The organism is Kitasatospora sp. NPDC048194, from assembly GCF_043202455.1.
Taxonomy (GTDB): Bacteria; Actinomycetota; Actinomycetes; order Streptomycetales; family Streptomycetaceae; genus Kitasatospora.
On record NZ_JBIDAK010000021.1, the window covers coordinates 1 to 57,443 of the forward strand.

The 57,443-nt window shown below is 73.6% G+C and carries 47 protein-coding genes and 1 pseudogene (1 of these 48 running past the window's edge); 14 read left to right on the plus strand and 34 right to left on the minus strand.

The features are described from left to right. Positions 1-144 precede the first annotated feature (144 nt). From ACGF07_RS23695 to ACGF07_RS23705, 3 genes and pseudogenes are all read right to left on the minus strand, one after another. Positions 145-948 carry a DUF3710 domain-containing protein gene (locus ACGF07_RS23695; protein ID WP_350745454.1) on the minus strand — a complete coding sequence of 268 codons (804 nt, stop codon included), beginning with the start codon at positions 946-948 and terminating at the stop codon, positions 145-147. 2 nt (positions 949-950) lie between these two features. Further along, positions 951-1,485, minus strand: a pseudogene (gene dut, locus ACGF07_RS23700) (dUTP diphosphatase). Next, the gene (locus tag ACGF07_RS23705) at positions 1,482-2,075 is read right to left on the minus strand and encodes a PaaI family thioesterase (protein ID WP_392901806.1); all 594 of its coding nucleotides are present in this window, start codon (positions 2,073-2,075) and stop codon (positions 1,482-1,484) included. Before ACGF07_RS23705 ends, dut begins: the two are co-directional and overlap by 4 nt. 157 nt (positions 2,076-2,232) lie before the next feature. On the opposite strand from ACGF07_RS23705, the gene ACGF07_RS23710 reads away from it, so the two are divergent. Then, positions 2,233-2,682, plus strand: coding sequence for a DUF3093 domain-containing protein (locus ACGF07_RS23710; protein WP_392901808.1), 450 nt, complete (start codon positions 2,233-2,235; stop codon positions 2,680-2,682). 320 nt (positions 2,683-3,002) lie between these two features. Here ACGF07_RS23710 and ACGF07_RS23715 read toward each other — a convergent pair whose 3' ends face one another. From ACGF07_RS23715 to ACGF07_RS23730, 4 genes are all read right to left on the minus strand, one after another. Continuing rightward, entirely contained in the window at positions 3,003-3,302 is a 300-nt protein-coding gene (locus ACGF07_RS23715; protein WP_350745462.1) for a DUF4193 domain-containing protein, read from the minus strand. Between the two features lie 483 nt (positions 3,303-3,785). Continuing rightward, positions 3,786-4,769 carry an acyl-ACP desaturase gene (locus ACGF07_RS23720; RefSeq protein WP_392901810.1) on the minus strand — a complete coding sequence of 328 codons (984 nt, stop codon included), beginning with the start codon at positions 4,767-4,769 and terminating at the stop codon, positions 3,786-3,788. Positions 4,770-5,036: 267 nt separating this feature from the next. Next, entirely contained in the window at positions 5,037-6,344 is a 1,308-nt protein-coding gene (locus ACGF07_RS23725) for a sensor histidine kinase (RefSeq protein WP_392901812.1), read from the minus strand. Between the two features lie 75 nt (positions 6,345-6,419). Then, entirely contained in the window at positions 6,420-7,073 is a 654-nt protein-coding gene (locus tag ACGF07_RS23730) for a response regulator transcription factor (RefSeq protein ID WP_030057689.1), read from the minus strand. 487 nt (positions 7,074-7,560) lie between these two features. On the opposite strand from ACGF07_RS23730, the gene ACGF07_RS23735 reads away from it, so the two are divergent. Then, positions 7,561-7,746 carry a hypothetical protein gene (locus ACGF07_RS23735; RefSeq protein WP_030285471.1) on the plus strand — a complete coding sequence of 62 codons (186 nt, stop codon included), beginning with the start codon at positions 7,561-7,563 and terminating at the stop codon, positions 7,744-7,746. A 141-nt stretch (positions 7,747-7,887) separates the two neighbouring features. Here ACGF07_RS23735 and ACGF07_RS23740 read toward each other — a convergent pair whose 3' ends face one another. Beyond that, positions 7,888-8,706 carry an inositol monophosphatase family protein gene (locus ACGF07_RS23740; RefSeq protein ID WP_392901814.1) on the minus strand — a complete coding sequence of 273 codons (819 nt, stop codon included), beginning with the start codon at positions 8,704-8,706 and terminating at the stop codon, positions 7,888-7,890. A 21-nt stretch (positions 8,707-8,727) separates the two neighbouring features. Continuing rightward, positions 8,728-9,870: a ferrochelatase gene (locus ACGF07_RS23745; protein WP_350745473.1), complete on the minus strand. Its 1,143-nt coding sequence runs from the start codon at positions 9,868-9,870 to the stop codon at positions 8,728-8,730. Between the two features lie 132 nt (positions 9,871-10,002). On the opposite strand from ACGF07_RS23745, the gene ACGF07_RS23750 reads away from it, so the two are divergent. Next, positions 10,003-11,259 carry an MFS transporter gene (locus ACGF07_RS23750; protein ID WP_350745475.1) on the plus strand — a complete coding sequence of 419 codons (1,257 nt, stop codon included), beginning with the start codon at positions 10,003-10,005 and terminating at the stop codon, positions 11,257-11,259. Between the two features lie 120 nt (positions 11,260-11,379). Continuing rightward, entirely contained in the window at positions 11,380-12,702 is a 1,323-nt protein-coding gene (locus ACGF07_RS23755) for a D-arabinono-1,4-lactone oxidase (RefSeq protein WP_392901817.1), read from the plus strand. An 18-nt stretch (positions 12,703-12,720) separates the two neighbouring features. Here the strand turns inward: ACGF07_RS23755 and ACGF07_RS23760 are convergent, their stop codons facing one another. Next, entirely contained in the window at positions 12,721-13,629 is a 909-nt protein-coding gene (locus ACGF07_RS23760; protein ID WP_392901819.1) for a hypothetical protein, read from the minus strand. A gap of 517 nt (positions 13,630-14,146) precedes the next feature. On the opposite strand from ACGF07_RS23760, the gene sepH reads away from it, so the two are divergent. After that, the gene (gene sepH, locus ACGF07_RS23765; protein WP_392901821.1) at positions 14,147-15,226 is read left to right on the plus strand and encodes a septation protein SepH; all 1,080 of its coding nucleotides are present in this window, start codon (positions 14,147-14,149) and stop codon (positions 15,224-15,226) included. Between the two features lie 78 nt (positions 15,227-15,304). Here the strand turns inward: sepH and ACGF07_RS23770 are convergent, their stop codons facing one another. Then, positions 15,305-16,180, minus strand: a complete 876-nt coding sequence (locus ACGF07_RS23770) for a sulfurtransferase (protein WP_392901823.1) — start codon at positions 16,178-16,180, stop codon at positions 15,305-15,307. Between the two features lie 166 nt (positions 16,181-16,346). Here ACGF07_RS23770 and ACGF07_RS23775 point away from each other — a divergent pair, with 166 nt between their 5' ends. Then, positions 16,347-17,090 (plus strand): VOC family protein, encoded by a 744-nt coding sequence (locus tag ACGF07_RS23775; RefSeq protein ID WP_392901930.1) that lies wholly within the window; start codon positions 16,347-16,349, stop codon positions 17,088-17,090. 56 nt (positions 17,091-17,146) lie between these two features. Here the strand turns inward: ACGF07_RS23775 and ACGF07_RS23780 are convergent, their stop codons facing one another. From ACGF07_RS23780 to ACGF07_RS23795, 4 genes are all read right to left on the minus strand, one after another. Then, a complete protein-coding gene (locus tag ACGF07_RS23780; protein WP_350743336.1) occupies positions 17,147-17,806 on the minus strand; it encodes a thymidine kinase in 660 nt (219 codons plus the stop codon). A 61-nt stretch (positions 17,807-17,867) separates the two neighbouring features. Further along, entirely contained in the window at positions 17,868-19,055 is a 1,188-nt protein-coding gene (locus ACGF07_RS23785; RefSeq protein WP_350743334.1) for a nucleotide pyrophosphatase/phosphodiesterase family protein, read from the minus strand. Positions 19,056-19,099: 44 nt separating this feature from the next. Continuing rightward, a complete protein-coding gene (locus ACGF07_RS23790) occupies positions 19,100-19,696 on the minus strand; it encodes a DUF5998 family protein (protein WP_350743332.1) in 597 nt (198 codons plus the stop codon). 92 nt (positions 19,697-19,788) lie between these two features. Next, positions 19,789-22,635 (minus strand): GNAT family N-acetyltransferase, encoded by a 2,847-nt coding sequence (locus tag ACGF07_RS23795; protein ID WP_392901825.1) that lies wholly within the window; start codon positions 22,633-22,635, stop codon positions 19,789-19,791. 226 nt (positions 22,636-22,861) lie between these two features. On the opposite strand from ACGF07_RS23795, the gene ACGF07_RS23800 reads away from it, so the two are divergent. Both ACGF07_RS23800 and ACGF07_RS23805 read left to right on the plus strand, forming a co-directional pair. Beyond that, the gene (locus tag ACGF07_RS23800; protein WP_350743328.1) at positions 22,862-23,143 is read left to right on the plus strand and encodes an HPr family phosphocarrier protein; all 282 of its coding nucleotides are present in this window, start codon (positions 22,862-22,864) and stop codon (positions 23,141-23,143) included. A 143-nt stretch (positions 23,144-23,286) separates the two neighbouring features. Beyond that, positions 23,287-24,102 carry an LAGLIDADG family homing endonuclease gene (locus ACGF07_RS23805; protein WP_392901827.1) on the plus strand — a complete coding sequence of 272 codons (816 nt, stop codon included), beginning with the start codon at positions 23,287-23,289 and terminating at the stop codon, positions 24,100-24,102. Positions 24,103-24,143: 41 nt separating this feature from the next. On the opposite strand, the gene ACGF07_RS23810 is transcribed toward ACGF07_RS23805, so the two are convergent. From ACGF07_RS23810 to ACGF07_RS23820, 3 genes are all read right to left on the minus strand, one after another. Next, positions 24,144-25,337, minus strand: coding sequence for an RtcB family protein (locus tag ACGF07_RS23810; protein WP_392901829.1), 1,194 nt, complete (start codon positions 25,335-25,337; stop codon positions 24,144-24,146). Positions 25,338-25,666: 329 nt separating this feature from the next. Further along, positions 25,667-27,055, minus strand: coding sequence for a M16 family metallopeptidase (locus tag ACGF07_RS23815; RefSeq protein WP_392901831.1), 1,389 nt, complete (start codon positions 27,053-27,055; stop codon positions 25,667-25,669). Beyond that, complete coding sequence (locus ACGF07_RS23820) at positions 27,052-28,386, minus strand: pitrilysin family protein (protein ID WP_350743320.1); 1,335 nt, start codon at positions 28,384-28,386, stop codon at positions 27,052-27,054. Before ACGF07_RS23820 ends, ACGF07_RS23815 begins: the two co-directional genes overlap by 4 nt. A 303-nt stretch (positions 28,387-28,689) precedes the next feature. Here ACGF07_RS23820 and ACGF07_RS23825 point away from each other — a divergent pair, with 303 nt between their 5' ends. Beyond that, positions 28,690-31,140, plus strand: coding sequence for a DNA topoisomerase (ATP-hydrolyzing) subunit A (locus tag ACGF07_RS23825; RefSeq protein ID WP_392901833.1), 2,451 nt, complete (start codon positions 28,690-28,692; stop codon positions 31,138-31,140). Positions 31,141-31,256: 116 nt separating this feature from the next. After that, positions 31,257-32,159 (plus strand): sucrase ferredoxin, encoded by a 903-nt coding sequence (locus ACGF07_RS23830; protein ID WP_392901835.1) that lies wholly within the window; start codon positions 31,257-31,259, stop codon positions 32,157-32,159. A gap of 162 nt (positions 32,160-32,321) precedes the next feature. On the opposite strand, the gene ACGF07_RS23835 is transcribed toward ACGF07_RS23830, so the two are convergent. From ACGF07_RS23835 to ACGF07_RS23845, 3 genes are all read right to left on the minus strand, one after another. Continuing rightward, on the minus strand, positions 32,322-33,395 hold the full coding sequence (locus ACGF07_RS23835; protein ID WP_392901837.1) for an ABC transporter substrate-binding protein: 1,074 nt from the start codon (positions 33,393-33,395) through the stop codon (positions 32,322-32,324). Between the two features lie 68 nt (positions 33,396-33,463). After that, complete coding sequence (locus ACGF07_RS23840) at positions 33,464-34,342, minus strand: ABC transporter permease (protein WP_392901839.1); 879 nt, start codon at positions 34,340-34,342, stop codon at positions 33,464-33,466. Beyond that, positions 34,332-35,156, minus strand: a complete 825-nt coding sequence (locus ACGF07_RS23845; RefSeq protein WP_350743310.1) for an ABC transporter ATP-binding protein — start codon at positions 35,154-35,156, stop codon at positions 34,332-34,334. The genes ACGF07_RS23840 and ACGF07_RS23845 overlap by 11 nt, the downstream gene beginning before the upstream one ends. Positions 35,157-35,371: 215 nt before the next feature. On the opposite strand from ACGF07_RS23845, the gene ACGF07_RS23850 reads away from it, so the two are divergent. Both ACGF07_RS23850 and ACGF07_RS23855 read left to right on the plus strand, forming a co-directional pair. Further along, positions 35,372-36,967 (plus strand): ATP-binding protein, encoded by a 1,596-nt coding sequence (locus tag ACGF07_RS23850; RefSeq protein ID WP_392901841.1) that lies wholly within the window; start codon positions 35,372-35,374, stop codon positions 36,965-36,967. Further along, positions 36,967-37,653, plus strand: coding sequence for a response regulator (locus ACGF07_RS23855; RefSeq protein ID WP_350743306.1), 687 nt, complete (start codon positions 36,967-36,969; stop codon positions 37,651-37,653). Before ACGF07_RS23850 ends, ACGF07_RS23855 begins: the two co-directional genes overlap by 1 nt. Before the next feature lie 162 nt (positions 37,654-37,815). Here ACGF07_RS23855 and ACGF07_RS23860 read toward each other — a convergent pair whose 3' ends face one another. The 6 genes from ACGF07_RS23860 to ACGF07_RS23885 form a co-directional block, all read right to left on the minus strand. Then, positions 37,816-39,495, minus strand: a complete 1,680-nt coding sequence (locus ACGF07_RS23860; protein WP_350743304.1) for a cation acetate symporter — start codon at positions 39,493-39,495, stop codon at positions 37,816-37,818. Then, positions 39,492-40,109, minus strand: coding sequence for a DUF485 domain-containing protein (locus ACGF07_RS23865; protein ID WP_392901844.1), 618 nt, complete (start codon positions 40,107-40,109; stop codon positions 39,492-39,494). Before ACGF07_RS23865 ends, ACGF07_RS23860 begins: the two co-directional genes overlap by 4 nt. A 125-nt stretch (positions 40,110-40,234) precedes the next feature. Continuing rightward, positions 40,235-40,945, minus strand: coding sequence for a response regulator (locus tag ACGF07_RS23870; protein WP_392901846.1), 711 nt, complete (start codon positions 40,943-40,945; stop codon positions 40,235-40,237). Then, positions 40,942-42,102 (minus strand): histidine kinase, encoded by a 1,161-nt coding sequence (locus ACGF07_RS23875; protein WP_350743298.1) that lies wholly within the window; start codon positions 42,100-42,102, stop codon positions 40,942-40,944. The genes ACGF07_RS23870 and ACGF07_RS23875 overlap by 4 nt, the downstream gene beginning before the upstream one ends. A gap of 30 nt (positions 42,103-42,132) precedes the next feature. After that, on the minus strand, positions 42,133-42,618 hold the full coding sequence (locus ACGF07_RS23880; RefSeq protein ID WP_392901848.1) for a DUF1453 domain-containing protein: 486 nt from the start codon (positions 42,616-42,618) through the stop codon (positions 42,133-42,135). A 156-nt stretch (positions 42,619-42,774) separates the two neighbouring features. Beyond that, complete coding sequence (locus tag ACGF07_RS23885) at positions 42,775-44,886, minus strand: type IIA DNA topoisomerase subunit B (protein ID WP_392901850.1); 2,112 nt, start codon at positions 44,884-44,886, stop codon at positions 42,775-42,777. Positions 44,887-45,426: 540 nt separating this feature from the next. Between ACGF07_RS23885 and ACGF07_RS23890 the strand changes: the two genes are divergently transcribed. Further along, entirely contained in the window at positions 45,427-45,657 is a 231-nt protein-coding gene (locus tag ACGF07_RS23890) for a hypothetical protein (protein ID WP_350749893.1), read from the plus strand. Between the two features lie 291 nt (positions 45,658-45,948). On the opposite strand, the gene ACGF07_RS23895 is transcribed toward ACGF07_RS23890, so the two are convergent. From ACGF07_RS23895 to ACGF07_RS23925, 7 genes are all read right to left on the minus strand, one after another. Further along, a complete protein-coding gene (locus tag ACGF07_RS23895; protein WP_392901932.1) occupies positions 45,949-46,746 on the minus strand; it encodes a S1 family peptidase in 798 nt (265 codons plus the stop codon). Positions 46,747-47,077: 331 nt separating this feature from the next. Next, on the minus strand, positions 47,078-48,730 hold the full coding sequence (locus tag ACGF07_RS23900; RefSeq protein WP_350750238.1) for an RNA polymerase sigma factor: 1,653 nt from the start codon (positions 48,728-48,730) through the stop codon (positions 47,078-47,080). A 798-nt stretch (positions 48,731-49,528) separates the two neighbouring features. Then, positions 49,529-50,455 (minus strand): FadR/GntR family transcriptional regulator, encoded by a 927-nt coding sequence (locus ACGF07_RS23905; RefSeq protein ID WP_392901852.1) that lies wholly within the window; start codon positions 50,453-50,455, stop codon positions 49,529-49,531. Positions 50,456-50,664: 209 nt separating this feature from the next. Beyond that, positions 50,665-51,570, minus strand: a complete 906-nt coding sequence (locus ACGF07_RS23910) for a hypothetical protein (protein ID WP_392901854.1) — start codon at positions 51,568-51,570, stop codon at positions 50,665-50,667. A gap of 3 nt (positions 51,571-51,573) precedes the next feature. Next, the gene (locus tag ACGF07_RS23915) at positions 51,574-53,157 is read right to left on the minus strand and encodes an ATP-binding cassette domain-containing protein (protein ID WP_392901856.1); all 1,584 of its coding nucleotides are present in this window, start codon (positions 53,155-53,157) and stop codon (positions 51,574-51,576) included. Positions 53,158-53,494: 337 nt separating this feature from the next. Then, the gene (locus ACGF07_RS23920; protein ID WP_350737961.1) at positions 53,495-54,253 is read right to left on the minus strand and encodes an NUDIX domain-containing protein; all 759 of its coding nucleotides are present in this window, start codon (positions 54,251-54,253) and stop codon (positions 53,495-53,497) included. 242 nt (positions 54,254-54,495) lie between these two features. Beyond that, on the minus strand, positions 54,496-56,619 hold the full coding sequence (locus tag ACGF07_RS23925) for a glycogen debranching N-terminal domain-containing protein (protein ID WP_392901934.1): 2,124 nt from the start codon (positions 56,617-56,619) through the stop codon (positions 54,496-54,498). A 766-nt stretch (positions 56,620-57,385) separates the two neighbouring features. On the opposite strand from ACGF07_RS23925, the gene ACGF07_RS23930 reads away from it, so the two are divergent. Beyond that, a protein-coding gene (locus tag ACGF07_RS23930; RefSeq protein ID WP_392901858.1) for an alpha/beta fold hydrolase crosses the window boundary here: on the plus strand, positions 57,386-57,443 show its start. The gene runs 1,256 nt beyond the window's last position; 58 of the gene's 1,314 nt are visible here — the first part of the coding sequence; the start codon lies at positions 57,386-57,388; its stop codon lies beyond the right edge, outside the window.

Here is a 57,443-nt window from a genome sequence, read left to right on the forward strand (position 1 = left end):
AGTTTCATTCATCGGATTCGCTTTCCGCCTTGTCGCCCCGGTCTCCCGCGGCGACTCCGGAACTGTACGGGCACCGACCCGCCACATGCAAATCGCCTCCGCCCGGGCTCCCGGGCGGAGGCGATGCCGGTGCGATCGACCGCGTCAGCGGACCTCGGTGATCTCCGGGCCGCGCGCGAACGGGTCGAGCGCGGTGCCGCCGAAGCGGTTGTCGCTCTCGCCGGCGGCGGCAGCAGCCCCACCACCGTCGGCGACCATCTGGGCGTCCTCGGGGAGCTTCAGCACGATCGGGTCGCGGGGCGCCATCGGGCTCTCACCGCGCACGACGACGGTCTGGCGGAAGACCTGCTCCAGGATCCCTGCCATCTCGGGCTGCACGGCGGCCTGGCCCGAGATCACCCCGCGCAGGAACCAGCGCGGGCCGTCGCAGCCGACGAAGCGCACCAGCTGCACGCCCTGGGTGCCGTCCGGGAGCTGCACCGGGACCTGGGCGCGGAGGTGCCAGCCGAGCGGGCCCTCCTCCTCGTCCACGATGCCGCCCTGGGAGGTGATGCCGTTGGCGATCTCCTCCCGGACCTCCCCCCAGATGCCCTCCGACTTCGGGGCCGCGAAGGCCTGGAGCTGGATGGCGCTGTTGCCGAGGACGAGGGTGGCGGCGACGATCGCGTCACCGGCGACCTCGACGCGCAGCTCCATCCCCTCGACGCCGGGGACCAGCAGGCCTCCGAGGTCGACCCGTCCCTCCTCGGGGTTCTCGAGCTCCGAGTGGTCCCACGGACCGTCCGGCCGCGGGGCCGGCGGCAGGCCGACCCTGTCGGCCGGGTCCAGCTCGGTCACGTTCTCGCTCTCGGCGGAACCTTCGACGTCATCGGCCGTCTCGTCGGCGCTGATGGCGTCGTCGGCGAGCTGCTCGACAGCGTCCTCGCTCTTCTGGCGACGACGGAACACGGTCACTGTCCTTCCCGGTCCAAGACCGATGCGAATACCTGCTCGGCTTCCTGCGAGGCCGCGGGAATGCTAGACCGCGGCGTGGCCACCGGTCGACCCGAACCCGCCCTCGGCACGTGCCGACCCAGGCAGCTCGGCCACCTCGTGGAAGCGGGCCTTCTCGACCTGCTGGATCACCAGCTGGGCGATCCGGTCCCCTCGGCGGAAGCTGACCCCCTCGCGCGGGTCCAGATTGACGACGATCACCTTGATCTCTCCACGGTACCCGGCATCGACCGTCCCCGGGGCGTTCACGAGGGCAACTCCGCAACGAGCTGCGAGCCCGGAGCGGGGGTGGACGAAGGCCGCGTAGCCGTCCGGGAGTGCGATGGCGATGCCGGTGGGGAGCACCGCCCGCTCGCCCGGGGCCAGCTCGGCGTCGACGGCCGTGCGCAGGTCGGCACCGGCGTCCCCGGGCTGCGCGTACGAGGGCAGCGGCAGCTCGGGGTCGATGCGCCTGATCAGGACGTCCAGCGGCGGGCGGGGGGTCTCGCTCAAGGGTTCACCTCAAAGGCTCGTGCGCGCTTCATCAGATCCGGGTCGTCGAGGACCTTCTCGATGTCCTCGGGACGACCGTGCGTGGTGAAGTGTTCCAGCTTCACCTGGATGAAGAGCGCCTGAGCCCGGACGGCGACCGGTCCGTCCGGGCCGCCGATCCGCGCCTCGGCGGCGCTGTAGATCTTGCGGCCGTACACGCCGGTGATCCAGGCACGCAGGTGCAGCAGCGAGTCGACGGGCACCGGGCGGAGGAAGTCGGTCTCCAGCCGGCCGGTCACCGCGGGAGCGTGCAGCAGCCAGTTGAGCGTGCCGAGGGTCTCGTCCATCGCGGTCGTCAGCACGCCGCCGTGGGCCAGCCCGGGGCCGCCCTGGTGGACGTCCCGGACGGTGAACTCGGCAGTGACGTCGAGCCCTTCGCCCGCGATCGCGTCGATCCGCAGACCGCCGGGGTGCTGCGGGCCGCAGCCGAAGCAGTGCTCGTAGTGGGAGCCGAGCCGGGTGCCGGGGGCCGGTGCCTCGGCAGCGCGCGCCGGTAGCACGGCGTCGGGCGGCGGAGTCGTCGGCGTGGTCGGCGTGGGCGGAGTCGGCATGGGCGGGGCGGTCGGCGGCAGAGCCGGCGCCGGCCGGTCGGTGGGGGTGCTGGGGGGCGTCGTACCGGTCACGCCGACCCAGCCTACTCAGGGGTAGCAAGGCCCCCGCCGGGGGTGGCGTCCCGCTCCGGGCGTCAGGGCGCCCACAATGGAGGGCATGTACGACGAACGCCTCACGGTGCCGCGCTCCTGGTGGTCGCTCCCGGTCGCAGTCGGGTTCACCCTCGCGCTGATCCTGATCCGGGTCAGCGGCACGGCCGCGCTGATCGGCCTGGTGATCGGCATCGCCGCCGGCGCGGTCGCGATCAGCAGCTACGGCTCGGCCCGGATCCGCGTGGTCCAGGGCTCGCTGGTGGCGGGCCCGGCCCGGATCCCGGTGGAAGCGCTGGGCACCGCGCACGCGCTGAGCCCCGCCGAGGCCACCGCCTGGCGCGGCCCGAAGGCCGACCCGCGCGCCTTCATGCTGCTGCGCAGCTACGTGCCGACCGCGCTGCGGGTCGAGGTCGACGACCCGGCCGACCCGACGCCCTACCTCTATCTGTCGACCCGCTCGCCGATGAAGCTGGCCGACGCGCTGGAGCAGGCCCGGCGCGGCGCCCGCACGTAGCCGGCCCGCCCGGGCCCGCCCGGGCGCGACCGGGGCCGGGGCGGGGCCGGGAAACGCGACCGGGCCGAGAAAACCGAGAGGGACGGTTCCGCTGACGCGGGACCGTCCCTACGACTTTGCCCTGGTCGACGCCCTGCCTGCCGGTGCTGTACCGGCCGGGGCCTCGGGTGCCCGTGCGCCGCCGAACGACTCCGTCCTCCCGGACCCGTCCTGGTGGACGGGTCGCGGACCTGCCGTCCGGCCCCGCTGCCCGGGGCCGGAAGGGGCGTTGTGCCGGTCCCGCGGTAGCCGCGGGTACCGGGCGCTGTCCGCTACGGCGCTCAGGCGCCGCAGTCCCGGCAGATCGGGTTGCCGTTCTTCTCGCTGTACAGCTGGCTGCGGTGGTGGACCAGGAAGCAGCTCATGCAGGTGAACTCGTCGGCCTGCTTCGGCAGCACGCGGACGGCCAGTTCCTCGCCCGAGAGGTCGGCACCGGGGAGCTCCATGCCCTCCGCAGCCTCGAACTCGTCGACGTCGACCGAGCTGCCGCCCTTGTCGTTCCGGCGGGCCTTGAGTTCCTCGATGCTGTCTTCGTTGAGCTCGTCGTCGGTCTTGCGTGGGGTGTCGTAGTCGGTTGCCATTTTTCGCTCTCCCCCTCCGGGTTTGTGCGGTGTGTGCGGTATCTCCAGCGCACGTAACGCATGGGAGGTCGGTCTTGTGCCCGACCCGAGGCGGAGATTTTGCCTTACTTCAAGCCCTGTTACTCAATCGACACTCAGCCAGGGCTCCGTTGGGGTGATCCCGCAGGGCGCGGGAGGCCTCACGCTGGGCCATCTCGGACCCGTCGCGCGCCCTCCCGGCCCGCCACGCTCCGTGATCGAAGGCCGTACCGGCGTCCGCCGATTCCCTTGCCCGTCAGGGACATCGGCCAATCCTGCGGCGCGTCGGCAGGCCGGATTCCGGTCACGGAACGCGACCGGCACTCCCGGCAGGGTGATCACTCTCCGGCATTGCCCGACACCGTGGAGCGACACGGTGTGAGCTTGGTCACGTTCAGAACTTTCCTGGGCAAAACACGGAAAATCCACCCACTCCGACCTCCCGGCAACGGACCCCCGGGCGTCCTAGCCGGCGCTGCGGTTGGCCTCCCGGCGCGCCAGGATCGCCGCCTGGCGCTCCTCGAACTTGCGCGCCTGGGCGTCCAGCCCGTCCAGGAACACGCCCAGCTCGTTCTGGGCCATCGTGCCCTCCGGCCCGAGGCCGTCGATGTCCATCACGCGCAGCTTGCGCAGCACCGGCTGCAGCACGTCGTCGTGGTGGATGCGCAGGTTGTACACCCCGCCGAGGGCGATCTGGGCGGCGGCGCGCTCGAAGCCGGGGATGCCGTGGCCGGGCATGCGGAAGTTGGTGACGACGTCGGCGACGGCCCGCATGGCCTGGTCGGGGGCGATCTCCAGGGCGGCCTTCAGCAGGTTCCGGTAGAAGACCATGTGCAGGTTCTCGTCGTTGGCGATCTTCGCCAGCAGCTGCTCGCACAGCGGGTCCCCGGCGTAGCGGCCGGTGTTGCGGTGCGCGATGCGGGTGGCCAGCTCCTGGAAGGCCACGTAGGCGACGGAGTGCAGCATGCTGTGCGCGTTGTCCGACTCGAAGCCCTCGGACATGTGGTTCATCCGGGCCCGCTCCAGTTCCACCGGGTCCACGGCCCGGGTGGCGAGCAGGAAGTCGCGGATGGCTATGCCGTGCCGGCCCTCCTCGGCCGTCCAGCGGTGCACCCAGGTGCCCCAGGCGCCCTCGCGGCCGAACATGGTCGCGATCTCGTGGTGGTAGCTGGGGAGGTTGTCCTCGGTCAGCAGGTTCACCACCAGCGACACCCGGCCGAGCGGGGTCACCTTGGACTGCTCGAGGCTCCAGGCCTCGCCGCCCAGCACGCCGTCGAAGTCCCGGCCCTGGCTCCACGGGACGAACTCGTGGGGCATCCACTCCTTGGCCACTCCCAGGTGGCGGTTGAGCTCCTTCTCCACGACCTCCTCGAGGGCCAGGATCAGCCGCGTGTCGGTCCAGCCGCTCGATCCGAGCGAGGTGCTGCTCTGCGCAGGGGCGATGGTCACGGTCTTGCTCCTGGGGGACGGGCACGCGCGGGACGGGCGCGTAGGGCGGGCAGACGTCGTACGGGGCCGTCGGCAGGCACACCGGCGGGCCACACTTACGGTTGCGTAGGTTACGACACCGTAAGTTGCCCGGGCCGGAAAAGACAAGCCGCCCCCGCCAGGCCTTATGTCGTCTTCACGGGCCTGACGGGGGCGGCGGGACGGGTCGCCCACGGAACGCGGCACCCCGGACGCCCGGCACGGGCGTTACGGCGCTGCGCGGGGGCGCTACGGCGCGGGGACGCGCACCCGCATGGTGAGGCCGCCCCCGGCGCGCGGGGTGGCCTCCACGGTGCCGCCGTGGGCGCGCACCACGGAGCGGACGATGGACAGCCCCAGTCCGACCCCCTTGTCGCTGCGGGTGCGGTCCGCGCCCTTGATCCGGCGGAACGGCTCGAAGATGTGCTCCAGCTCGTAGCCGGGCACCACCGGGCCGGTGTTGGAGACCACCAGCTCGCCGCCGCCCGGCACCGCGGCGGTGGACAGCTCGACCCAGCCGCCCGGGGTGTTGTAGCGGACGGCGTTCTGCAGCAGGTTGAGCGCGAGCCGTTCCAGCAGCACGCCGTTGCCCGCGACCACCGCCGGGTCGAGCTTCGAGCGCAGTTCCACCTCGCGCTTGTCGGCCTCGCCCCTGGTCTGCTCCAGCGCCCGGGTGGCCACCTCGGACAGCTCGACCGGACGGCGGTCGGTCAGTTCGTTCTCGCTGCGGGCGAGCAGCAGCAGGCCCTCGACCAGTTGCTCGCTGCGCTCGTTGGTGGCCAGCAGGGTCCTGCCGAGCTGCTGGAGGTCGGGCGAGGCGGCCGGGTCGGAGAGCTGGACCTCCAGCAGGGTCCGGTTGATCGCCAGCGGGGTGCGCAGCTCGTGCGAGGCGTTGGCGACGAAGCGGCGCTGGGAGTCGAAGGAGCGGTCTAGCCGGTCCAGCATGTCGTCGAAGGTGTCGGCGAGCTCCTTGAGCTCGTCGTCCGGCCCGTCCAGCTCGATCCGGCGGTGCAGGTCGGAGGAGGCGACGTCGCGGGCGGTGCGGGTGATCCGGCCGAGCGGGCGCAGCACCCGGCCGGCCATCGCGTAGCCGGCCGCGAAGGCGATCACGGCGAGGCAGACCAGCACCGTGAGCAGCTTGCGCAGCAGGGTGTTGAGCGCCGCGGCGGCCTGGATGGACTTGTTGTCGTTCAGCCACTGGTCGAGGGCGGACTGGCTGGTGATGGTGAAGCCGTCCGGCGTCTTGACCTGGATGCCCTGGCCGTTGAGCACCAGGTGCGGCTGGCCGACCTCCTGGAGCGCCTGCTGGACGAAGAAGTACATCACGAGCAGCAGGACCACGCCGGCCATCAGGAACATGCCGCCGTAGAGCAGGGTGAGCCGCATCCGGATGGTCGGACGGAACGGCAGCCAGGCCAGCAGGCCGTCCCCGGGGACGTAGGTCTCCTGCTGGTTCGGGCGGCCCTGGCGCGGTGGGTGCGCGGGCTTGGGCGGTACGGCACGCGGGCCGCCGGCGGGCGCGCCGGAGGGCCCGCCGGCCGGGGGCGGGGTGGTCATGGTGGTCCTCTCGGGGCGTCCGCCTCGGGCGGGCGCGGGTATGCGGGGAGTCCTCGGGGGCGGACTCCCCGGGGGTCAGATCCGGTAGCCGGAGCCGGGCACCGTGACGATCACCGGCGGATCGCCGAGCTTGCGGCGCAGCGTCATCACGGTGACGCGCACGACGTTGGTGAACGGGTCGGTGTGCTCGTCCCAGGCCTTCTCCAGCAGCTGCTCGGCGGAGACCACGGCGCCGCCGGCCCGCATCAGCACCTCCAGGACGGCGAACTCCTTGGGCGCGAGCTGGACGGTGCGTCCGTCGCGGATCACCTCGCGGCGGCCGGGGTCGAGCGAGATCCCGGCCCGCTCGAGCACCGGGGGCAGCGGGATGGTGGCGCGGCGGCCCAGGGCCCGTACGCGGGCGACGAGTTCGCTGAAGGCGAACGGCTTCGGAAGGTAGTCGTCCGCGCCGATCTCCAGGCCCTCGACCCGGTCGCTGATGTCGCCGGAGGCGGTCAGCATGATCACCCGGGTGGCCAGGCCCTGCTCGACCACCTTGCGGCACACGTCGTCGCCGTGCACCAGCGGCAGGTCGCGGTCCAGGACGACCACGTCGTAGTCGTTGACCGCGATGCGCTGGAGCGCGGCCTCCCCGTCGTACACCACGTCGACGGCCATCGCCTCGCGGCGCAGGCCGGTCGCGACGGCCTCGGCAAGCAGCTGCTCGTCCTCGACGACGAGAACCCGCACGGTCGTAGTCCCTTCTCCAGGCCGGCCCCGGAAGCGGACGCACGGCTCCGACGGTGCCTCCATCCTGCCTGGTCCTGCGGTAAAGCAGCGATAAGCTGCGGTGGGGCAGGGGCCGTGACCCCGCGGGCCCCGGGCGATCCGGCGGGTGCCCGCCCCCGTGCCGCGGCGGCGGTGACGACGGTTCGTGCCGGGAACGCTCCGTTTGGACTGTGACAGCGGCAGATTTCTTCCGGTCCGAGGTTTCCCCGGTCTCTCGGCGGGGAGGACAGCTGCACACCCGCGATCTGGCCGATGGCCGATCGCACCCACCCGCCGTGCGTTCATCCGCGCCGGCCCTGGGGCTGGGACGTCACCGGGAGCGGCCGCAGGCCGTCTCCGCGCCCGACCGGAGATCCACCACCTGCCGGCCCGGACGCTTTCGCTGGCCGGACCTCCTCGGGGCGGAGAACGTACGACCGTGCACGTCCGACACAGTAAGGGGGCCCGTATGGACGCCTTCAAGGCCGGAATCCTGCAGCGCATAGCCAACGCCGAGCAGGATCTGCACCGCGCGATCGAGGCCGGGGACGAATTCCTCGCCGAGGTGGAGCAGTCCGAGCTGGACGACCTGCGTCGTCTGGCCGCCGAGCACGGGGTCGACACCGTGCTGGACCGGCACCGCACCGCCGCCTGACCCTTCGCCGGTCCTCCGGCACCTGCGGCCCTGCGGGGGCCGTGCGAGATCCCAAGCCCTGGCGCCCCCCGTGTGCCAGGGCTCTTCGCATGTCCGCCAGGCGGCTCCGTGCCCGGGCGGGGGGCTCCGGCGGGCGGCCGGTCAGTCCGCCCAGGCGCGCAGCGCGGCCAGGCGCTCCTGGAGCGGCTCGTAGACGCCGGGCGCGGCGGCCACGGTCAGCTCGCGGTCCGGGCCCTGCCCGGGGCGGCCGCCGACCAGGGCACCGGCCTCGCCGGCGATCAGGCAGCCGGCCGCGCGGTCCCAGGGGGCCAGGCCGCGCTCGTAGTAGCCGTCCAGCCGCCCGGCGGCCACGTCGCACAGGTCCACCGCGGCCGCTCCGGCCCGGCGGACGTCCCGCACCTCGGGCATCAGGGCGAGCAGCACCTCGGCCTGCCGCACCCGCACCGACTGGACGTAGCTGAAGCCGGTGCCGATCAGGGCCTGGCCCCAGGGCGGGGCCGGGCGGGTGGAGAGGGGGCGGCCGTCCAGCCACGCGCCGCGGCCGAGGACGGCGTGGAACAGCTCCCCGCGCGCCGGGGCGAAGACGACTCCGACGACGGCCCGGCCGTCCAGCTCGGCCGCCACGCTGACGGCCCAGGAGGGCAGCCCGTACAGGTAGTTGACGGTGCCGTCGAGCGGGTCGACCACCCAGCGCACGCCGCTGGTGCCGGGCCGCTCGGCGCCCTCCTCCCCGAGGTAGCCGTCCTCGGGGCGGCGGTCCGCGATCAGCTCCAGGACGAGCTTCTCGGAGGCGAGGTCCATCTCGGTCACCACGTCGACCGGGCTGCTCTTGGTGCCGGCCACCCCGAGGTCGGCGGGGCGGCCGTCGCGCAGCAGGGCGCCGGCCTGCCGGGCCGCGTCCAGGGCGACGTCCAGCAGGTCGTCGAGGAGCCGGTCGTCGGGCAGGGCGGGGGTGGGCACGGGATTCTCCTCCGGAGGGGGTCAGCGCTCGGCGGCGGCCGGGCGGGGGGCGCGCGGGTTGGGGCAGCAGGCCACCGCGCACACGTCGTGGCTGGGGCCGAGGGCGCCGAGGGCGCAGCGGGTCACGGGCTCGCCGCGTTCGGCGGCGGCCCGCTCCAGGACCAGCTCGCGCACGGCGGCGGTGAACCGCGGGTCGGTGCCGACGGTGGCGGCGCGGGCCACCGGCAGGCCGAGTTCGGCGGCCTTGGCGACGGCCTCGGTGTCGAGGTCGTACTTGACCTCCATGTGGTCGGAGACGAAGCCGATCGGCACCATCACCACGGCCGGCGCGCCGTCGGCGTGCTGGGCCTCCAGGTGGTCGCAGATGTCGGGTTCGAGCCACGGGATGTGCGGGGCGCCGCTGCGGCTCTGGAACACCAGCCGCCACGGCCGGTCGGCCACGCCGGTGCGGTCGGCGACGGCCTCGGCGATCAGCCGGGCCACGTCGAGGTGCTGGGCGACGTAGGCGCCGCCGGGGGTGCCGCGGGCCGGGTCGTCCGGGGCGCCGGAGGTCTCGGCCATCGCGTCCGGGATGGAGTGGGTGGTGAACGCCAGCCGGGCACCGGGGCGGACGGCCTCGGGCAGCTGCTCCAGGGCGCTCAGGGTGGCGTCGATCATCGGCTCGACGAAGCCCGGGTGGTTGTAGAAGTGCCGGAGCTTGTCGACGGTCAGTGCCGGGCGGCCCTCCTCGGCGAGGGCGGCGAGCGCGTCGGCCAGGTTCTCCCGGTACTGGCGGCAGCCCGAGTAGCCGGCGTAGGCGCTGGTGGCGAGGACGGCGATCCGGCGGTGGCCGTCGTCGGCCATCTCCCGCAGCGCGTCGACCAGGTAGGGCGCCCAGTTCCGGTTGCCCCAGTAGACCGGCAGGTCCAGCCCGTGCTCGGCGAAGTCCTTGCGCAGGGCGGCGAGCAGCTCGCGGTTCTGCCCGTTGATCGGGCTGACGCCGCCGAACATGAAGTAGTGCCTGCCCACCTCCTTCAGGCGTTCCCTGGGGATGCCGCGGCCGCGGGTGACGTTCTCCAGGAACGGGACGACGTCCTCGGGGGCCTCGGGCCCGCCGAAGGAGAGCAGCAGCAGGGCGTCGTACGGGGCGGCGCCGGAGGACGAGGGTTTGCGCGCGTCGGACATGGCACCGATCCTGCCACTGAGGGGCGGGCGCCCGGCGCCGGGGCCGCGCAGGTGTCCGGAAAATACCGTTTGCCAACGTACGTAAGCTGTGTGTGCCCGAATTGTTCCTTACCCCTTCTGTCCGGAGCTCCCGTGCTGTCCAGCTACCGCCGAATATTCGCCTCCCCCGGCACCCTGGCGTTCTCCTCCGCCGGGTTCATCGCCCGGCTGCCGATCTCGATGACCGGCATCGGCATCGTGACGATGCTCTCCGAGCAGCGGGGGTCGTTCGGGGTCGCGGGCGCGGTCTCGGCGACACTGGCGATCGCCGCCGGGGCGCTCGGACCGGCGGTCTCCTGGCTGGTCGACCGCTACGGGCAGCGCCGCATCGCCCTCCCCTCCGCCGCGCTCGCGGTCGCCGCCGCCGTCGGACTCCTGCTCTGCGCCCACTTCGGCGCACCCTCCTGGACGCTGTTCCTGTTCGCCGTCGGCATGGGCGTGATGCCCAGCGCCGGCGCCATGGTCCGCGCCCGCTGGGCACACCTCTACCGCGACGACGCCGCCAGGTTGCACACCGCGTACTCCTTCGAGGCGGTGGTCGACGAGTTCTGCTTCATGGTCGGGCCGATCCTCGCCGTCGTCCTCGCCACCAACGTCCTCCCCGAGTCCGGGGTGCTCGCCGCCGTCATCGCCCTGGCGGTGGGCATCCTCCTGTTCACCGCCCAGCGCCGCACCGAACCGCCGGTCCACCCGGCCGCGACCCGCGGCGGCGGCAGCGCCATCGTCAACGGCGGCCTGGTCGTCCTGGTGCTCACCTTCATCGCCACCGGCGCGATCTTCGGCTCGGTCGAGATCGTCACCGTCGCCTTCTCCAAGGCCCAGGGCCACGAGGGCCTGGCCGGCACCGTGCTCGCCGTCTGGGCGCTCGGCTCCGGCCTGGCCGGCATGGTCTACGGCGCGCTCAAGCCCAAGGGCGCGCTGTCCACCCGGTTCTTCGTCGGCGTGACGCTGATGGCGCTGAGCATGATCCCCGTCCTGCTGGTCGCCTCGACCGTGCACGGCCTCGGCGGGCTGCTCGCCGCCGGTGCCGCCCTGCTCCTCGCCGGCCTCGCCATCTCCCCCACGCTGATCTCCGCGATGGCCCTCGTCGAGCGGCTCGTCCCGGCCGCCCAGCTCACCGAGGGCATGGCCTGGACCACGACCGGGCTGGCGATCGGCGTCGCCTTCGGCTCCTCCGCCGGCGGCTGGGTGGTCGACGCCTCCGGCGCCGCCGCGGGCTACTGGGTGCCGCTGACCGCCGGTGTGCTCGGCGTGGTGACCGCGCTCGCGGGCCTCGGCCGGCTGCGGGCCGGACTCGCCGCCGAGGAGGCCGCCGAAGCGGCCGGACGACCCGTAGACGTCGAACGGTGAACTGACTACTCTCGCCCTACCCGCGGCCCTACCCGCGGGTAGGGCCTGCCTCCGGGTTCCGCCGGGCGGGCCGCCCCGGACCGCGCCGACCCGTTCGGCCACGGAGCAGGAGGCAGCGCCATGCCCCAGGCCAGCACCGCGACCCGCACCCGGTGGACCAACTGGGCCGGGAACCAGAGCGCCCTCCCGGCCCGGACCGCCACGCCCGGCACCGTGGAGGAACTGGCCAAGGAGATCCTGCGCGCCGCCGAGCAGGGCCGCACCGTCAAGGCCGTCGGCTCCGGCCACTCCTTCACCGCGATCGCCTCGGCCGGCGACGGCCTGCTCGTCCGCCCGCACGCGCTCACCGCCGTCCGCGAGATCGACCGCACGGCCGGCACCGTCACCGTCGAGTCCGGCCTCTCGCTGAACCGCCTCAACCGGATCCTCGCCGCCGAGGGCCTCTCCCTCACGAACATGGGCGACATCGAGGTCCAGACCGTCGCGGGCGCCACCAGCACCGGCACCCACGGCACCGGCCGGGACTCCGGATCGCTCGCCGCCCAGATCCGCGCGCTGGAGATCGTCCTCGCCGACGGCAGCGTCAGGCGCTGCTCCCCCACCGAGAACCCCCGGCTCTTCCAGGGCGCCCGGCTCGGCCTCGGCGCCCTCGGCGTGATCACCGCACTCACCTTCGGCGTCGAACCGGCCTTCCTGCTCACCGCGCACGAGCAGCCGATGGACTTCGACGAGGTGCTGGAGCGCCTCGACGACCTCACCGCCGTCAACGAGCACTTCGAGTTCTACTGGTTCCCGCACACGGACCGGTGCGCCACCAAGCGCAACAACCGCAGCCAGGGCCCGGCCGCACCGCTGCCCCGGTTCAAGGAGTGGCTGGAGGACGACTTCCTCTCCAACACGGTCTGGGAGGGCGCCTGCCGGATCGGCCGGCTCTTCCCCCGCTCCGTCCCCTCGATCGCCGCCGTCGCCAGCCGCGCCTGGTCCGACCGCAGCTACACCGACACGGCGTACAAGGTGTTCACCAGCCCGCGCAGGGTCCGCTTCGTGGAGATGGAGTACGCCGTCCCGCGCGCGGCCGTCGCCGAGGTGCTGCGGGAGCTGAAGGCCCTGGTCGAACGCTCCGACTGGAAGGTGAGCTTCCCGGTCGAGGTGCGCTTCGCCCCCGCCGACGACCTCTGGCTCTCCACCGCCTCCGGCCGGGACACCGCCTACATCGCCGTCCACCTCTACCGGGGCACCCCCGACCGGGGCTACTTCACCGGGGTCGAGCAGCTGATGACCGCCCATCAGGGCCGCCCGCACTGGGGCAAGCTGCACACCCGCGACGCCGAGTACCTGGCCGGCGTCTACCCGCACTTCGGCGACTTCACGGCGCTGCGCGACGAGGTCGACCCCCAGCGCGTCTTCGGCAACGACTACCTGCGCCGGGTGCTGGGGGCGTAGGGCGGCTCCGCCCGCGGCTCAACTCCCGGGCGTCCCGACGGGCGGCGGGGCCACCGTCGCGCCGCCCGGAGCGCCGGTCGGAGCGCCGGTCGGCGCGGGCGGCTGGGGAGTGGCCCCACCGGTGGACGTCCCGCTCCCGCCCGCCGACGGGGAGGAGCCGGCCGAGGGGCTCGCGCTCGGACCGGCCGAGGGCGAGGCGCTGCCGCCGCTCCCACCGCTGCCGCCGCTCGGCGTGGTGCTCGGGGTGGCGCTCGGCTCCCGGCCGGGCCTGGTCGGGGCGGGGGCCGAGGGCGTGGTCTGCGAACCCTGCCCGCCGCCGGAGGACGGCCGCTCCGAAGGGGGGTCCTGCCGGGTCGAGCCCCTGGGCGTCACCGTGCCGCCGAAGGACGTCCCGCTCCCGGACTCGCCCTTCACCGTCGCCGACACCGGCTGGCCGGTGGCCAGCTCGAACACCATGATCGGCGTCATCGCCAGCAGGAACACCAGCCCGGACACCGCCGCATAGGTCCGCCAGCTCCAGCGCCGGCGCGCCCGCACCACCTGGGGCTCGTTCCACTCCGCCGTGAGCACCGGCGGCCCGGCGTGCGGCCCACCCGACTGCTCCGCCGACTGCTCCGCCGCCCGCTCCGGCGCGAGCGGCACCTGACGCAGCGTGTTGACGGTCCGGTACGGCCCGCGGTCCACCGCCCCGCGCAGCTGCTCACCGGTGCGTCTGAACACGTGCTGGAGCACCGCGCCACCGGTGGTCGCCCCGACACTCACCACGGCTGCACCCATGATCGTGCCGTAGACCCCGAGTTCCGAGGCGAGCAGCGCGCCCACCACCGTGGCCAGCGCACTCGCCGCGACCTGAGCCACACTCAGGTCGATCCGCCTGCGCTCCTCCTTCTTCGTGCCGCCCTCCTCGGCGGGTCCCAGCTCCGGCATCGACATCCCTCGGTCCGTACGACTGTTCTTCGAACAAGCCACTCCATCTTGCCCAAAGAAGGACACAAGGGGTGAAAATGCGGTTCTCCGCTCCCGGATTGTGTGAAGATGATCACCGTTCATCCGGTGGCGGTCCGCCATTGGGGGTGCGCGCTCTTGAGATTCCCGTGAATCGCGGGAGACTTGAGCGGCGAGCCGCCCCTTCGGATGCCACGAATGGAGTACTGTTCGTAAAGCCCGAGCCTTGGGTCGACTTGTCGACTGTGCCTACACCGGCAGCCTGACGAAGAGCCACGGGGCGGGCACGCACGGCGACGCCGGTCCCGGATCGTCGCGATCACTGCGCGTGCGAGGACGGCCGGGACACCCAGGCGCGACGTCGACGGATGACGTGGCAAAAAGGCAACCGTGCCACAGCGGCGTGCCCGGGCGTAAGCCCGACACGCCGGGGAACTCAGCAAGGTTGTGGCCAGTCGCGAGCGGGCAGGCCACACTCAGTACGGGAGCAGCGACGCAGGTGACGTCGGCAGGCACCACCCGGGAGGTAACCGTGCCCGAACTGCGGGTTGTGGCCGTCAGCAACGACGGCACACGGCTGGTGCTCAAGGCTGCCGACAGCACGGAGTACACCCTCCCCATCGACGAGCGGCTGCGCGCCGCCATCCGCGGCGACCGGCCGCGCCTCGGCCAGATCGAGATCGAGGTCGAGAGCCATCTCCGCCCCCGGGACATCCAGGCGCGGATACGAGCCGGTGCCTCCGCCGAGGAGGTCGCCCAGGCCGCCGGGATCTCCGTCGACCGCGTCCGCCGCTTCGAGGGGCCGGTCCTCGCCGAGCGCGCGTTCATGGCCGAGCGCGCCCGCAAGACCGCGATCCGCCGCAACGGCGAGTCCCCCGGGCCCCAGCTCGGCGAGGCCGTGGCCGAGCGGCTCGCGCTGCGCGGCGCCGAGAAGGACACCGAGCGCTGGGACTCCTGGCGGCGCGACGACGGCACCTGGGAGGTCATCCTCGCCTACCGGGCCGACGGCGAGGGCCGCAGCGCCTCCTGGACGTACGACCCGCCCCGGCGCCTGGTCCAGCCCAACGACGACGAGGCCCGCGCGCTGATCGGCGAGGCCGTCGAGCGCGAGGAGGACTCGGTCTTCCCGTTCATCCCGCGGATCGCCCGGCTCCCCCAGGACCGGCCGCCCCGCCCGATGATCGACCGGCCCGCCGCCGACCGCATCATGTCGGCCCGGGAGGTCCGGGAGTCGCGCGAGGCCACCGCCGAGACCAGGGACTCGCTGACCAGCCTGCTCGACGTGGTCCCCGCCTTCCGCGGTGACCTCGCCGTCGGAGGGCCCGCCCCGATCGAACCGGTGCCCGCCGAGGTCGCCGAGGAGAGCGAGGAGCCGGCCGCGGCCGCCGCCCCGGCGGTCGGCGCGGGCTCGGCGTACGCCGACATCCTGATGCCGCGCGCCGTCGCCCCGCACCGCGAGCGCCTGGTGGGCACCACCGACCGGCAGGCCGAGGCGGACGGCGTCCGGCCCGGCCGCCGGGCCACCGTGCCCAGTTGGGACGAGATCGTCTTCGGCAGCCGGCGCAAGAAGCAGGAGTAGCGCCGACGCCGCACGGCGTCGCAGGTGGAAGGGGCGGGAGGCTCGGGCCTCCCGCCCCTTCCACCTGCCCGTCCGGGATCAGCCGGGCTGGTCGGTCACCGCCACCGGGCGGCGCTCGTCGCTCGACCACTCGCTCCACGACCCCGGGTACAGCGTGGCGTCCACGCCCGCCACCTCCAGCGCCAGGATCTGGTGGGCCGCCGTCACGCCGGAGCCGCAGTACACCGCGGTCCTCCGCTCGCCCGCGCCCAGCGCCCGGAACCGGGCCGCCAGTTCGGCCGCCGGCCGGAACCGGCCGTCCGGGCCCACGTTCTCGGTGGTCGGCGCCGACACCGCGCCCGGGATGTGCCCGGCCCGCGGATCCACCGGCTCGGTCTCGCCCCGGTAGCGCTCGCCCGACCGGGCGTCCAGCAGCAGACCGTCGCGCGCCCAGACCGCGGCACCGTCCGCGTCCACCGTCGGCAACTGCCCCGGCACGGGCTTGAAGTCGCCCTCCACCCGCTCCGGAAGCTCCGTCGTCACCGGCAGCCCGGCCGCCCGCCAGGCCGCGAAGCCGCCGTCCAGCACCCGGACGTCCCGGTGCCCGGCCCAGCGCAGCAGCCACCAGGCCCGCGCCGCGGCCATCGACGCCGCACCGTCGTACACCACGACCGGGCGCCCGGCGCTCACCCCGAAGCCGCGCATCGCCGCGCCGAAGTCCTCCGGATCCGGCAGCGGGTGGCGCCCGCCCCGGCCGGGGGCGCCGGGCGGGGCCGCGAGGTCGCGGTCCAGCTCGACGAAGTGGGCACCGGGGAGGTGCCCCGCCCGGTACTCCTCGGCCGCGGTCGGGCCGCCCGGGGCGGCACCGACCAGCTGGTAGCGCACGTCCAGCAGCACCGGCGGCCGCGCGGAGGCGAGCGCCTCCCGCAGCTCGGCCGCGGAGATCAGCGGGGAACCCTCGTTGTAGGTGGTCATGCCGGTCATTGTCGCGCAACACGCCCGAACCACGGCTCTTTGTGCGCTCTTTGCCGGATTTTCCGCGCGGCCCGAGGGTTGGGCGCGCGCCAGGGTGGAAGCATCACCCTCGCACGCGAGGATCTCCGTGCGTCAAGCATCCACGAGGAGGCCCGCATTGCCCGCGGTGGAACTCCGACTGGCCCAGGGCACGCCCTGCTGGGTCAGCCTGCTGACCGACGACCTGCCCGGCGCCCGCGCCTTCTACGGCGAACTGCTCGGCTGGACGTACTCCCCCGGGCCGGGCCAACTCGGCGCCTACGTCCGGGCCGAGCTCGACGGCGAGCCCGTCGCCGGCCTCGGCGTCGCCACCGCCACCGGCTTCCCGGTGCAGTGGACGACCTACTTCGCCGTGGACGACGCCGACCGCACCACCCAGTTGGTGCGCGAGTGCGGCGGCACCGTCGCCGTCGGGCCGCTCCAGGCCGAACGCGCCGGGCGGATGGCGATCGCCTCCGACGTCTCCGGCGCCGTCTTCGGCCTCTGGCAGGGCGAGGAACACCTCGGCCGGGAGGCCGGGGCGGAACCCGGCGGCCCCGCCTGGGCCGAACTGCTCACCCCGGACGCGGACGGCGCCGCGGTCTTCTACTCCGCCGTGCTCGACCGCCCGGTCCGGGCCGCCGAGGGCGAGTCCGCGCTGCTGGTGCACGGGCGCCCGGTCGCGGGGATCCGGCACCGGGCCGACCTGCGCGGCCTGCCACCGCGCTGGCGCACCCACTTCGCCGTGCGCGACGCCGCCCTGACCACCCGTCACGCCGTCGAGCTCGGTGGCCGCGTGCTGGTCGAGCCGCACGAGACCGCCCGCGGCCGGGCCGCCCGGCTGGCCGACCCGCAGGGCGGGCACTTCTCCGTCCTGGAGGTCGGCCCCTAGCGGAGTGCGGCCTCGCGGATGATCGGCCTAGAGAGCGCCGCCCCGCCGGTACGGTCTCAGAGGTGCGACTGCTCCTCGAAGGGCAGCACGTCCGGGGAGAGCACCGACGCCCGGGCGGTCGCGGCGGTCAGCCGGCGGCGGTGGTGCCGTCGGCACAGCACCTCGTAGCCGACCTCGTCCTCCTTCACCGAGATGTCGCCGATCACCACCTGGGCGCCCTCGACCACCATCACCCCGCCGACCGTCCGGGCGTTGTGGGTCGCCCGCGCGCCGCACCAGCACAGGGCTTCGACCTGGAGCACCTCCACCCGATCGGCCAGCTCGATCAGCCGCTGCGACCCCGGGAACAGCCGGGTGCGGAAGTCGGTGGTGATGCCGAAGGTGTAGACGTCGATGCCCAGCTCGTCCACCACCCGGGCCAGTTGGTCGACCTGCTCGGCGGCGAAGAACTGCGCCTCGTCGCAGATCAGGTAGTCCACCCGGCCGCCGGCCGAGAGCCGCTGCACCACGTGCGCGTGGAAGTCGAAATCGTCCGTCACCTCGACCGCGTCGGCGCGCAGGCCCAGACGGCTGGAGATGGTCGCCGCGCCCGCACGGTCGTTGCGGGTCAGGATCACGCCCTGACGGCCGCGCGCGGTGTGGTTGTGGTCCATCTGCAAGGCCAGCGTCGACTTGCCGCAGTCCATCGTGCCCGAGAAGAACACCAGTTCAGCCATGGGTGGAGCAAGGGCCTTTCAGATCGGGAGGGTTCGGGCACAGGAAGGTCAACGGGCCCGCTCAGCCGCGGACTTCGAGCAGCGGCACGAACTGCTCGACCGGGGTCATCGAGCCGTGCAGGCCGATCATCGCGGACTCCCCGGGCTCGTTGCGGGAGGCGGTGACGGCGATGTCGTCGCGGGCCGCCGCGACCACGTCGCCGATCCGCCGGTACACCCGCTCGTCCACGGCGGGGCCGAACCAGCCCGCCGCGATCGCCTGGTCCCGGGTGGCCACCCACATCCGGTCCCCCAGCACCTCGCTCCAGACCGCGTGCACGTCGGCCGCGGCGCCCGGGACGGCGTACACGTGCCGGGCCCGCCCCTCGCCGCCGAGCAGGGCGACACCGGCGCCGAGCTCCCAGTCCTCGTCGAAGTCGATCCGGTCCTCCGGCGCGATGTCGATCATGCCGTGGTCCGCGGTCACGTACATCACCGAGCGCGGCGGCAGCCGCTCGGCCAGGCGGCGGGCCAGCCGGTCCACCGCGTCCAGCGTCATCCGCCACTCGTCGGAGTCCACGCCGAAGCGGTGGCCGGCGCCGTCCAGCTCGCTGACGTAGGTGTACACCAGCGCCCGGTCGTGCTCGGCCAGCCAGGCGGCGGCCTGGTCCATCCGCTCCTCGCCCGTGGTGCGGCCGAGGAAGGTACCGCCGGAGAGGGCCACCCTGGTCAGCGGGGTCTGGGCGAACAGCGGGGAGGACACCTGGGCGGTCGCCACCCCGGCCCGCTCGGTGAGTTCGAAGACCGTCGGGTAGGGCTGCCAGACCTGCGGGTCGGTGTGCGGCTGCCAGCGCAGCTGGTTCATCAGGTAGTCGGTGCCCGGCACCGCCACCGTGTACCCGACCAGTCCGTGCAGTCCCGGCGGGGTGCCGGTACCGACCGAGGCCAGCGAGGTCGCGGTGGTGGACGGGAAGCCCGCGGTCAGCGGACGGCCGGAGCCGCCCAGCGAGCTGCCGGCCAGCGAGGACAGGAAGGGCGCGTACTCGGGGTGGCGCAGCAGCAGCTCCCAGCCGAGGCCGTCCACCAGGAACACCACCGCCCGGTCGGCCGGGGCGATCGGCAGCGTCGCGGTGAACCCCGGGACGCCCAGCCCCGCCGCCACCGAGGGCAGCAGGTCGCTGAGCGAGCCGCTGCCGTAGGGGGGCGCGGGGGCCGCGGCCGGGTCGAGGATCTCGAAGGCGTCGTAGCCGTCGGAGGGTGCGAAGGACATGGAACCGGATTCGTAGCGGTCGGAAGCGGCGGACTCGGCCGGGGTCAACCCCGCGGGCCGTTGACGATCGTCGCGTCGGACAGCGCCCGGGCGAACTCCAGCGCCTGGGCCACCGTCTCCGGGCCGTCACCGGCCTCGCTCACCCGCAGCGAGAGGTCGTCGGCCGTCGCCGAGCCGGTGTAGCCGTGGTCGGCCTCGCAGTTCGGGTCCGAACAGCCGGCCGGTTCCAGGTCCAGGCGCTGCACCGCGCCCCACCCGATCGTCAGCACCACCTCGCGGGGCAGCGTGCCCGGGGTGTACGTCTCCGGGTTGGCGACCATCCGGCTCAGCACGACCGAGCCGATCCGGTCCAGCCGGACACTCTCCGTCGAGGTCGTCGCGAACGGCACCGCGGGGCTGCCGGCGTCGCCCGACTGCTCGTCGGTGTGGCTCACCACGAACCGGGTCGGGGTCAGCACCAGCACCGTCACGTGACGGCGCACCTCGTTGGAGTCGAAGGTCGTCTCCTGGTGCACCAGGTACGAGCTGATCGGCTCCGGGCCCACCGCGGCCTCCACCGCCTCGGACACCAGGGCCGGGTAGTAGCCGCTGCGCTCGATCGCCGAGCGCAGGTCCTGAGTGGTGGTACCGGTCTTCGCCATAACTCCATCCTGGCATGGTCCGCCGACGAAGCGGGCGGCGCGGCGCCGAGCTTCGGACTTCAGCGCCCACGGGCAGGCGCAACCAAGGAAGGCTACAGCGTGCTCATCGCGCGCGGGCCCAGATCGCTGCGGACGGGCAGGGGCGCGACCCTCACCCGCGCCCCCAGGATCGCCAGTCCGTGCGGGGCGACGACCACCGGTTCGAGGTCCACCGAGGCGATCTCCGGCACGTCGTCGACGAGCTGCGACACCCGGAGCAGCAGTTCCTCCAGGGCGGCGGTGTCCACCGCCTCGGCCCCCCGCCAGCCGAACAGCAGCGGCGCCGCCCGGACCTCCCGGATCAGGCTCGCGACGTCCTGGTCGGTGGCCGGCACCAGCCGGTGGGCCACGTCGCCCAGCAGTTCGGCCGGGGCGCCGGCCAGCCCGAAGGAGAGGATCGCCCCCACCGCCGGGTCGACCGTGGCGCCGATCACGGTGTCCACGCCGCGCGCGGCCATCCGCTGCACCACCAGCTGGGCCCCGGCCGCGCCGCCGAGCAGGGCGTCCAGCTCGCGGTGGGCGCGGCGCAGGCCCGGCTCGCCGGTCAGGTCGAGGCGGACGCTGCCCAGGTCGGGGCGGTGGCGCAGGTGCGGGGCGGTCGCCTTCAGGGCCACCGGGTAGCCGAGCCGCTCGGCGGCCCGGACGGCGCTCTCCTCGTCCGGGGCGGGCAGCGCCGGGGAGACGTCGATGCCGTAGCGGGCCAGCAGCTCCTGGGCGTCGGTCTCGGACAGGGTGATCCGGGCGCCGCCGGGCTGGGTGCGCGCGGCCGTCGCGGCGCGGGTGCTCAGTGCCGCCTCCACCAGGGCGCGGGCGCCGGGCTCGTCGATCCGGTCCAGTTCGGGAACGCGTGCCGTCTCCTCCGCCTCGGCGGTGCGGCTGCGCCACTGGGCGTAGTGCACGGCGTGGGCGAGGGCGCCCACGGCACGCTCGGGGGCCGCGTAGGCCGGGATGCCGCCGGGGCGCAGCCGGGCCGGCAGGTCGGTCAGGGCGAGGTGGGCCAGCACCAGGGGCTTGCCCAACTCACGTGCGCGTGCGCCCGCTTCGAGCAGGCCGGTGGCGATCTCCAGGTCGTCGGAGCCCGTCTCGGGGTCGTCCGGGCCGGTCAGCCGGCCGCCCGTGAAGGCGTGCGCGGCGGTGCCGATCGGCGGGATGGCGACGGCGATCACGGCGTCCACGGCCGGGTCGCTGAGCGCGACGTCCAGGGCGATCCGGAAGTTCTCGCCGGTCGCGGCCGTGGTGAGGTCCACGGGCGTGCGCGGGCGCAGGCCGGCGCTCAGGCAGGCGTCGTAGGTGAGCAGGCCGAGCGAGTCGGAGTTGCCGACCACGGCGATCCGGTCGCCCGGTGGCAGCGGTTGCTGGGCGAGCAGTTCCCCGGTGTCGAAGAGCTCGGTGATGGTCGCCACCCTGGTCACGCCGGCCTGTTCGAACAGCGCGTCCACGGTGGCGTCGCGCAGGCCGGTGGCGGTGGCGGGGACGGCGTGGCCGGGCGGCAGGCTGCCGGTGTGCCGGGCGCCCTTGACCACGACGACCGGCTTGGCGGCGGCCAGCCGGCGGGCGATCCGGGTGAACTTGCGGGGGTTGCCGAAGGACTCCAGGTAGAGCAGCACCACCTCGGTGGCCTCGTCCTCGGCCCAGTACTGGAGGAAGTCGTTGCCGGAGACGTCGGCGCGGTTGCCGACCGAGGCGAAGGAGGAGACGCCGAGCCCGCGCTTGTGGGCGGCCTCCAGCAGGGCGACGCCGATCGCCCCGGACTGGCAGAAGATCCCGAAGCCGCCGCGCTCGGGCAGGTGCGGGGCGAGCGAGGCGTTCAGCGGGCGCTCGGGGTCCGTGTTGATCAGGCCGAAGGCGTTCGGGCCGATCACCCGCATGCCCGCCGCCCGGGCCTGGCGGACCAGGGCGCGCTGCCGGTCCCGCCCCTCCGGGCCGGTCTCGGCGTAGCCGGCGGTGACCACCACCAGGCCCTGCACCCCGTGCGCGCCGCACTCGGCCACGGCCGCCGGGACGGCGCTCTCCGGGACGGCGATCACGGCGAGGTCGACCGGCCCGGGGACGTCCAGGACCGAACGGTGCACCGGCACGCCGTCCAGTTCGGTGCCGGGCGGGGCGTTGCGGTTCACCGCGTACACGGCGCGCGGCTCGGCGCCGGGCTCGTACCGGCTGCGGAAGGAGGTGTCGAAGCCGCCCAGCAGGTCGCGCAGGATGGCCCGGCCGACGCTCTGCGGGTTGCGGGACACCCCGACCACGGCCACCGAGCGCGGGGTGAGCAGGCGCTGGACGGAGCGGGCCTCGGCGCGGTGCTCGCGGGCGCGCATCACCGCGAGCGAGCGGTCGGTCTGCTCGAGGTCGAACTCCAGGTGCACCACGCCGTCGGCGAAGCTGCGGCGCTGGGTGTAGCCGGCGTCGGTGAAGACCTTCACCATCTTGCGGTTCTCCGGCAGCACCTCGGCCTGGAAGCGGCGGATGCCGCGCTCCTGGGCGACGGCCGCGATGTGCTCCAGCAGGGCGGAGGCGACGCCGCGGCCCTGGTGGGCGTCCTGGACGAGGAAGGCGACCTCGGCGTCGGTTCCCGAGTCGGAGGGGCGGCCCTCGGCGTCGATCCGGTCGTAGCGGACGGTGGCGATGAAGCGGTCGCGGACCACCACCGCGAGGCCGACCCGGTTCACGAAGTCGTGGTGGGTGAAGCGGCGGACGTCCTTGTCGGACAGCCGCGGGTACGGGGCGAAGAAGCGGAAGTACTTGGACTGGTCCGAGACCTGCTCGTAGAACTCCACCAGCCGCCCCGCGTCGCCCGGGGTGATCGGCCGGATCCGGGCCGTGCCGCCGTCGCGCAGGAGGACGTCGGCTTCCCAGTGCTGCGGATAGCCGGTCTGCTCGGGGTTCGCCACCGCGGGGTCTTCCACATTCGTCAGGTTATCCGGCGGCGGGCCGAATGGCGCCGGTCGCGCGCTCGCGGCAGGGTGGACAGGGCCACTGGCCGGGTCTTATGCCCCGAAAAGAAACAATCACAACTCCCGAACGCGACGGCTCCGAGGGGTCGCCTGCGTGCGACACTGGTCTAGACAACACGGTCGTTTCCCCCGCTCCCCGAGCACGGCCGTGACCAGCTTCACCGGAAAGGCACGTCTCATGGCCGAGCGCCGCGTCACCATCGGTTGGGCCGAGGGCCTGCACGCCCGTCCCGCCTCCATCTTCGTCCGGGCCGTCACGGCCACCGGCGTGCCGATCACCATCGCCAAGCCGGGCGGCAACCCCGTCAACGCCGCCTCCATGCTCGGCCTGCTCGCGCTGGGCGCCCAGGGCGGCGACGAGGTCGTCCTCGCCTCCGACGCCCCCGGCGCCGACGAGGCCCTCGACCGCCTCGCCAAGCTCGTCGCCGAGGGCCTCGACGAGCTCCCGGCCGCCGCCTGAGCCCTCGCAACGCGCCACGAAGCGCCCGGCAGTGGTAGCACTGCCGGGCGCTTCCGTTCGCGGAACCGGCCACATCGACACCATTGGGTGAACCGGCGATCGTTCGCCCCTCCCGAACGGCGGGTCGCACTGATGCTCGAGGCATGACGTTCTTCGACCTCGAACGGCCCGAGCACGCCTACATGTTCGCCTTTCTCCAGGCGGACGGACACCTCGCGCAGGGAGTCGGCAACAAGGGCCGTCTCACGGTGGAACTCTCGGCCCGGGACGCCCCGATCCTGGAGGAGTTCCAGCGGCTCTGCCCGTTCTACAGCAGCATCCGGTACCGGACGCGAAGCACCAACTTCGGGGCAGAGCACACCTCGGCGACCTGGACCGTGAGCGCCCGCGAGTTGCGCGAGGAACTGCGGGAACTCGGCCTACCGGTGGGGCGGAAGTCCGAGGTCGTCGCTCCGCCGACCGGGCCGTTCTCCCAGCGCGACTACCTGCGGGGGCTGATCGACGCAGACGGGTCGGTGGGACGCACCTCCCAGGACCTGCCGTTCGTGAGCCTGACCACCAAGAGCGATGCCCTGGCGGCCTTCGCTGTCGACTACGCGGAACGGCTGTGCGGCGCCCGCCGCAAGCTCACCCGCAACAAGCGCGACGACATCTACAACATCCTCTTCCTGAACGAGGCCGGTGTGGCACTGGCCGGCGGCCTCTACTACCCGGGCTGCCTGGCACTGCCCCGGAAGCTGCTGGGAGCCGGTCGGGCCCGTATCTGGGTCCGCCCGCCGACCATGAGGTTCGCCCCGCCACGACGCAGCTGGACCCCGGAGGAGGACGAGGTGCTTCGCACGGCAGCAAGCATGGAGCGAGCGTCCGAGCAGCTGAGCCGAACGCTCAAGAGCTGCAAGATCCGCCGCTGGCGGCTCGTCGGCCCCGAACGCCCACGAGTCCTTCCGCGGCAGCCCTGAGGATGGCCCCCGACGGATCGGGGGCCATCGCGTGTCGATGCTCAGCCCTTCACGCAGACGACCTGCATCAGGTGGGCGACCGGCTCGACCAGGTCGGTCTGCTGGGCCATGACCTTCTCGATGGACTTGTAGGCGCCCGGAATCTCGTCCACCACGCCGCTGTCCTTGCGGCACTCCACGCCCATGGTCTGCTCGATCAGATCCCGGGTGGTGAAGCGCTTCTTCGCGGCGTTGCGGCTCATCTTGCGGCCGGCGCCGTGCGAGGCGGAGTTGAACGCCGCCTCGTTGCCGAGGCCGCGGACGATGTAGGAACCGGTGGCCATAGAGCCGGGGATGATTCCGTAGTCGCCGACCCGAGCCCGGATAGCGCCCTTGCGGGTCACCAGCAGGTCCAGGCCTTCGTACCGCTCCTCCGCCACGTAGTTGTGGTGGCAGCTGATCTCGTCCTCGAACGTGACCTTCGCCTTCGGGAGTTCGCGGCGCACGGCGCTCTTGAGGAGCGCCATCATGATCGAGCGGTTGTGGAACGCATACTCCTGCGCCCAGAACAGGTCCTGGCGGTAGGCCGCCATCTCCGAGGTCTCCGAGACGAAGACCGCCAGATCTCGGTCGACCAGCCCCTGGTTGTGCGGGAGCGAGCGCGCGACACCCATGTGATGCTCGGCCAACTCCTTGCCGATTCCACGCGATCCGGAATGCAGCGTTAGCCAAACGTTTCCGCCATCATCCAAACATAGTTCAATATGATGATTACCTCCGCCGAGAGTCCCCATCTGCTGCATTGCCTTGGCGCGGCGCCACTTGACCTCCTTCGCCACGCCGTCGAAGCGCTGCCAGAAGTCGTCCCAGCCCGCCGTCCGGAAGCCGTGCAGCTTGGCCGGGTCGACCGGGTCGGTGTGCAGGCCCCGGCCGACCGGGATCGCCCGCTCGATCCTGGAGCGCAGCCGGGACAGGTCGTCCGGGAGGTCCGCGGCGGTGAGGGAGGTCTTCACCGCGCTCATCCCGCAGCCGATGTCGACGCCGACGGCCGCCGGGCAGACCGCACCCTTCATGGCGATGACGGAGCCGACGGTCGCGCCCTTGCCCAGGTGGACGTCCGGCATCACCGCGAGACCGTGCAGCCACGGCAGGGAGCTGATGTTGCGCAGCTGCTGCATCGCCTGGCCCTCGACCGTCGCGGGGTCGGTCCACATCCGGATCGGCACGCGGATTCCGGGCACCTCGGTGTACGTCATGGTTGAACGACCTCCAGCGGTCGGATGGTTCGGGAAGGGCACGGCCGCGCGACACGAGATCCCGGCGCGGCTCGGGGAAGTTCGGGGCGGGTGCGCTCAGGCAGCCGGAGCGGAACAGGGGAGGGACGGCCTCGGGGAGCGTCGTATGGTTCGCTCGACCCGCATGGTGACCGCCTCCCTTCGTTCCTCGCAGTTCGCACGTGGTGTGCGTCGGGGAACATCTATCCACGGACCGGGTGGGGCCCGCAACGGATTTAGAGACGCGTCCGGCCCGGCGGAGCGGGTAGCTCCACCGGGCCGGACGGCGAGGACGGCGAGGACGGTAGAACTCAGCTGACGACCGTGACCTCGCCGATCCCCAGCGCCCGCACGTCGTCCTCGATCGCGGCGGCGTCGCCGACCAGGACGGTGACCAGGCGGTCCGGCGGGAAGGCCGCGACCACGGCCTCGGTGGCCGCGGCGGTGGGCAGTTCGGCGAGCTGCCGGTAGACCTCGGCCTGATAGTCGTCGGGGAGCTGCTGCTCGACCTGGTCGGCCAGGGTGCCGGCGACCGAGCCCGCGGTCTCGTACTTCAGCGGCGCGACGCCGACCAGGAACTGCACGGCCTCGTCCCGTTCGGCGTCGGTGAGGCCCTCCGCGGCGAGGGTGCGCAGGATGGTCCAGGTGTCGGCGAGCGCCGGAGCGGTGGAGGCGGTGTCCACCGAGCCGCTGATGGCCAGCAGCGAGCGCCCGCTGCCGTCCGCGGCGGAGCGCAGCGGCTGGGCGAACGCGCGGACGCCGTAGGTGTAGCCCTTCTCCTCGCGCAGGACGCGGTCGAGCCGGGAGGTGAGGGTGCCGCCGAGGCAGTAGGTGCCGAGGATCTGGGCGGCCCAGACCGGGTCGTGGCGGTCCGGCCCGATCCGGCCGATCAGCAGCTGGGTCTGCACCGAGCCGGGGCGGTCGACGATCAGGACGCGGCCGTGGTCGTCGGCGGTGACGGGGGCGTGGGCGGAGGGCTCCGCGGCGGAGCCGGTCCAGGTGCCGAGGGTGCTCTCCAGCAGGGCGGGCAGCTCGACGCCGGTGAGGTCGCCGACCACGACGACGGTGCTGGTGGCCGGGCGCACGTGGGCCTCGTAGAAGGCCTTGACGGCGGCGCGGTCGATCGACTTGACGGTGTCGGCGGTGCCGCTGCGGGGCCGGGAGAGGCGGTCGGCGGCGTCGAACAGCTCCGCGTAGAGGGCCTTGGCGGCGCGCCGGGCCGGGTTCGCCTGCTCGTGGACGATCTCGTCCAGGCGGTTGGCGACGAGCCGCTCGATCTCCTCGGCGGGGAGGGCCGGGGCGCGCAGGGCGTCCGCGAGCAGGGTGAGGCCGCGCTGGAGCCGGGAGGCGGGGACCTCCAGGGAGACCCGGATGCACGGGTGGTCGGCGTGCGCGTCGAGGGTGGCACCGGCACGCTCCAGCTCGGCGGCGAACTCCTCGGCGGTGAGGGTGTCGGTGCCCTCGCTGAACGCCCGGGCGAGGATGGCGGCGACGCCGTCGAGGCCCTCGGGCTCGGCGGCGAGCGGGGCGTCGAGGAGCACCTCGACGGCGACCAGCTGCTGGCCGGGCCGGTGGCAGTGCAGCACGGTGATCCCGTTGCCGAGGGAGGAGCGCTCGGGGGCGGGGAAGGCCCACGGGCTGGGCGTGCCGGGCCGGGGCTGGGGGTGGAAGGTCATCGCGGGGACGTAGTCGGTGCTCATGCGGCGGCACCCTCCTCTTCGGAAGCGGCGTCGGAAGCGGCGGCGGTCGGCTCGTAGACGAGGACGGCCCGGTTGTCGGGGTGGAGCCGGGCCTTGGCGACGGCCTGGACCTCTTCGGCGGTGACGTCGAGGACCTTGGGGAGGGCGTCGTTCAGCAGCTTGGGGTCGCCGAACAGGACGGCGTAGCGGCAGAGTTCGTCGGCGCGGCCGGCGACGGTGGTGAGGCGGTCGAGCCACTCGCGCTCGATCTGGGCCTGGGCGCGCTCGAGTTCCTCCGGGGTGGGGCCTTCGGCCGCGAAGCGGGCGAGTTCCTCGTCCACGGCGGCCTCGATCTGCGCGATGGTCGCGTCGCCGGAGGTCTTGACGTCGAGCCAGCCGAGGCTGGGGGCGCCGGCGAGGCGGAGCAGGCCGAAGCCGGCGGCGACGGCGGTGCGGTCGCGGCGGACGAGCCGGTTGTAGAGGCGGCTGGACTCGCCGCTGCCGAGGATGGTGAGCGCGAGGTCGGCGGCGTCGGCCTCCCGCGTGCCGTCGTGCGGCAGGCGGTAGGCGGCCATCAGGGCGCGGGAGGGGACGTCCTCGCGGATCTCCTCGCGCAGCTCCCGGCCGATGGTGTCGGGGAGTTCGCCGGAGCGCGGGGGCTGCTTGCCGTCGTGGGCGGGGATGGAGCCGAAGTACTTCTCGACCCAGGCGATGGTCTGCTCGGGGTCGATGTCGCCGACGACGGACAGCACCGCGTTGTTGGGCGCGTAGTAGGTGCGGAAGAACGCGCGGGCGTCCTCCAGGGTGGCCGCGTCCAGGTCGGCCATCGAGCCGATCGGGGTGTGGTGGTACGGGTGGCCGTCCGGGAAGGAGAGCGCGGTGAGCTTCTCGAAGGCGGTGCCGTACGGCACGTTGTCGTAGCGCTGGCGGCGCTCGTTCTTGACGACGTCGCGCTGGTTCTCCATGGACGTCTCGTCGAGGGCGGCGAGCAGCGAGCCCATGCGGTCGGCCTCCAGCCAGAGGGCGAGCTCCAGCTGGTGGGCGGGCATGGTCTCGAAGTAGTTGGTGCGCTCGAAGCTGGTGGTGCCGTTGAGCGAGCCGCCGGCGCCCTGGACGAGTTCGAAGTGCCCGTTGTTGGAGACGTTGGCGGAGCCCTGGAACATCAGGTGCTCGAAGAGGTGGGCGAGGCCGGTGCGGCCCTTGACCTCGTGGCGGGAGCCCACGTCGTACCAGAGGCAGACCGCGGCGACCGGGGTGAGGTGGTCCTCGGAGAGGACGACGCGCAGGCCGTTGGCCAGGCGGTGCTCGGTGATGGCGATGCCTCGGCTGGAGGCGGGGGCCGGGTTGGCCATGCGCTCGGGTCCTTCCCGTCGTCGATGTCGGGGTCGTGTGGCGTCCCCCATTGTGGTGCAACGCGCGGAGGGCGCGTTCGTGTCCGCGCGGACGGGGCGTTCGCCAGGGGCGGAAGAGGGCCGCTGACCGGGAGTGTCGGCGGGAGGGTCCACAATGGGGGCGCCGTGCCCTGTTGACGGCGCCCGGTTGACGGGTCCGGAGGCAGGGCGGCGGAGCGGACGGTGACCGCCGTCCGACCGGATACCCACGGCCGACGACCGACCGACGACACAGCCAGCGACACGTAAGGGAGCCCCGCCGCGATGGCCCGCCGCAGTTCGCAGACCCCGCCGCCCGGAGACTTCGAGGAGCGCATCCTCGACGTCGACGTCGTGGACGAGATGCAGGGCTCCTTCCTGGAGTACGCCTACTCGGTGATCTACTCGCGTGCGCTGCCCGACGCGCGGGACGGTCTGAAGCCGGTGCACCGCCGGATCCTCTACCAGGCCAACGAGATGGGCCTGCGCCCGGACCGCGCGCACGTGAAGTGCGCCCGCGTGGTGGGCGAGGTGATGGGTCGGCTGCACCCGCACGGCGACGCGTCGATCTACGACTCGGTGGTGCGCATGGCGCAGCCGTTCTCGATGCGGCTGCCGCTGATCGACGGGCACGGCAACTTCGGTTCGCTGGGCAACGACGACCCGCCGGCGGCGATGCGCTACACCGAGTCGCGGCTGACGGCGGCGTCGATGGCGATGGTGGAGTCGATCCACGAGGACACCGTCGACTTCGGCCCGAACTACGACGGCAGCGAGCAGGAGCCGTTGGCGCTGCCGGCCGCGTTCCCGAACCTGCTGGTGAACGGCGCGACCGGGATCGCGGTGGGCATGGCGACGAACATGCCGCCGCACAACCTGTCCGAGGTGGTGGCGGCGGCCCGGCACCTGATCAAGCACCCGAACGCGGACCTGGACACGCTGATGCGGTTCGTGCCCGGTCCCGACCTGCCGACCGGCGGGCGGATCGTGGGCCTGTCGGGGATCCGGGACGCGTACGAGTCGGGCCGCGGCACCTTCAAGATCCGGGCGACGGCGACGGTGGAGGCGGTGACGGCCCGCCGCAAGGGCATCGTGGTCACCGAACTGCCGTACAACGTCGGCCCCGAGAAGGTCATCTCGAAGATCAAGGACCTGGTCAACGCGAAGAAGCTGCAGGGCATCGCGGACGTCAAGGACCTGACCGACCGCGAGCACGGGCTGCGGCTGGTGATCGAGGTGAAGAACGGCTTCGTGCCGGAGGCGCTGCTCGAGCAGCTGTACAAGCTGACGCCGATGGAGGAGACCTTCGGCATCAACAACGTGGCGCTGGTGGACGGCCAGCCGCTGACGCTGGGGCTGAAGGAGCTGCTGGAGGTCTACGTCGACCACCGCTTTACCGTGGTGCGCCGGCGCAGCGACTTCCGCCGGCGCAAGCGCGAGGAGCGGCTGCACCTGGTCGAGGGTCTGCTGGTGGCGCTCGTCGACATCGACGAGGTCATCGCGATCATCCGGTCGAGTGACAACGCCCAGCAGGCGAAGGAGCGCCTGATGGAGCGCTTCTCGCTGTCGGAGACGCAGACCGCCTACATCCTGGACACCCCGCTGCGCCGGCTGACCCGGTTCGACCGGGTGGAGCTGGAGCAGGAGAAGGACAAGCTGACGACGGAGATCGCGGAGCTGACCGAGATCCTGGAGTCGGACACCAAGCTGCGCAGCGTGGTGTCGTCCGAACTGGGCGCGGTGTCCAAGCAGTTCGGGACGGAGCGGCGCACGGTCCTGCTGGAGGCGGGCGCGGTGCCGGCGGCGGCGCTGGCGGTGCCGCTGGAGGTGGCGGACGACCCGTGCCGGGTGCTGCTGTCCTCGACGGGGCTGCTGGCCCGGACGGCGGACGGCGAGCCGTTCGAGGTGTCGGAGAAGCGTTCCAAGCACGATGTGATCGTCTCGGCGGTGCACGCGACGGCGCGCGCGGACGTGGGCGTGGTGACGTCGGCGGGCCGGGTGCTGCGACTGCCGGTGATCGACCTGCCGGCGCTGCCGCCGACGCCGTCGCCGACGCTCGCGGGCGGTGCGCCGGTCGGCGAGTTCCTGCGGCTGGAGGCCGGCGAGCGGGTGCTCGGGCTGACGACCCTGGACGAGTCCTCACCGGGTCTGGCGCTGGGCACCGTGCAGGGCGTGGTGAAGCGGGTGGTGCCGGAGTGGCCGGCGAACAAGGACGAGTTCGAGGTGATCGCCCTCAAGGAGGGTGACGAGCTGGTGGGCGCGGTCGAACTGCGCACCGGCGAGGAGGACCTGGTGTTCATCACCTCGGACGCCCAACTGCTGCGCTACCCGGCGGCCCAGGTCCGTCCGCAGGGCCGGCCGGCGGGCGGCATGGCGGGCGTCAAGCTGTCGGACGGGGCCCGGGTGCTGTCGTTCACGGCGGTCGACCCGGCCGCGGACGCGGTGGTGGTCTCGGTGGCGGCCGCCTCGGGGACGCTGTCCGGCGTGGAGCAGACCAGCTGGAAGGTCACCCCGTTCGAGCAGTACCCGCGCAAGGGCCGCGCCACCGGCGGCGTGCGCTGCCAGCGCTTCCTGCGCGGCGAGGACGGCCTGGCGTTCGCCTGGGCGGGTGCCGCCCCGGCCCGGGCCGCCACCGCCAAGGGCGCCCCGGTGGACCTGCCGGAGCGCGACCCGCGCCGCGACGGCTCGGGGACCCCGGTGACCACTCCGATCGCCGTGGTCGCCGGCCCCGCGTGATCTTGTGACGGCTCCGCCCGTGGCGAGGTGACGGATACGGAGGGCGGGAGCCTGCGGACTCCCGCCCTCCGTACGGGCCCCCGCCGGGCCGAACCGCCGAGGGTAGCCTTGCCCGGGTGAGCACCTGTGCGACCGTGTCGCGTGAACTGTCGGAGCCGCTGACCGCCACGGCCGCGGTGGCCGCCACCTGGCTGCTGCTGGAGCAGAACGGCCCGTGGGGCGCCAAGGCGCTGGGCGAGAGCCACCTGGACGCGGCCGTCGGCCGGGCGCTGGACGCGGCCGCGGCCGGCACCGGGGTGCGGGTGGCGCTGATCCGTCGCCCGGGGCGGCACGCGGACTGCCTGCCGACGGCGCGCCACGAGGTGGTGGTGGCGCACACCGTGCCGGGGCGCGGCTGGGTGCGCCGGGCGGAGGTGACGGATCCGGCGGAGCTGCTGGAGCTGGACTTCGTGGCACTGGGCGCCGGGGACCACACGGGTTTCGGGGTGGAGCACGTCGGCGGGCCGCTGGCCATGGTGTGCACCAACGGGCGGCGGGACCGCTGCTGCGCGCTGCTGGGGCGTCCCCTCGCGGCGGAGCTCGCGGCGGCCGGGCACAGCGAGGTCTGGGAGGTGACCCACCTGGGCGGCCACCGCTTCTCCCCCACGATGCTGGTGCTGCCGTACGGTTACGCGTACGGGCGGCTCACGGCGGAGAGCGCCAAGGAGGTGCTGGCCGCGACGGCGGCCGGCCGCATGGTGCCGGAGTGGTCGAGGGGCTGTTCGGGCTGGGAGCGGCCGGGCCAGGCGGCCGAGCACGCGGTGCGGCTGGCGACCGGCGAGACCGGGGTGGACGCGCTCACGCTGACCCAGCGGCCGGACGGCGAGGGCCGCTGGCTGGTGCGGGTGATGCACCGGGACGGCCGGGCCTGGGAGGTCGACGTGATCGAGACGGTGAGCGAGCCGCCGCGTCCGGAGAGCTGCGGCAAGGCGGCGGGGACGCCGGAGCGGATGGACGTGCTGTCCGTGCGGGGCTTGTAGCGGCCGGGACGTGCTTCCGTGCGGGGCGTGCAGCGGCCGAACGGCGTGGCGGCCGGGGCAGCAGGGCGGCCCCGCGCCCGTGGGGGTGAGCGCGGGACCGCGGCCGCGGGGAGGCGGTAGCCGGGAGCGGAAGCCGGAGAGGCGGAGAGGCGGAGGGGCCGGTCAGCCGGTGGCCTTGCCGACGAACTCGGTGGTGTAGGTCCGGGACAGGTCGATCGTCCCCTCCTTGCCCTGGACGTCCGGGTGGAAGGCCGCGAGCACCGCGAGCACCGTCCTGGGGCCGTCGGCCGGCATCACGCCGTCGGTGGTGAACATCGGCAGGGTCGCCTTGATGGCCGCCGCGTACTGTTCGGCGCCGCCCTGCGCGTAGTCGGCGGGCATCTGCGCGGCGATCTCCTCCGGGGTGTGGGTGGACATCCACCTGAGGGTCCTGACGAAGGCGTTGGCCAGCTTCTGGGTGGTGTCCTTGTTCTTCTCCACCCAGTCGGTGTTCATGTACAGCGAGGACGACGGGTAGAGCCCGCCGAGCGCCTGGCGCGAGCCCTCGGGGGTGCGCAGGTCGTAGAGAATCTTGCCGAGGCCCTTGTCGAGGACGTTGGCGACGGTCGGGTCGGTGGTCATCCCGGCGTCGATGCTGCCCTGTTGGAGCGCGGCGACGAAGGTCTGTCCGGCGCCGACGGCGATCGGGCTGAACTCGCTCACGGCGGTGCCGTTCTTGACCGCCAGGTACTTGGTGAGGAAGTCGGTGGAGGAGCCGATGCTGGTGACGCCGAGCTTCCTGCCCTTGAAGTCGGCGCCGGACCTGACGGCGTCGGCCTGCTTGGCGGAGACGAGTTCGACCTCGCCGGGCGCCTGGGCGAACTGCACCACGGACTCGACGTGCTTGCCCTTGGCCTGGAGGTCGATGGTGTGGTCGTAGAAGCCGACGGCGCCCTGGACGTCGCCGGCCAGCAGCGCGGTGGTCGCGTTGACGCCGGCCGGCTCGCTCATCAGCTCCACGTTGACGCCGGCGTCGGCGAAGTAGCCGAGCCGCTGGGTGAGCATCGCGGGCAGGTAGATGACCTTGTCGAGGCCGCCGACCATGATCTTCACCTTGGGCCCGTCGACCTGTCGGCCGGCCGGGGCGGCGGCGCCGTGGGTGGAGGTGGCCGCGTCGTTGGCGCAGGCGGAGAGCGGGAGGAGCAGGGCGGCGGCGAGGGCGGCGGCGGCGACTCTGGGCGTCGAGTTCGGGCGCATGGGTGGGGGAGCCTCTCTCTTCTGGCGGGCGGGGGGTGTTCAGCGGCCGTCTCTTGCGGGCGGGGGGTTCAGCGGCCGTCGCCCGCGTCCGCGGGCTTCCAGCGGAACAGCTTCTTCTCGGCGTAGGTCAGCAACCCCTCGGTCACCAGCGCGACGACGGCGAGGATGCTCATGGCCGCGTACACCCCGGCCGCGTTGAAGGTGCCCTGAGCGGCGGCGACCATCAGGCCGAGGCCCTTGGTGGCGCCGATGTACTCGCCGACGATCGCGCCGATCAGCGCGAAGCCGAAGCTGACGTGCAGGCTGGTGAAGATCCAGGTGGTGGCGGCGGGGATGACCACCCGGAGGGTGACCCTGCGGTTGTCGGCGCCGAGGATGCGGGCGTTGGCGACGAGGTTGCGGTCCACCTCGCGGGCGCCCTGGAAGGCGTTGAAGAACACCGGGAAGAACACCAGGACCACCGCGGAGGCGACCTTCGACGCCGGGCCGAGGCCGAACCAGATCAGGAAGATCGGGGCCAGCACGATCCGCGGGATGGCGTTGAGCACCTTGATGTACGGCCCGAACACATCGGCCAGGAGCCGGATCCGGCCGAGCGCGATGCCCAGCAGCACACCGCCGATGACGCCCAGCACCCAGCCGGTGAGGGCCTCGTACAGGGTGTAGCCGATCTGCTCGCCGAGCGAGCCCTGTGCGGTGCCGTGGGTGATCCACTGCCAGATCTGGTCCCAGATCCTCGACGGCTGCGAGAAGTTGAACGGATCGATGACGTTCGTCCGGGCGCAGAGCTCCCACAGGCCGAGGAAGCCGACCAGTACGCCGACGCGGGCGCCGAGGACCATCGACCTCCGGTTGCGGGCGGCCCGTTCGCGGGCCTCGGTTCTCGTCGTGGTGGCGGCCTCGGCGGCCGGCGCGGACGGGGTCTCGGGCGCGGTCTCAAGCGGCACGACCCGCTCCTCTCTCCCGGGTGATGCGCACCTCTTCGCCGAGCGATGCCCAGATCTCGCGGTACAGCTCGACGAACCTCGGCTCCAGCCGGACGGCCTCCACGGTGCGCGGCCGCGGCAGGTCGACGGTGAAGACCTCCTTGACGGTGGCCGGTCCGGCGGTCATCACCACGACGCGGTCGGCGAGCGCGATGGCCTCGTCCAGGTCGTGGGTGACGAAGACGACCGACGCCGCGTCCTCGGTGGAACCGCTCCCGGCCCACAGCTCCAGCAGTTGGTCGGACATCAGGGCGCGGGTCTGGACGTCCAGCGCCGAGAACGGCTCGTCCATCAGCAGGATCGCCGGGTCGTTGACGAAGGTCTGGGCGAGCGCGACCCGCTTGCGCATGCCGCCGGACAACTGGTGCGGGTAGCGGTCCTCGAAGGCGGCCAGGCCGACCCGGCCCAGCCACTCCCGGGCGCGTTCCCTGGCCTCCGCGGCGGGCACGCCCCGGAAGCGAGGCCCGGCCATCACGTTGGAGAGCACGGTGCGCCACGGAAAGACGGCGTCCTGCTGGAAGACGAACCCGACCCGGGGGTCGATCCCGCGCACGGGCTCGCCGTGCACCCGGACCTCGCCCTCGGTGGGCTCCTCGAGACCGCTGACCAGGGTCAGCGTGGTGGACTTGCCGCAGCCGGTGGGGCCGACGACGGCGACGAACTCGCCCTGGGCGACGGTCAGATCGAGATCGCGGACGGCGGTGTGCAGCGCCCCGGAGGGGGTGCGGAAACGTTTCGTCGCGCCGGTCAGCTCGATCGCCGGGGTACGTGTCATTGATCCTCCCGGGTCGGTGTTTGCCCCCGAAGGTAGGAGCGGGCCCGGCCCTCCCGGGAGCCTTCTCCGCGTACTGCGGGTTCTCCGCGTTGAGGGGTGTTCTGCTCGTTTTGCTTCCGCTACAACTGCGGGGACGCGGTGACAGAAACACGCCGGAAACATAGGGTGTGCCAACCCCCCGCCCGCACCGCCCCAGCCGCCGAGAGGAGGCCCGGATGAAGCTCCCCCACTGGCCCCGCCGGGTCTTCGCCCAGCTGCTGCTGAGCCAGACCGTCGTCACCGTGGGTGTCACGGGGGTGACCGCCGGGCTGTTCCTGGCCCCGGTCAGCAGCGAGCTGGACCACGACGCGATGCAGCGCGCGCTGTCCATCGCCCAGGCCACCGCCACCGACGAGACCATCGCCCGGGCCGCCGCCACCCGCGACGTGGTGACCGCCCAGCGCAACGCCGAACAGATCCGGCTGGCCACCGGCGCCAGCTTCGTGGTGGTCACCGACCTGGACGGGATCCGCCTCTCGCACACCGACCCCGGCCGGATCGGCCACCGGGTCAGCACCGACCCCGAACCCGCCCTCAACGGCCACAGCGTCACCGCCATCCAGCAGGGCACCCTGGGCCGCACCGCCCGTGGCAAGGTGCCGCTGCGGACGGCCGACGGCCGGATCGTCGGCGAGGTGTCCGTCGGCATCAGCGACGACTCGATCCGCCGCCGCCTGCTGAAGATGCTCACCGGCATCCTGCTGTGCGCCGGCGCCGGGCTCGCCGCGGGCACCGTCGCCACCCTCGCCCTGGCCCGCCGGCTCAAACGGCGCACCCACAACATCGCACTCGCCGACATCTCCGCGCTGCTGGTCGAACGGGAGGCGATGCTGCACGGCATCCGCGAGGGCATGGTGGCACTGGACGAGCGCGGCCGGATCCGGCTGGCCAACGACGAGGCCGTGCGACTGCTCGGCCTGCCCGAGGACTGCACCGGCCGCCCGATCGCCGCGGTGCTGCCGCCGGGCCGGCTGACCGACGTGCTGACCGGCCGGATCACCGGCGCCGACCTGCCCGCCGTCCGGGACGACCGGGTGCTGGTGGTGAACCGGATGGACACCGCCGACAAGGGCGCGGTGGTGACGCTGCGCGACCGCACCGAACTGGAGGCGCTGGTCCGCGAGCTGGACACCACCCGCAGCCTCACCGAGGCGCTGCGCGCCCAGGACCACGAACACGCCAACCGGATGCACACCCTGCTCGGCCTGCTCGAGCTCGGCCGCCACGAGCAGGCGGTGGCCTTCATCTCCGAGCAGTCCGGCTCGCACGCCGTGGTCGCCGCCAGGATCGCCGAACAGGTCCAGGACCCGCACGCGGCGGCCCTGCTGGCAGGCAAGACGGCGGTGGCCGCCGAACGCGGGGTGCGGCTGTCGCTGGCCCCGGCGGCCCACCTGCCGGACACCGTGGTGGACGCCCGGACGCTGGTGACCGTGCTCGGCAACCTGATCGACAACGCGGTGGACGCCCTGGCACCCGCCGGGGGCGGCCGGGTGGAGGTCACGCTGGCCGCGGCCGGCTCCACCCTGCTGCTGCAGGTCGCGGACAGCGGCCCGGGAGTGCCGGAGGACCTGCGCGAGCAGGTCTTCGAGGAGGGGTGGACCAGCAAGGACGCGCCCGCGCACCGCCCGCGCGGACTGGGCCTGGCGATGGTGCGGCGGCTGGTCGAACGGACCGGCGGACGGGTCGCGCTCGACACCGGCCCGCTCGGCGGTGCCCGGTTCACCGTCGAGCTGCCCGAGGCCCTGCTCACCACTCAGCTCGTGGAGGCCTGATGATCGACGTACTCGTGGTGGACGACGACTTCCGGGTCGCGGACGTGCACGCCGCGTACGTGGCCAAGGTGCCGGGCTTCCGGGTGACCGGCACCGCCCACTCCGCCGGGGAGGCGCTGGCCGCCCTGGAACGCCGCCCGGTCGACCTGCTGCTGCTCGACCACCACCTGCCGGACGAAACCGGCCTGGCCCTGGTCCGGCGGCTGCGCGACCGGCAGGTGGCCTGCGACGTGATGATGGTGACCGCGGCCCGGGACGTCTCCACGGTGCACGCCGCGATGCAGCACGGCGCACTGCAGTACCTGGTCAAGCCGTTCACCTTCGCCGGCCTGCGGGACAAACTGACCTCCTACGCGCAGCTGCGGCACGCGCTCGCCGCCCCCGCCCGGGAGGCCGGCCAGGACGAGGTGGACCGGCTGTTCGCCACCCTGCGCAGCGCCTCCGCCCCCTCCGGTCCGCTGCCCAAGGGCCACTCGGCGCCCACCACCGACCTGGTGCTCGGCGTGCTGCGCCGGGCCGGCCGGCCGCTGTCCGCCCAGGAGGTGGCCGACGCCACCGGGCTCAGCCGCTCCACGGCTCAGCGCTACCTCAAGCAGTTGGAGCGGGACAGCCGGCTGCGGCTGACCCTGCGCTACGGCGACACCGGCCGCCCGGAGCACCGCTACGGACTGGCCGTCAGGACGTGAGAGGCGCACGGCCGCGGAGCTGACGGCCCGGAGCTGCGGGCCCCGGGCGCCGGAGCTGAGGACCCGGAGCTGGCAGCCCCGGAGCCGACGGGCCGCGGGCAGGGGGGAACCCCGGCGGCCCCAGGCCCGCCGGGGTTCCCGGGCGCAGCGCTCAGGACTGGCCTAGGCTGCGCCCGCACCGGTGAGGGCGCGCACCTCCAGCTCCGCGAAGCGGTCCGCGTCGGCGGGCTCGGGCGAGGTGAGCGTCCCGATCCAGCCGGCCAGGAAGCCGAGCGGGATGGAGACGATGCCGGGGTTCTCCAGCGGGAACCAGTGGAAGTCGACGCCGGGGAACAGCGCCACCTTGGAGCCGGAGACCACGGGCGAGAAGACCACCAGCGCGATCGCCGGAACCAGCCCGCCGTAGACCGACCAGACCGCGCCCCGGGCCGTGAACCGCGACCAGAACAGGCTGTACAGCAGGACCGGCAGGTTGGCGGAGGCGGCCACCGCGAAGGCCAGGCCGACCAGGAAGGCGACGTTCAGCTGCTGGGCGAACAGGCTGATCGCGATCGCCGCCGCGCCGATCCCGGCGGCGGCGAACCGGGCGACCACCACCTCCTGCTGCTCGCTGGGCTTCGCCGCCGCCTCGGCGGAGCGGCCGCGGCGGGGGCGGCAGTGCCAGGCACCGGCCCAGATGTCGTGGGCGAAGGCCGCCGAGGAGGCCAGGGTCAGCCCGGCGACCACGGCGAGGATGGTCGCGAAGGCGATCGCCGAGATCAGGGCGAACAGCACCACCCCGCCGGTGCTGCCGTTGCCGCCGCCGAGCACCAGGGCGAGCAGCGGGACGGCGGTGTTCCCGGCCGCGTTGGCGTGCCGCACCTCGGCCGAGCCGACCAGCGCGGTGGCACCGAGGCCGAGCGCGATGGCCATCAGGTAGAAGCCGCCGACCAGGCCGATCGCCCACATCGTGGAGCGGCGGGCGGCCCGGGCGGTGGGCACGGTGTAGAAGCGGGACAGGATGTGCGGCAGGCCGGCGGTGCCCAGCACCAGGGCCAGGCCGAGGCTGAAGAAGTCGAGCCGGCTGGTGGAGGTGGCGCCGTACTTCAGGCCCGGTTCGAGGTAGCGGCGCCCGGCGCCGCTGTGCCGGGCGGCCTGGCGCATCAGCTCGAACAGGTCGCCGTGGAAGCGGGCCACCAGCAGCACGGTGAGCAGCACGGAGCCGGCGATCAGCAGGAAGGCCTTGACGATCTGGATCCAGGTGGTGGCCCGCATCCCGCCGACCGTGACGTAGACGATCATCAGGGCGCCGACGGCGACGATGGTCCAGGTCCGGGCCTGGGCGCTGTTGGTGCCGAGCAGCAGGGCGACCAGCGAGCCGGCGCCGACCATCTGGGCGACGAGGTAGAGCAGGGTGACCACGACGCTGGCACCGCCGGCCGCCGCGCGCACCCTGCGGCGGCGCAGCCGCAGCGCGAGCACGTCGGCGAGGGTGTAGCGGCCGGCGTTGCGGACGAGTTCGGCGACCAGCATCAGCACCACCAGCCAGGCGACCAGGAATCCGATGCTGTACAGCACGCCGTCGTAGCCGTACAGGGCGATCAGGCCGGCGACGCCGAGGAAGGAGGCGGCGGAGAGGTAGTCGCCGGAGAGCGCGAAGCCGTTCTGCAGCGGGGTGAAGTCCCGGCCGCCGGCGTAGAAGTCCTCGGTGGCGTTGCCCTGGCGGCCGACCCAGAGGGTGATGCCGAGGGTGACCAGGACGATGACGGCGAACAGCACGATCGCCAGGTCATGGTGGTCGCCGGTGGGGGCGACGGGCGGCGGGGTGGCGGTGCTGGTCACCGCGTTCGTCAGGGTCGTCATCGCAGCTGGTCCTGGGTGTCCCAGCGCAGGCCGAGGGCGGCGCGGTCGCGCTTGGTGCGGGCGTTGCGGGCGTAGAGCCAGGTGAGCAGGAAGGTGCTGGCGAACTGGAGCAAGCCCAGTAGCCAGGCCACGTTGAGCGGGCCGGCGATCGGGCTGCGCATCACCCCGGGGGCGACGGCCTCGGCGGCGACGTACATCAGGTACCAGCCCAGGAAGGCGCCGCTGACCGGGAAGACGAACGCCCGGTAGCTGTGCCGGATGTCCTGGAAGGCCGCGCTGGCCTGGACGGTCCGGTAGACCTCGCTGCTGTCGGTGGTGCTCCGCGGCGCCGGGACCGGCTCCTGGCCCCGCAGCGCGTCCGACGGAGGCGGCGCGGCGGCCGGGGTGGCGGCCGGCGGGACGGCCGCGGAGGCGACCGGTACGACGGGCGCGGTCGCCGGCCCGGGCGCGTCGGCCGCCGGCCGGACGGTGGTCGGACGGCCCTGCTTCGGCTGGGACGGTACCGCCGTTCGGCGGGGGTCGGCGGCCGGCTCGGGCGCGGTCGCGGCGGCCGGAGCGGCCCACCAGTCGAATCGCTGCCCCTGGCCGGGACTGCTCGTCTGCTGCTGTGGCACTGCTGCTCCTGGGCCGGCGAACGTTCTGACCCGAATCATGATGGGGTCCGCCGAAGACCGCCCCTGACCATCGCCGAGACCTTCACTCGATGAGGTGGTCGATGATCCGACGGACACTCATCGCACTACTGCTGCGTACCGGTGATTCCGTGCCGAAAGGCGTACGCGACGGCCTGCGCGCGGTCCCGGACCGCGGTCTTGGCGAACAGGTTGTTGATGTGGGTCTTCACCGTGGCCTGGCTGACGAACAGCCGCTGGGCGATCTCGGCGTTGGAGAGCCCCTCGGCGATCAGCGCGAGCACCTCGGCCTCCCGCACGGTCAGCCCGTCCGGCAGTTCCCCGGGTCGGGCGGCGGGCCGCTCGGCGGCCTGTGCGGAATTCGCCGGCTTCTCCGACAGCCTTTCCAGCAAACGGAGTTGGACCTGCGGGGAGAGTCCGGCCGCACCCGCCCGGACGTCCGCGATGGCCCTGGCGATCTCCTCGCCGCCGGCGTCCTTGGTGAGGTAGCCGCGCGCCCCGGCCTGCAGCGCCGGGAACAGCGAGTCGTCGTCGGCGTAGGTGGTCAGCACCACCACCTCGGTCTCCGGATGGGCGGCCCGGATCCGCCGGGTCGCCTCCACGCCGTCCACCCGCGGCATCCGCAGATCCATCAGCACCACGTCCGGGTGGTGGCGCTCGACCAGGGTGACGGCCTCCTCCCCGTCGGCCGCCGCACCGACCACCTCGATGCCGGGCAGCAGTCCGAGCAGCATCACGATGCCCTCGCGGACCACCGTCTGGTCGTCCGCCACCAGCACCCTGGTGACCGCCCCGACCGCCCCGCCCGCTCCGGTCATGCCGGCACCCGCAGCACCACGCGCCATCCTCCGTCCTCCGGGCCCGCCAGCAGGGTGCCGCCGAGCAGTTCCGCGCGTTCGCGCATCCCGAGCAGACCGTACCCGCTGCCGCTGTCGGCCAGGTCCCCGGAGGACTCGCCGCGCGGCGCCCGGGAGTTGCGCACCTCCAGCTCCACCTCCCCCGCCAGGTAGCGCAGTTCGACGGCGCACCGGGCGCCCGGCGCGTGCTTGCGGACGTTGGTCACCGCCTCCTGCGCGGTGCGCCGCACGGCGAGGCCGGCCTCGGCGGCCAGCGGCCGGGGCGTGCCGGTGACGGTGAACGCGGCCCGCTCGCGCCCGGTCAGCTCCACCAGGAACTCCCCGACCGGGGTCAGCTCCCCGCGCAGCGCGGACAGCGCCTGCCGGGTCTCGGCCAGCCCGTCCTGGGCCATCCGCCGGGCGGCGACGACCCGTTCGCGGACCTGCTCGCGGTCCGTCCCGGCGTCCAGCATCAGCCGGGCGGCCTCCAGGTGGACCAGTTGGGCGGAGAGGCTGTGGGCGAGCACGTCGTGGATCTCCCGGGCGATCCTGGCCCGTTCGGCGAGCGCCGCGCTCTCCGCCTCGGCCGCCCGCGCGGCCCGCTCCTGGGCGAGGAGCCGGCGGGCGGTGCCGCGCGCCTCGATGTCCAGCCGCAGCAGGAAGCCGAGCAGGGTGACGCCCCCGATGGTGGCGGCGATGCCGAGCCAGCTCGACCAGCTGGCCGCGGTGTACGAAGCCAGTGCGGCCGCGGCGGTGAGCAGCGCCGGGGCGGCCGGCAGGCGCACCAGGGCCGTCACGGCCAGGCCGATCCAGAGCAGGTCGGCGAGCGTGTAGGCGTGCCCCCAGTTGGCCAGCCAGGCGGCGCCGACCACGCTGCCGGACAGGAGGTAGCTGGCCGTCGGGCGCTGCGCCCTGCTGGCCTGGAGGTAGGCCGTGCAGAGCACGGCGGCCGCGACCAGCCCGGCCGCCGCGGCCGCCACCGCCCAGCCGGTGTACCTGCCGCCGGAGAAGGTCCCCCAGCCGACGACGGCCAGCACCACGATCCGCCCGAGCACGGTGAGGATCCGCCGCGGCTGGCTCTCGGCCTCGCGCTCCAGCCCCTCGCGGGACGGCCAGCGGGTCCAGTACCACCCGGCCACGGGTGCCTCCTCGGTGCTCACGCGGTGGGGTCAGTGCAGGACGGCGCTGGTGGACTCGGCTCCCAGCATCCGGGCCCTCCAGTTCACCACGAGCGAGCGGACCAGCAGCATGACCGCCATGCCGAGCAGCAGCGCACTGCTCGCCTGGTGGACGTGCAGGGCGGAGCCGATCCCGTAGATCCCGACCCGGACGGCGATCATCCCGCCCCAGGCGGCGAGGGTGGCCTTGGTGCCCTTGACCAGGAGGGCGCCGTCCGCACCCCGCCAGATCCGCACGGTCCAGCCCCAGACGGTGCCCATCGCGAGGACGGCGACCAGCCCGGCGGCCAGCAGGACGGCCGACAGCGCGGTGTGCTGGTGGTCGACGAGCTGCGGATCGCGCAGCGCCAGCACGCCGAGCACGAGCGGCAGCACCCAGAAGCGGCGCTCGGTGTCCAGGCGTTGGACGCGCATCTGGCGCTGGAGCACCAGGACCACCACCGCGGCGATCACGAGGAGGTTGGCTACGGCAGGCATCGGGTTTCTCCGTCCCGGGGAGAGGCTTGGCTGACCTCTCCGACGCTACGGATCCGGCGCCCGCCGCTGATCGGAGCCCGGGTGGATCCGAGGTGGACCCGACGCCGCGCGGGCCCTCCACCCGTGGGTGGAGGGCCCGCGCGGGACCGGCCGTGGTCAGGCGTCGATGCGCGAGCGGTCCAGGGTCGCCGCCGAGTCCACGATGAACTCCTTGCGCGGGGCGACGTCGTTGCCCATCAGCAGGTCGAAGATCTTCTCGGCCTGCTCCAGGTCGCCCAGGTTGATCCGGCGCAGCGTGCGGTGGCGCGGGTCCATGGTGGTCTCGGCCAGCTGGTCGGCGTCCATCTCGCCGAGGCCCTTGTAGCGCTGCACCGGCTCCTTCCAGCGCATCCCCTTGCGCTGGAACTCCAGGAGGGTGGAGCGGAGTTCGGAGTCGGAGTAGGTGTAGTGGTACTTCTCCTGGCCGCGCTTGGGGTTGGTGAGCTCGATCCGGTGCAGCGGCGGCACGGCGGCGAAGACCCGCCCCTGCTCGACCATCGGCCGCATGTAGCGGTGGAAGAGGGTCAGCAGGAGGGTGCGGATGTGCGAGCCGTCGACATCGGCGTCGGCCATGAAGATGACCCGGCCGTAGCGGGCCTGGTCGATGTCGAAGGTGCGGCCCGAGCCCGCTCCTATGACCTGGATGATCGCCGCGCACTCGGCGTTCTTGAGCATGTCGCTCACCGAGGCCTTCTGCACGTTGAGGATCTTGCCCCGGATCGGCAGCAGCGCCTGGAACTCGGAGTTGCGGGCGAGCTTGGCGGTGCCGAGCGCCGAGTCGCCCTCGACGATGAACAGTTCGCTGCGGTCGACGTCGTCGCTGCGGCAGTCGGCCAGCTTGGCCGGCAGCGAGCTGGTCTCCAGCGCGGTCTTGCGGCGCTGGGCCTCCTTGTGCTGGCGGGCGGCGACCCGGGTGCGGGCGGCGGCCACGACCTTCTCCAGCACGGCCCGGGCCTGCTGCTTCTGGTCCTTCTTCGTCGAGGTGAGGAAGGCCTTGAGCTCCTTGGCGACGACGGCGGCGACGATCCGGTTGGCCGCCGAGGTGCCGAGCACCTCCTTGGTCTGCCCCTCGAACTGCGGCTCGGCGAGCCGGACGGTGACCACCGCGGTGAGGCCCTCGGTGGCGTCGTCCTTGGTGATGTCGTCCTCGGCGACGCGCAGCAGCTTGGCGGCGCGCAGCACCTCGTTGACGGTCTTGGCGAGCGAGCGCTCGAAGCCGGTGACGTGTGTGCCGCCCTTGGGGGTGGCGATGATGTTGACGAAGGAGCGCAGGGTGGTGTCGTAACCGGTGCCCCAGCGCAGCGCGATGTCCACGCCGAGGTGGCGGGTGACCTCGGTGGGGGTCATGTGGCCGAGCTCGTCCAGGACGGGCACGGTCTCCTTGAAGGTGCCCTCGCCGCGCAGCCGCAGCACGTCGGAGACCGGCTTGTCGGGAGCCAGGAACTCGCAGAACTCGGCGATGCCGCCGTCGTAGTGGAAGACCGACTCCTCGACCTGCACGCTCTCGGTGAGCCGCTCGTCACGCACGACGATGGTCAGGCCGGGGACCAGGAAGGCGGTCTGCCGGGCGCGGTTGTGCAGGTTCTCCAGGGAGAGCTTGGCGTCCTTGAGGAAGATCTGCCGGTCGGCCCAGTAGCGGATCCGGGTGCCGGTGCGGGTCTTGGGCACCTTGCGGGTCCTGGTGAGGCCGTTGGCGGGCTCGAAGGGGGCGTCCGGGCTGGCCTCGGTGAAGATGCCGGGGGTGCCGCGGCGGAAGCTGATCGCGTGGGTGTGGCCGTTGCGGTCGACCTCGACGTCCAGGCGCGCGGAGAGCGCGTTGACGACCGAGGCGCCGACGCCGTGCAGACCGCCGGAGGCCGCGTACGAGCCGCCGCCGAACTTGCCGCCCGCGTGCAGCTTGGTCATCACGACCTCGACGCCGGAGAGCCCGGTCTTGGGCTCGACGTCGACCGGGATGCCGCGGCCGTTGTCGCGGACCTCCACCGAGGAGTCGGGGTGGAGCACGACCTCGATGCGGTCGCAGTAGCCGCCCAGCGCCTCGTCGACGGAGTTGTCGATGATCTCCCAGAGGCAGTGCATCAGGCCTCGGCTGTCGGTCGAGCCGATGTACATGCCGGGGCGCTTGCGGACGGCCTCCAGGCCCTCCAGGACTAGCAGGTGCCGCGCGGTGTAGTTGGAACCGTCGTCGCCGGCCAGCAGCGCGGACGGCACGGTCGTTTCGGCACTCACGCGGCACTCTCCTCGGTGAAGTTCTGTCTCATGGGTCACATCGCGGACGGATCCGGACCCGACCGTCAGTGCAGCACGCCGCACCGACAGCCGTGGCTCCGTGTGCCCGCACCGCTGCGCGGGGTGCACAGCACGACGGACCGGTCCCGCGCAGCTTGTACGCGCTGCGCGAACAAGGGCCCCGCCCGGGTCGAGGCCCCGGGAGCGCCATTTCCTCCCGGTACCACCGGTCCTGGCGGTTCGTGGGGTCCGGCGCAGGCTCCGGAACTGCCGTTATGCAGGCTACCGGGGCCCGGGACGGGGCTTATGCTCCAACCCGGCAGAGGATTATGCTACGCGGACCTCGCACCCGATCCCGATCGGGCGTTCGAGCGAGGGGCGGATCCCGGGATTCGACACGCATGAACCACCGGCGCCCGGGGCACGTCCTCATCAACACAGCAGAATCCTCAGAGAAGAAAAGCCACGAGCGGGAACGTTTTCGGCCTGGTTGGATGTTGACCCTGGTACGACAGCTCGTCGAGCTAGAGAAGAGGCGACGTGACTACTGTTCTGACCCCTGCGAGCCCGCTCACCGCGGCTGACCGCTGCGACCGCTGCGGCGCCCAGGCCTACCTGCGCGTCGTACTCGCCAGCGGCGGAGAGCTGCTCTTCTGCGCCCACCACGGCCGGAAGTTCGAGCCCGAGCTCAAGAAGATCGCCGTGGAGATACAGGACGAGAGCGGCCGTCTCAGCAGCACCACCGCGACGGCCGCTGAGGACGAGCGCTGATCCCAGGCGCCACAACCAGCAGCCAACGTCCCGAGCTGTGTCCGGCCACGCACCGCGCGTGACCGGTGAGCCGGGCGGTCGGTCCCTTCGGGGGCGGGCCGCCCGGCTCAGCTGTTCTCGGGGCGCTTCCCCCGGGCCGCTCCGCAGCGCGGGCCGCCGCGCCCGCAGCGCCGGGAAAGCGGCGCGACGGAGAGACGACACCGCGTCAGACCGTCACCGCACCATCACGGGCGGCGACGCCCGCAGCGACGCCCACCGCTGTGTTCGCGGCGACGCTTACGGCCGCGTTTTTCACAGCACCGAACGCACGGCATCCGCCACCGAGGACACCCGGGTGTACACGCCGGGGTGGGCCGCCTCGGCGCAGCCCGTCCCCCAGGAGACCAGGCCCACCAGCCTGCCGCCCACGATCAGCGGACCGCCGCTGTCGCCCTGGCAGGCGTCCTTGCCACCCTTCTCCTCACCCGCGCAGACCATGCCCCGGGCGTCGAACCTGCCGTCCTGACCGCCCGGGTAGGCGTGGGCGCAGGTCTGGTCCGCGATCACCGGCACGTCCACCCCGCGCAGCACCGGCGAGTAGTCGCCCCGCCCTGTGGTGTCGCCCCAGCCGTACACCTGCGCCCTGGTCCCGGGCGCGTACGGCTCGGTCTCGCCCTGGCCGACCAGTTCCACCACCGGCCGCGAGCCCTGGGATCCGGACAGGGTGAGCACCGCGACGTCGTTCATGTTCGCCGCGAAGTTGTAGTCGGGGTGGATCCAGACCGATTGGACCGACACCTCGCGGCCGGCCGAGCCCCGCAGGTCGTCCCGGCCGACGATCACCTTGAGCCCCGGCCGGTCCACCCGCCCCTTGGCCTCGTCGTAGAAGCAGTGCGCCGCCGTGACCACCTTGGTCGGAGTGACCAGCGCTCCCCCGCAGAACTGACCGGAACGTCCGCCGCCGAACTGCTGGCGACTGGACAGCGCCACGATCCACGGGTGGTCCGCCGTACTCACCGTGCTGCCGCCGACCACCCGGCGCTGCGCCTCGGCCGGGGGCGCCACACCGAGCGCGACCAGCGGGACGGGCGCGGCCGCGAGCAGCGCCAGCGCGGCGGCCCGTCGGCGGCGACGGGCCGCCCGGGCCGCGACCGGGTCGGTGCGGGGAGGGGCGGGGTCGGCTCGGGGAGGGGCGGGGGTGGGCAGAACAACGCGGTCCGGGTCGGTCAGCACCGGTGACTCCAGGAGGCTCGGCAGCAGGGCAACCGGCACAGCGTAGGTGACCGACTACAGCGCGCGATCACCTCCCGTCATGCCGCCACCCGGACGAGCGACACAGGCCACCCGTACGCTGACGGACCCGCGTCCGGACAGCCCGAAGGCCCGGGACCGTACGGTCCCGGGCCTTCGTCGCCCAGCAGGTGCCGCTCGCGGCGGTCGATCAGTCCAGGTAGTCGCGCAGCACCTGGGAGCGCGACGGGTGGCGCAGCTTGGACATGGTCTTCGACTCGATCTGGCGGATGCGCTCACGGGTGACCCCGTACACCTTGCCGATCTCGTCGAGCGTCTTCGGCTGACCGTCCGTCAGGCCGAAGCGCATCGAGACCACGCCGGCCTCACGCTCGGAGAGGGTGTCCAGCACCGAGTGCAGCTGCTCCTGGAGCAGGGTGAAGGACACCGCGTCGGCCGGGACGACCGCCTCGGAGTCCTCGATCAGGTCACCGAACTCGCTGTCGCCGTCCTCACCCAGGGGGGTGTGCAGCGAGATCGGCTCGCGGCCGTACTTCTGGACCTCGATGACCTTCTCGGGGGTCATGTCGAGTTCCTTGGCCAGCTCCTCCGGGGTGGGCTCGCGGCCCAGGTCCTGGAGCATCTGGCGCTGGACGCGGGCCAGCTTGTTGATGACCTCGACCATGTGCACCGGGATGCGGATGGTACGGGCCTGGTCCGCCATGGCGCGGGTGATCGCCTGACGGATCCACCAGGTGGCGTAGGTCGAGAACTTGTATCCCTTGGTGTAGTCGAACTTCTCGACCGCACGGATCAGACCGAGGTTGCCCTCCTGGATCAGGTCCAGGAAGAGCATGCCGCGGCCGGTGTAGCGCTTGGCCAGCGAGACCACCAGACGGAGGTTGGCCTCCAGCAGGTGGTTCTTCGCCCGGCGGCCGTCCTCGGCGATGATCTCCAGCTCGCGCTTGAGCTTCGGGGCGAGCTTGTCGGCGGCCGAGAGCTTGTCCTCGGCGAACAGACCGGCCTCGATGCGCTTGGCGAGCTCGACCTCCTGCTCGGCGTTGAGCAGCGGGACCTTGCCGATCTGCTTCAGGTAGTCCTTGACCGGGTCGGCGGTGGCGCCGGCGACGGCGACCTGCTGGGCCGGCGCGTCGTCCTCGTCGTCGTCGGAGAGGACGAAGCCCTCCGACTCCTCCTCCGGACCCTCGGCCTCGGCCTTGTCGCCCGGCAGCGCGACGTCCTCGAGCAGCTCCTCCTCGCCGAGCAGCTCCTCGTCGCCACCCTTGGCGCCCTTGGCGGCGGTGGTCTTCTTCGCGGCGGTCTTCTTGGCCGGCGCCGCGGTCTTCTTGGCCGCGGCCTTCTTGGCCGGGGCGGCCTTCTTCGCCGGAGCCGCCTTCACCTCGGCGACCGCGACGGCCGCCTCCTCGACGGTGATCTCGGCGGAGACCGTGGGAGCGGGGGCCGCAGCGGCGGCCGCGACGGCCGGAGCCGCGACGGGCGCACCGGGGGCGATCCGCACGGGCGGCTTGGTCGGCGCCGACGGGGCGGCCGGGGTCCGGGTGGTGACAGCCTTGGTGGCGGTGCGCTTGGTGGGGCTCTTCGCGGCGACGCTCTTGCGCTTGGCGCCGGCCGGCTCGGCCGCGCTGACCATGAGGTCCACCCCCTCCTCAATCAGCACCTGGTTGAGGCTGCGCATGACGTTCTTCCACTTGGTGACCGGGATCTGGTCCGCCTCGAACGCCTGGCGCACGTCGTCACCGGCGATCTGCCCCTGGGCCTTGCCCCGCTCGATGAGCGCCAGCAGAGCCGCGGACTCGGCGATCTCGGGGGGAAGCGAACGGGATGTGCTGGCCGACACGAACAACCTCTCGGACGATGAGTGGACTCGAACCCGTACCGGCCGCCCGAGCGGGCGGGGAAGGAGATCGCGCTTCGGACGCGCGGTGTCGATTCCGACCGACTCGGGCTTGAGGACTGGGTTTGCAGGACGGCAGCAGCGCCGCAGACCAACACAGCATTCTGGCATGTTGGGGTATTCCGGAGCTGCTTCCGCTCAGGACACATCGCTGCTGCTCGTCAAGTGTTACGCATGCCCTTCGTGTCGCGGGTCACACCGCTCGGCGCCCGCGGCCTCGGGGCCGACTCCATCATCGCGCACTCGCTCCCGGCGTGATTGACATGGACGGGGCACTACGGGGGGCGTGGCCGCGGGACGCGGGTGGGGGCGTCGCGAGGGGCCGGGGGTGCGGGGGCCGGCCCGGGCAGGCGGGGGTGGAGTGATGCCGGGCCCGGGGCGTTAGGGGGGCGGGGGCCGGGCCTGCAAGGCAGGGGCGCGGGGGCCGGGCCGGCAAGGCGAGGGCGCGGGGGCCGGGCCTGCAAGGCGGGGGCGCGGGGGCCGGGTGCTGCCGGGCCCGCCGGGATCGCCCCGGAGTGGCCCCGGGGCGGCCGTCGGGGCCCGCCCGGGGCCGGCTGCCGTACGGTCCGCGGGGCCGCCACCACGCGGAAGCCCTCCGGCTGCGCCGCGCGGGTGCGGCCGGAGGGCCTGGCGGAAGACTCGGCAGAGGGACTGGCCGAAGACTCGGCGGAGGGCCTGGGCGAAGGCTCGGCGGAGGGTGGCGGAGCGGGCCGCGCCCGGCGGGCCCGCTCGCGGAGAACAGCCCGCTCAGTGCTCCCGGGGCGCGGGGACGGAGGGCTCGATCTCGGGGTGGACGGTGAGCAGCGCCCGCATCGCGGCCTCGGCCGCGGTGCCGTCGCCGGTGCCCAGCGCGTCGACCAGCCGGGCGTGCAGGCCGACGGAGGCCTCCGAGGGCCGCTCGCACGAGATCGCCGGGCTGCCCGAGACCTGCAGCGCGCAGGAGACGATGCCGGACAGGTGCTCCAGCATCCGGTTGCCGGCCATCTGCAGGACCAGACCGTGCAGCTCAGCGTCGGCCCGGGTGTAGGTCGACAGGTCGGCCTGGGCGGCGGCGTGCCCCATGATCTCGATCAGCTCGACCAGCCGCTGCTGGACGTCCTCCCGGCCGTGGCCGGCGGCGAGCCGGGCGGCCAGCGGCTCGATCGCCCAGCGGAGCTCGAAGAGCTCCCGACGCTGCTCGTCCCGCTGCGGGCCGAAGGCGCGCCACTCGATGATGTCCGGGTCCAGCAGGTTCCAGTCACTGACCGGACGGACCCGGGTGCCGACGTTCGGACGGGCGCTGACCAGGCCCTTGGCCTCCAGCACGCGCAGCGACTCGCGGACGACGGTCCGGGACACCTCGAACCGCTGGCCGATCTCCTCCGGCACCAGCGGACGGTCGGCGCCGAGGTCGCCGGAGACGATCATCTGACCGAGCTGCTGGACCAGCTGGCCGTGCAGACCGCGGCCTCGGCTGCTGGTGGTCTTGCGGCCGACCCGGGCGATGTCCGACTCGGCGCCCTCCCAGCGGGGCACCGGCGGCCGGTCGGCGTACGAGAAGCGGTCCAGATCGCCGGAGCCGTGGATCGGCCCCTCGGCGGAACGGGCGGGGGTCATGGTGGGGTGCGCAAGGGTACTCACGCCTCCTTTGTCGGCGATCCGCCGACGCAGCTTGAGAATTCTCGTGAAAAGCACACGAAAGGGTGATCGACCGTGACTGGATAATTGACTTCTTATCAGGAAGAACCGCTCATTACGGTCACTGCTGGTCGATCTTGGTGGATCGGGGCGGTCTGACGGGCAACTGGCGTCTCGGCGGCGGGCGTTACGGCTCCTGGACGGTGGGTGCTGCGGTGCCTTGCGGCGGGGCGGGACGGGTCCTCGCGGGCGGTGGGCGACGGACGCTACAGCGCTCGGCGGCGGGCCTGGACCAGCAGCGCGGCGAGCAGCAGGACCACCCCGGGCGCCGCGACCGCCGCGAGCAGCGCCGGGTCCGTCAGCGCCGAACCGCTGGCCGCCACCTGGCGTGCCCCGCCGTACACCCAGCCGTAGGCCCATTCGATGCCGGACTGGAAGGGCAGCAGCCCGGCCGCCCGGCTCGGCCAGGGCCGACCGGTCCGGCGCAGCAGCAGGGCCACCCCGGCCTCCAGCAGCGGCGGCAGGGCGCACAGCAGCAGCATCCCCGCGGCGGCGCTGCGGGTCAGCGAGGCGGTCAGCACGCCCGTCCAACCCGCCACCACGGTCAGCAGCACGAACGCCAGCAGCGCGGCCGGCACCCCGTGCCCGGCCACCAGCGCCAGCGGGGCGAAGCCGCCCGGCAGATCCCCGAGCCCGTCCAGCCCGAGGGCGCCCAGCGCCTCGGACACCTGCGCGGAGAGCGCGGCCGGGTCCGACCAGGCCGCCACGCGCACCCCGGACGGCAGCGCGAGATGCACAGCCACCGTGTCGAGCAGCAGGGACGCCAGCGCCAACAGCGCCGCCACCGGGCCGATCACCAGCAGCTTGGCCAGCAGCAACCGGACCCGACGGGAGGAGCGGACCTGCGAGGCCGCCAGCCCAGGGTGGCGCACCTCGTGCCCGTAGGAGAGCGCACCCAGCAGGCCGGCTCCGAGTGCCGTGAAGGGCAGCGGGATCAGCGGGACGGCGGCGGTCAGCAGTCGCACCCCGGCCGGGGCGGCCAGCAGGCCCGCCGGGGCCTGGCTCGCCAGGACGGCGGCCACGACCACGTCGCAGAGCAGCACGGCGGCGAACAGCAGCCAGGTGGAACGCAGGCCGCGGAGGCGGCGCAGCTCGTAGGCCAGGACACGCACGGTTCACTCGCTCCGGTGGTCGTCGGGGGTGGCGGGGGCGTTGCCGGTGGTCAGGCGGCCGAGGCGGACGGTGTCGTCGCTGAGCAGGTCCTCGGCGCTCTCCCGACGGCGCGGGTGTTGGGCCGGGGTGCGGGTGGAGCCGTCCGACGGGGCCGGGGCGCTCGCCATGGCGGTGGCGCCGGTCGGGGCGGTGGCTCCGGTCGGGGCGGTGGCGCCGGTCGGGGCGGTGGCCCCGGTCGGGGCGGTGGCCCCGGTCGGGGCGGTGGCGCCGGTCGGGGCGGTGGCGCCGGTGGGGGCGGGATCCGGCGTGGGGGCGGTGGCGTCTACGGGGCCGGGCTCACCGGGGAAGAACCGGCCCATCGCCAGGGTGGGGGCGGGGTCGGTCTGGCGGGCGGCGGCGGCCGCGCCGAGGGCGGGGAGCGCTGCCCGCACGGCGGCCACCGGCAGCGCTCGGGTGGGCAGGGAGGCGTCGGCCCGGCCGCGGCCCTCGGCGGCGGGCTCGGGGACTGCTGGCTGACGAGCCGGCTCGAGGTGCGGCTCCGGATGGGGGCCCGAGGTCGGATGAGGGACCGAGGTCGGGTCCGGGTCGGGGTCCGGGTCCGAGCCCGGGCTCGGGTTGGGCTGGTCGGTCCCGGGCGCCGGCTCGGGGTGCTGGTCCGGCGTCTGCCGGACCCTGAGGTGGCCGGACCGCCCGGAGGGGGCCGGCAGGGCGGCCCGGGGCACCGGTTGCTCGACCACCCGGTCCGCCAGCTCGTGCAACAGGATCCCGTGGCGGTAGGCGAGTTCACCGATCTCGGTGCGGTCGATGCCCGCCACCGCGAGGCCCGCGCCGCCGTCCCGGCGCACCTCGGCGCCCTGGCTGACCAGCAGGTCGGCCAGGCGCGCCATCTGCGGCCCGCGGACCGCGACTTCGGGGCTGAGCCTGGTCCGGCAGAACTCCGACACGGGCTGATCGGCCACCATCCGACCGCGGTCCAGGGTGACCACTCGGTCCGCCAGCTGCGCCGCTTCCTGCGGGGTGCGGGTGGTGACCAGGACCGTTCCGCCCGCGACCGCGAAGGACCGCAGGAAGGAGTGGAACCACTCGACGTTGCGCGGCGACAGCCCTTCGGTCGGCGCATCCAGCAGCAGCGTGCCGGGATCGCCGAGCAGCGCGGCGGCCAGGGCGAGCCGGCGGTGCATGCCGGGCGAGAAGCTGCGCAGCCGCTGCCCGGCGACGGCGGCCAGCCGGGTCTGCTCCAGCAGTTCGTCGGCCCGGCGCGGGGGTACGCCGACCGCCGCGGCCAGCATCCGCAGGTGGCCGCACGCCTTGCGCCCCGGGTGCCCGGCCCCCTCCCCCGGCCCGGCCAGCAGCACACCGATCTCCCGCTCGGGGCGCCGGATCCGGCGGTACGGCCGGCCGTCGAAGAGCGTGATGCCCTGGCCGCGTTCGAGTTCGAGCATCAGCCGCAGGGCGGTGGTCTTGCCCGCTCCCTCGTCGCCGAGCAGCACCGTCACCATTCCGGGCCGGGCGTCGAAGGTCAGATCCAGCACGGCGGGCGGGACGCCTTTGCGATACGCCCTGGTCAGTCCCGTGATCTGGATCATCGCTGGCTGCTCCCATGCGCTCGGCCGACCTTCTCGACGCCAGCACATTAGGGGTCAGCACCGCCGATTCCGGGCATTCTCGAACCGCCACGGGCCGACCGCCTGTCCACCTCACCCGATCAGGGGACAATCCGATCCTGCGATTCACAGGGCCGGGCATACCGTCGGGCATCGCTACCGGCGGTCCGCCGCAGGGGGTGCGGTGCGGTGGTCCGCCGGCGGGGGGCGCGGTGGTCCGCCGGCAGAGGGCGCGGTGGTCCGCCAGCGTGGGGCGCGGTGGTCCGCCGGCGGGGGGCGCGGTGGTCCGCCACCAGCTTCCCGGCCGGACTCCGGGCCCTCAGGATTCCGGGCGGAGCATGGGCGGGTTGAGGACCGTGGCACCGCCGGCGGTGAAGAGCTGGGCCGGGCGCCCGCCCTGACGGGTCGTAGTGCCACCCGACGGGAGGAGGAAGCCGGGGGTGCCGGTGACCTTGCGGTGGAAGTTGCGCGGGTCCAGGACCACGCCCCAGACAGCCTCGTAGACGCGGCGCAGCTCACCGACGGTGAACTCGGTCGGGCAGAAGGCGGTCGCGAGGGAGGAGTACTCGATCTTGGAGCGAGCGCGTTCCACACCGTCCGCCAGGATCAGACCGTGGTCGAACGCGAGCGGGACGCCGTCGGCCGGGCTCTCCCCGAGGAGTTCGCTGACCGGCGCCCAGCGGGCACTGCTGGCGTCGCCGCCGGCGCGGGGGGTGGGGAGGTCGGGGGCGAGCACCAGGTAGGCCACACTGACCACGCGCATCCGAGGGTCGCGCTGCGGGTGGCCGTAGGTGGCGAGCTGCTCCAGGTGGGCACCGGCCGCGCCGGGGCCGACCGCGTCATGGCCGGGGGCGGAGTGGGCGCGCAGGCCGGTCTCCTCCGCCAGCTCCCGGGAGGCGGCCTCGGCCAGGCCCTCGTCCGGGCGGACGAATCCGCCGGGGAGCGCCCAGTACCCCTGGTAGGGCGGCTCACCGCGCCTGACCAGCAGGGCGCAGAGTGAGTGGTCGCGCACCGTCAGCACCACCAGGTCAACCGTGACAGCGAACGGGGGGAAGGCCGACGGATCGTAACGCGACATGGCGACGATCATAGTCGTCTCTCTGACGATAAGCACAGGCCCGGACACGGAGGGGGCGGCGTCGGTGGCCTGCCCGCGCGGGCACGGTTCGAGCACGGGCGGGCGCGGCGGTGATGCCACGGCGGCCTCGGCCCGGCGACGGTCGGTGCGGCTACGTGGGCCCGGCCGACGGCGCCAGGCAGCTCCGGGCCCGGGCGGGGCCGCCGCGGCGGGTCCCGAGCCGGGGGCACCGCCGGGGCGCGTCAGCGGGCGACCAGTTGAAGGTCTGCCGAGGCCTCCTCCACTATCGCCACCCCGATCCGGTTGACCCGGACCGAGAACGGCTCACCCGCCACCCGTAGGCCCGTCAGCTCGAGTTCGCCCAGCGGGGCGGTACTGGCCGGGCGGACCAGCACCCGGCTGCCCGGGACGTCGGGCCGCACCCCCGCGAGGGCGAACACGGCGTGGACGGCTCCGGCCGCGGAGACCGCCGCCGGGCGACAGGCGGCCGGGTGCGGCACCGGAGGGCAGCCCAGGGTGCGCTGCTCCCCCGCGTACATCTCCGGCAGCCGGCCCTCGAAGTGGGCGGACGCCGCCAGCAGTCCCTCCAGGAGGGTCCCGGCCTCGTTCTCATGGCCGGCCTCGGCGAGCCCGGCGATCGCCAGCGCCGTCTCATGGATGCGCACCGCGCCGCCGCGGTGTCCCAGCGGATTGAACCGAGGGGACTTGGCGCTGAGCGTGCGGAGGCCCCAGCCGCTGTCCAGCTCCGGCGTGACCAGACGCTGGGCCAACAGCCTGGTCTGCTCGCGGTCCAGCAGGCTCTCGTGCCGACCGCCGTCGACGGCGAGCCCGGTGTCGAGCAGGTGCACCAGGGAGGACGCGAGGGCCGGCAGCGGCTGGCCTCCGGGGGCGAGGCCGGCTGCGGGGCGGCCGCCGGAGAGGTCGTCGATCCAGAACCGCTCGCGGAAGCGGCCGCGCAGCTCGGTGGCCCAACTGCGCCAGTCTTCGGCGCCGGGGCGACCGAAGGCCTCCAGCAGCTCGGCGCCGTGCAGCGCCGCGCGGTGCGCCTGCGCCTGCACCTCGGCGCGGGCCGCCACCGGGTGGGCCGCGCGGTCCTCCAGCGGACGGCTCAGGTCCGTGACGAAGCCGTCGACCAGGCCCTCGCGCAGCACGGCCAGGGCCCGCTCGGCGGCCGGGAGCAGTTCGGCGACCTCGGCCCGCGGCAGGCCCCAGCGCCATGCTTCGGCCAGCACGGTGACGAACAGCAGGGTGGCCTCGGTGGCCGTGCAGGTGGGCGGCAGCTCGGGGCCGCCGTGCCGCAGCGCGCCGGGCAGCAGTCCCTCGACGCGGCCCGGAGCGGCGGAGAGCTGCTGACGGCGGGCCAGCGCGCGTAGGGTCCCGGCGGCGAGCCTGGTGCCGAGCGGCAGGGTCAGCCGGGCGGCCCAGAGTGCGTCGGCCGGGGCGAGGCCGAAGCGCCAGGGTGCTCCGGAGGCCGGGTAGAGGTCGGTCGGGCGGTCGGGGTCGGCGAACAGCAGCCCGCCGAGGGCGTCCAGCGAGCGGGTGACCAGCGGGGCCGCGCGGGTGTCGTCGCTGCGCACCTCGGGTTCGGCCCAGGGCAGTGGGACGCCGGTGCCGCGCCCGGCGGGCGGGCGGGGACCGCCGGGGGAGCTCTCGAGTTCGGCGCGCAGCTCGACCGACCATCGGGCGCCGGGCTGGACCTCCAGGTCCCAGCGCAGCACTCCGGCCCCGGCCAGGACGGCGTGCGGGGAGGGCTTGGCACTGACGACGGCACTGTGCACCGGGCCGGACCAGCGCAGCCCGGCCGACTGGACCTGGCCCGGGAGGTCGGCCGGGCGGTGCCCGGCCGCGATCTCGGCGACCGGGCCGAGGTCGGTGCCGAGGGCGATCTCCAGCGGCAGGCGGGCCGGTCTGGTCCCGGTGTTGCGTACGGTGACCGTCTCCACGCCGTCGGCGTGGCGCAGCCGCTCGACGGTGAGCGCCGGGTCCGGGTCGAGGTCGCCGGGCAGACGGAGGGCGCCGAGGAAGCGGGCCTGGGTGGCGCTGGTCTGGGTGCCCTGGAGCGGCAGCGGCTCCATGCCGCCGAGCCGCAGCTCCATCCGGGCGAGCACCCGGACACCGTTGCGGTAGAAGCCGTGCAGTCCGTGGCCGCGCAGCTGGCCGTCGGGACCGGAGGCGGCCATCGCGGGGGCGTTGACGCAGAGCACCGCGTGGTGGACGGCCGGGGGCTGGGGGCGCGGCGGGGCCGCGGGCCGTCCCGGGGCGGCGGGCGCGCCCACCGGCCCGGGCGCCGGAATCTGCTCGGACCGACCGGCCGGCCTGGGCGCGCCGACCACGCTCTCGGCCGACATGGCCTGGGGTGGCCTCATGGCGGTCACCGGACTCTCCTCCCCTCGGCGGTCCGGCGGCCGGTCAGGGCCGGTGGGCCGCGAGCATGCTCGATCGCGTACTGATGGTGCCGCACCGGCGGGCTTCTCCCGTCGGCGCCTGTGCCGTGTCTGGCCGTACCCGGTGGTGGGCCGTGCCAAGCGGCGTGCGGTACCTGGCTGGTACCGGCGCCCCATGCCGTCGCGTCGGGCACCTCCTCGTGCCCAGCGCCTCGCCCGGCCAGCACCTCGTCAGGTTCGGCGCCCCGTCAGGTGCACGGCGCCACCGACCTGCCGGGACGCCTCGCCCGTACGCCCCGATCGCGGCGCGTCGCCCCCGTGGCCCGCGCCCGGGGGCTCGCGGCCGAGCTCGGCCGGTCGGCACCTCGGGGCGGACGGCCGCTCGGATCCGGGCGGCCGGTCCGGCGCCGTACGGGCGCAGGGCCCCCGGGGTGAACGCCGCGCACCGCCCCCAGGTCACGCCCCCGCCCGTGACTTCCGGTCGCCTCCGGGCGGCCGGGCCGTCGCGCCCTCGCGGCCGGACCTCCCTCACAGGCCTTGCCGAGGCCCGCCACCGCTCAAGGACCGCACGGGCCGGGTTGGTTGGAGTCGGTGATTCGACCGCCGGCGGCCGCCCCGCCGGGGAGAGGGACGGTCGAACCGGTGCTCGATCGCGGCCAGGATACGGTGCGGGGGTCGCGACGCTCGCACCCGGTGACCCCGTGAACCGCGACGCAACCGCTGTGACCAGCAGAGACCGAGGAGTTACATGTCCACCGTCAGCCGGCTGCCCGGGATCGTCACGACCGACCACGTCTTCCTGGTCC

Bases quoted from the DNA above. Each gene is read 5' to 3' on its own strand.
- ACGF07_RS23790 (WP_350743332.1), bottom strand. From the start codon at position 19,696: ATGGCGAAGACCGGTACCACCACTCAGGACCTGCGCTCGGCGATCGAG.
- ACGF07_RS23785 (WP_350743334.1), bottom strand. From the start codon at position 19,055: ATGTCCTTCGCACCCTCCGACGGCTACGACGCCTTCGAGATCCTCGAC.
- ACGF07_RS23845 (WP_350743310.1), bottom strand. From the start codon at position 35,156: ATGACACGTACCCCGGCGATCGAGCTGACCGGCGCGACGAAACGTTTC.
- ACGF07_RS23715 (WP_350745462.1), bottom strand. From the start codon at position 3,302: ATGGCAACCGACTACGACACCCCACGCAAGACCGACGACGAGCTCAAC.
- ACGF07_RS23825 (WP_392901833.1), top strand. From the start codon at position 28,690: ATGGCCCGCCGCAGTTCGCAGACCCCGCCGCCCGGAGACTTCGAGGAG.
- ACGF07_RS23710 (WP_392901808.1), top strand. From the start codon at position 2,233: ATGTACGACGAACGCCTCACGGTGCCGCGCTCCTGGTGGTCGCTCCCG.
- ACGF07_RS23850 (WP_392901841.1), top strand. From the start codon at position 35,372: ATGAAGCTCCCCCACTGGCCCCGCCGGGTCTTCGCCCAGCTGCTGCTG.
- ACGF07_RS23820 (WP_350743320.1), bottom strand. From the start codon at position 28,386: ATGGCCAACCCGGCCCCCGCCTCCAGCCGAGGCATCGCCATCACCGAG.
- ACGF07_RS23760 (WP_392901819.1), bottom strand. From the start codon at position 13,629: ATGCCGGAGCTGGGACCCGCCGAGGAGGGCGGCACGAAGAAGGAGGAG.
- ACGF07_RS23745 (WP_350745473.1), bottom strand. From the start codon at position 9,870: ATGTCCGACGCGCGCAAACCCTCGTCCTCCGGCGCCGCCCCGTACGAC.
- ACGF07_RS23920 (WP_350737961.1), bottom strand. From the start codon at position 54,253: ATGTCGCGTTACGATCCGTCGGCCTTCCCCCCGTTCGCTGTCACGGTT.
- ACGF07_RS23835 (WP_392901837.1), bottom strand. From the start codon at position 33,395: ATGCGCCCGAACTCGACGCCCAGAGTCGCCGCCGCCGCCCTCGCCGCC.
- ACGF07_RS23780 (WP_350743336.1), bottom strand. From the start codon at position 17,806: ATGGCTGAACTGGTGTTCTTCTCGGGCACGATGGACTGCGGCAAGTCG.
- ACGF07_RS23770 (WP_392901823.1), bottom strand. From the start codon at position 16,180: ATGACCACCTACAACGAGGGTTCCCCGCTGATCTCCGCGGCCGAGCTG.
- ACGF07_RS23925 (WP_392901934.1), bottom strand. From the start codon at position 56,619: ATGAGGCCACCCCAGGCCATGTCGGCCGAGAGCGTGGTCGGCGCGCCC.
- ACGF07_RS23800 (WP_350743328.1), top strand. From the start codon at position 22,862: ATGGCCGAGCGCCGCGTCACCATCGGTTGGGCCGAGGGCCTGCACGCC.
- ACGF07_RS23805 (WP_392901827.1), top strand. From the start codon at position 23,287: ATGACGTTCTTCGACCTCGAACGGCCCGAGCACGCCTACATGTTCGCC.
- ACGF07_RS23705 (WP_392901806.1), bottom strand. From the start codon at position 2,075: ATGCCGACTCCGCCCACGCCGACCACGCCGACGACTCCGCCGCCCGAC.
- ACGF07_RS23810 (WP_392901829.1), bottom strand. From the start codon at position 25,337: ATGACGTACACCGAGGTGCCCGGAATCCGCGTGCCGATCCGGATGTGG.
- ACGF07_RS23880 (WP_392901848.1), bottom strand. From the start codon at position 42,618: ATGCCTGCCGTAGCCAACCTCCTCGTGATCGCCGCGGTGGTGGTCCTG.
- ACGF07_RS23860 (WP_350743304.1), bottom strand. From the start codon at position 39,495: ATGACGACCCTGACGAACGCGGTGACCAGCACCGCCACCCCGCCGCCC.
- ACGF07_RS23855 (WP_350743306.1), top strand. From the start codon at position 36,967: ATGATCGACGTACTCGTGGTGGACGACGACTTCCGGGTCGCGGACGTG.
- ACGF07_RS23755 (WP_392901817.1), top strand. From the start codon at position 11,380: ATGCCCCAGGCCAGCACCGCGACCCGCACCCGGTGGACCAACTGGGCC.
- ACGF07_RS23870 (WP_392901846.1), bottom strand. From the start codon at position 40,945: ATGACCGGAGCGGGCGGGGCGGTCGGGGCGGTCACCAGGGTGCTGGTG.
- ACGF07_RS23735 (WP_030285471.1), top strand. From the start codon at position 7,561: ATGGACGCCTTCAAGGCCGGAATCCTGCAGCGCATAGCCAACGCCGAG.
- ACGF07_RS23915 (WP_392901856.1), bottom strand. From the start codon at position 53,157: ATGATCCAGATCACGGGACTGACCAGGGCGTATCGCAAAGGCGTCCCG.
- ACGF07_RS23815 (WP_392901831.1), bottom strand. From the start codon at position 27,055: ATGAGCACCGACTACGTCCCCGCGATGACCTTCCACCCCCAGCCCCGG.
- ACGF07_RS23725 (WP_392901812.1), bottom strand. From the start codon at position 6,344: ATGACCACCCCGCCCCCGGCCGGCGGGCCCTCCGGCGCGCCCGCCGGC.